Raw genomic sequence first — 57,671 nt, 5'->3', positions numbered from 1 at the left:
TGGCTGTAGCCGCGCTGCTCTAAGCGGAAGTCGAACTTCTTACGCTTGGTAAGCGAGCCGATCATGCCAAAGTAACGGCTGTCTTCACGGTCAATAATGGCTTTGGTTAGGTCAAAATCGAGCTGGTGGTTGTGGGTCATCACAAGGTAATAACTGTTTGGTGGCATGTGTTTCACTTCACCGACTGGGTCGTCTGAGACAAGCTTTTTAACACCGTGTGGCAGCGTTTCAGGGAACACTTCTTCACGTTCATCAATCCAGGTCACACGGAAGGGCAGAGTCGCGACAATGTGCAGCAGCGCTTTGGCAACGTGCCCAGCGCCAAACAGCACAAGGTGATTCTGCTGAGTGCCAATCGGTTCAAAGCTTAATGTTGCCATTCCGCCACAACACTGGCCCAAACGAGCGCCTAGGTTAAAACGTTCCACTTTGAGCGACTTTTCACTGGCAATCAGCATCTCTCGAGCCATTTTAGTGGCCACATGTTCAAGGTGACCACCACCAATCGTAGCGATGATTCGGTCACGAGTGACAAGCATCTTGGTGCCCGCATCACGTGGCACTGAGCCTCTGTCTTCAAGAACCGTCACCATCACACACGGTTCGTAGTTCTCTTCCAGTTTTGCCAGTTCGTGAATCCAATTATCCTTAAACATATGTCCTCCTAAATCCCTTCTGTGCTTCCTAAGCTGTTTATTACGCCCTATGCCATATCTGTCAGCTCTAAGCCGTTTCTGATTGAGCATCGACCGAAGTCGGGGCTGTTTCAGAGACTTCCTGAATCGCCATCAAAATACGCTCTGGCGTTGCTGGTGTGTTGAGCTTAGGAATCGCTCCATCAACGGCCACGTAGCTAATCGCATCTTTCAATGCACTCCATACCGACATACCCAACATGAAAGGCGGTTCACCCACAGCTTTCGAGTTGAAGACGGTGTCTTCTGGGTTGTTACGGTTTTCTAAAAGATGCGTTCTAAAATCAATTGGCATATCAGCAATCGCCGGGATCTTGTAACTCGCAGGACCATTGGTCATCAAGCGGCCTTGCTGGTTCCAAACCAACTCTTCCGTCGTTAACCAACCGACACCTTGCACAAAGCCACCTTCGACTTGGCCGATATCAATTGCTGGGTTCAATGAAGCGCCCACGTCATGCAAAATATCGACACGTAGAATCTTGTTTTCACCGGTTAGGGTATCGACGATAACCTCTGAACAAGATGCTCCGTATGCGTAGTAGTAGAACGGGCGACCGCGTGCTTTCTCGTGATCGTAATAGATCTTCGGAGTGCGATAGAAGCCAGTGCTTGATAGCGAGATTTGGTTGAACCAAGCCAGTTCAACAAATGAGTTGAAGGTCATGAGCTCATCGCGGATCTGCACCATGCCGTTTTTAAACACCACTTCTTCAGGCCACACTTTGAAGTGCGAAGAAGCGAAGTCGATCAGGCGCTGCTTAATGGTTATTGCGGCGTTTTGCGCGGCCTTACCGTTGAGGTCGGCGCCCGATGAGGCTGCGGTTGGTGATGTGTTCGGAACTTTGTCTGTGTTTGTAGCGGTGATCTGGATACGTTCGACATCGACTTGGAACTCCTGTGCAACGATTTGTGCCACTTTGATGTTCAAGCCTTGCCCCATTTCCGTACCACCGTGATTCAAATGAATACTGCCATCGGTGTAGATATGGATGAGCGCACCTGCTTGGTTCAAGAAAGTCGCAGTAAACGAGATGCCGAATTTCACTGGTGTGATAGCAAGGCCTTTCTTCAAGATAGGGCTCTGCCTGTTGAACTCAGCGATTTCTTTACGACGTGCGTGATAGTCACTGCTGCGTTCAAGCTGTTCGGTTATCTCAGGTAAAAAGTTGTCTTCAACGGTTTGGTAGTAATGGGTCACATTACGGCCTTCTTCGCCGTAGTAGTTCGCTTTACGTACTTCCAAAGGATCTTTTTTCAGGTAACGCGCAATCTCGTCCATGATGTGTTCAATCGTCATCATGCCTTGCGGGCCACCAAAGCCACGGTAAGCGGTGTTCGATGCTGTATTGGTTTTGCATCGATGACCGACCACAGTTGCATCACCTAGATAATAGGCGTTGTCTGAGTGGAACATCGCGCGGTCGACAATAGAACTTGATAAGTCTGGCGAGTAGCCACAGTTACCTGCAACGGTAATATCGGCACCTTGAATCACACCATTGTCGTCAAAACCGACCGTATATTGATTGTAGAACGGGTGGCGTTTACCAGTTTGCTGCATGTCTTCATTGCGCAGCAAACGCATTTTTGTAGGTCGACCTGTAAGGTGAGCAATAACCGCAGCCATACATGCTGGAGAGGCCGCTTGGGTCTCTTTACCACCGAAACCACCACCCATACGACGCATATCAATCACGACTTTGTGCATCGGTACACCAATCACTTCCGCAACCAGTTTTTGAACTTCGGTCGGGTTTTGAGTCGAGGTGTACACGATCATGCCGCCGTCTTCGGTTGGCATCACGCTACTGATTTGAGTTTCTAGGTAGAAGTGTTCTTGTCCGCCGATCTCTAGGTCACCAGAGATCACGTGTTTCGCTTTTGCCAGTGCGGCTTTCGAGTCACCACGTTGTTGAGTGTGGCTTTCTGTTACGAAGTGTTCTTTCTCTAGCGCTTCTTTTACATCAAGAATCGCAGGCAGCTCTTCATATTCAATGATTGCAGCGTGTGCGGCTTTGCGTGCCGTTTCTAAATCGTTAGCTGCCACGGCAATCACAGGTTGGCCGTAATATTCGACTTTGCCGTCGGCAAGCAGTGGGTCACCTGGAAGAATCGCACCGATATCCAGCTCACCCGGTACGTCTTTTGCTTGAATGGCAATCGCCACGCCTTCGAATTCGTAACACGGTGATAGGTCTATTTTGGTGATGTTAGCGTGCGCTTGAGTGCTCAGGCGTGCGTATACATGCAGCTGATTTGGGAACTCAAGGCGGTCGTCAATGTATACCGCTTCGCCCGTTACTTGCTTGGCTGCACTGTCGTGTTTAACGCTTTTACCTACGCCAGTTTTTAGGTCTTGTTTTGCAATGGTAACCATCTCTTCGTGGGTCATCGCATTGCTCTTGTGAACAGAGGAATTTGATTTAGACATAAGACGTTACCCTTGTTTCGATTTGGTTGTTTTTGTTCTGCTGTTCAATGAAGTAACGACGCAACATATTGGCTGCCGACAATGAACGGTATTCTTGGCTGGCACGGAAATCAGATAGCGGCTCAAAGTCGTTATACAGTTCCTGCATCGCTAACTTAATATTAGCGTCTGTCCATGGTTTGCCTAATAACGTATTTTCACAACGCGCCGCGCGCTTAGGTGTTGCAGCCATACCGCCGAAAGCGATACGAGCGTAAGAAACCTTGCCGTCTTCGATTTGAATATCAAACGCACCACACACCGCAGAGATGTCGTCGTCTAAACGTTTAGACAGTTTGTAAGCTCGGAAGCTGTCGTTAGTTGGCTTAGGAATGATGATCTGTTCAATGAACTCACTCTCTTTTTGCGCCGTCACTTTGTAGCTGATGAAGTAATCTTCAATCGGCATGGTGCGTGACTCGTCACCGCAACGAAGTTTGATCTTTGCGTTAAGGGCAATCAGCAGAGGAGGGGTGTCTCCGATAGGCGAGGCATTCGCCACATTACCGCCGATGGTGCCTTGGTTACGTACTTGCAGTGAAGCAAAGCGATGCAGTAGTTCACCAAAATCTGGGTAGTGTTTTTTCAATAGTGAGTAAGAATCACTGATAGGCAGGTTGGCACCAATGATTAGATCGGTGTCGGTCTCTTCACATACCTTCATGTCTTCAACAAGATTCACGCTGATCAGTGTTTCAATCTCACGATGGAATTGCGTCACTTCCAGCGCTAAATCCGTACCGCCAGCAACCAGCTTAGCGTTCGGGTGGGCTTGAAAAAGCTTGGCCAACTCATCGGTGCTTTTTGGGGAAAAAGCGGTGAGGTGACCAAGGCGTAAGTTGGCCTCAGTGTCTTGAATGCTTTCTAGCTTCTTGATGGTGTTGCGTTCAAGTTCAGCAAATTGGTCAATCAAAGGCTGGTCTGTTGAAAGCGACATTGCAGCATCAACAATTGGTCGGTAGCCTGTACAACGACATAGGTTACCCGCCAGTGATTCCATGACGTCTTCTTTGCTCGCATCGGGTTTGTTTTTGCCTAGCGCAAACATCGACATGATGAAGCCCGGCGTGCAGTAACCACACTGTGAACCGTGAAAATCAACCACCGCTTTTTGCACTGGGTGCAAAGAGCGATCTCGGTTTTGTAGATCTTCTACTGTGATCAATTGCTTGCCATGCAGCGCTGAAACGAACGTCAGGCAAGAGTTCACCGAGCGGTATTGCAGTTGTCCATCAACCACTTCACCGAGAACTACCGTACATGCACCACAGTCACCCGACCCACAACCTTCTTTGGTACCCGTTTTATTAACCTTGGTACGAAGGTAGTTGAGCACTGTCATATTTGGCGACAGATTATCTTCACGTCTTATTTCCTGATTGAGCAAAAAAGTAATCAAGAGACCTCCTTGTAAATCGACATTTTTCCATGTGTATTCTTTTTGACTTCTAGGTCAATAATTATCCATCCTGACCCTGTGGTCAACTATTTATTTACAAAAATGTAACAAAGATGGCTTGTCGTGAATTGTATACAATTTAATTTTGGTCATAGTCGTCTGTTTTATAAGGGTTTGGATTGAGATTGAACAGTTTTATGGTGTGAATGAATGGATAGCTATGTATACAAGATAAAGACAAGATTTATGGCACTGTTGGGAGTGATTCTGTAGAGGCTAAGATCGTTGTTGAGGCTAGAATAGACAGTGTTTTAGATGGATGTGAGCCGATCGTCGTCTTTATTTTTAGGGGAGAGGGCACAAAAAAGAGAAGTAAACACTAAGGCTTACTTCTCTCCTGTATTGTTAATAAAAAGCTGTTAACAAAAAGCTGTTAACAAAAAGCTGTTAACAAAAAGTTGTTAACGGATGGTTATTAAGCGCTTGTTGAATCGTCTATGACTTACTCTTAAGCAGATCTGAGAACACGACATGCAGATCACTAGAAGCTGTGCTGCTGTCTAGGTTGAGCTTCGAACGAATATGGCTTAGGTGTTCTTGCATCAACTCTACGGCTTGTTGTTCATTGCCTGACTCTATCGCATCCAGTAAGCCTGAGTGTTCGTCTAGAGAACAGTTCGAGTGGTTGCCCGTTTCGTACTGAGCGATCAGCAGTGAAGTTTGCGATACCAAGCTGCGTTGGAAAGCCAGCAGTGGCGCGTTCTCTGCCATTTCAGCCAATTTGATGTGGAACTCACCAGACAAACGTAGGCCAGAGCCGTAATCGCCTTGGTCGAAAGCACAGTTCTCTTTCGCGACTAATTTTCTGCATTCTTCTATTTGAGCTTTGGTTGCGTTTTTCACCGCCAGCTCAGTGATAGCAATTTCCATCACTTCACGTGCTTTAAATATCTGCTTGGCTTCGTCTACTGTTGGGGCTGCAATCACAGCACCTCGGTTAGGACGGATCACCACAACTTGTTCTAAGGAGAGGCGCAGCAAGGCACGGCGGATAATAGTACGGCTAACGCCAAAGATTTCTGCTAACGCTTCTTCGCTTAATTTGGTGGCTGGTGGCAGCCTTTGTTCTAGTATCGCGTCGAAGATATGGCAGTAAACAACATCGTCTTGAGTCTGGCCTGTTACTTTTGTTTTTACACTTTTGGAGACAGAGTTTTTGAGAGCTGTCATAGAGATAAGGGCCCTTGTTTAGTCGAGTCGAGTTGGTCGAGAATAATTCATGAGTATTACTCTATATTGTATACATTTATCTATACAATGCCACCAGATGAAAGTGCGATGCACGCTTATTTGTTAATGACTTATAACATTTTGTTTGCAGGGAACTGTGTGCAATCTTTAGCTTTAAGCCATTTCTAATCCAACTAAACTCGATTATCGCCGCAGCTGTACGCCACGATCTGGCTGATTTCGCTCAGGCTCCGACCTGACTGTTGCTGCCATTCGTTGAAGGCTTTACCCGCTGCCAGTTGTGCTCGCTTGGTGTTACGACCGCTATCAACCACATCGGTACTGCGCAGGTGTGCTTCAACATCTGATGACAAGATGAAGGTATCTTTACCCATTTGGCGCAGAGTGTAGGCACCAGTGTTACCGCCTAATCGCTTGCCGTGTTTCTTCAGATAATCCCAAAGTTCAGTGATACGTTCTGATGGCCAGTCGGCAACCATTTGTGAGAAGGAATCCGCCTCACGCTTAGCATTGTGGATCATGGTGGCATTGGCAGGGATGGTCATCACCTTAGTGAGGTGGCGAATAATGCGCGGGTCTTGTGCTTTCTGTTCCCACATTTCATTCGGCAGCATCAGCATTTTTTCGATATTGAATTCAAAGAACACTTCTTCAAATTGCGGCCACTTCTTTCTCACCACATTCCATGAAATACCACATTGGAATACCTTTTCGGTAAAGGCTGCTAGCCAACGGTCGTCGGTGATTTGCGATAACTCGGCTTGGGAAAGGGGCGCACGAACAATCTTTTCGAGCTCGGCTGCTCCGCCTTTACGGTGAGCTGCACGTTGGTAAATGGTGTCGAATTTTTCTTGGGTCATTGAAGGTTCCAAATTACATCTGTGTATCTTGAGTGTGTAGCCATGCTTAATTATATGGGGTCAAATTTGGCAATTAAAACAAGTCTCTTAACTAAAACCAGTCTGACAATTAAAACAAACTAGCTGAGCTTTAATTCCATTTGATATAGAGGCCAGGTTTTGCCATTGAATTCTTTGAACTTGGGTTCTTTGTCGACCACTTGAAAGCCAGCTTTGTCGTAGCAACGTTTTGCTCCGATATTCTGTTGAAAGACCGCCAAGCTGATGGTGGTGACATCAGGGATTTGTTTCGCAGCGTCTAATGCACTTTCTATCATGGATTGCCCAAACCCTTTGCCTCGTTGGTTTGGGTGAATGGCCACTCGGCAGAATCGAAGTTCACTGTCTGACATACGTTGAAACTCCATAAACCCGATCAGTTCTGAGTTATTGCCGTTCGAATTCAGTTCAGAGAGAGCACTAGACTCAGAGAAGGTATATAGCTCAACTTGAGGCTCTTGAGAGCGTTCGATGATGGAGGCGGCTTCTAACGGCCAACCAAAGGTTCGTCCGCCCCACAGTACATAGTCTTCGAGTGATGTGAACCAAGTGACGATCTCATTGGCATCGGAGGCTTTAAAGCGGTTTATTTCCATATCCTTGTCTCTTCCTTATCGCGAGTCTCTTTTTCTAAGCTGCTAACTCTAAACCGCTAAACTTCCGCGCCCAACTGCTCAAGAAAGCCACGCATGTAGTCGGTGCGCTTGTTGGCTTCTAACTTAGCGGATTCTGTATTCATGGTTTCAGCGAGCTTAAACAGCTTCACGTAGAAGTGGTCGACGCTGTAATGCTTGTCATCTAAGTCACGATGTTCAGCGAACGGGTCTTCGTGGTTATACAGCTCGGCATTAAAGCTCTGACCCACATACAAGCAGCGAGCGATGCCAATTGCTCCGAGCGAATCAAGGCGATCGGCATCTTGGACTATCTGATCTTCTAAGGTTTCAGGTGTGATGTTGGCGCTGTAGCTGTGCGTGACAATGGCATGATGGATCTCATCAAGATAGGACGCGGGATAGTCGATAGATTTGAGGAAAGAGATCGCCTTGTCTGCTGCCATTTGCGAGCTTTTGGCTCTGTCTGGATGGTTCTTAGGAAAGGTGAAACAATCATGAAGGTAAGCGGCGGGTAAAACGACTTCAAGCTTAGCCTGTTCTTGAGCACACAAAGCCTTAGCGGTTTTGACTACGCGCCTAATGTGGCTAATGTCGTGTGCTGCATCTTGTGTCATTTCTTGCTGTGCAAACTCAAGCAGTTGGCTTTCAAATCTTTCAATCACGCGTTTCTTTCTCCCTTTCTAGACGTTATCAATGTTGCTTGTCACTTAGCGTCAGTTTCACATCGACTGTAACAGTTTCTAGCGTGATTTTTTATCTTTTATAAAAGGAATACCCACAAAAAAACCGACTCTGTGAGTCGGCTTAATATTGGTCTTTATTTGTTGTATTGGCTTTTAAGCTGCGGCTTGTTGCAGCTGCGCCAATACATGATGCAGCGATGGGCTGATCGTGTGGCCAAGCGCTTTTACTTCTTCGCAAGGCTCAACCAAATCTGGAATTTGGAAGCTGATCATGTTGGCTGCCATTGATGCACGAATACCGTTGTTTGAGTCTTCAAACGCTAGGCAGGTTTCAGGTGCAACACCTAAGCGTTCTGCCGCTAGCAAGTAGATTTCTGGGTGAGGTTTGCCGTGAGTCACTTCGCAGCCTGTGCTTAATGAGGCGAAGTACGAATCTAGGCCAGCTAGCTCAAGCTTCTTCTTTGCGATATCAAGCTGAGTGGAGGTCGCTACCGCGATTGGAATGTCATTCGATTTTAGCCATTCAAGCAGCTCAATCACGCCATCTTTTACCGGGATTGCTTGGTTTTTAACAATTGCACTGTAGCGGGTGCGCCATTCATTATTCAGCGCTGGGTAATCTAACCCTTCACCGTAACCATTTCGAAAAATCTGTTCGATGGTTTTTGCGTTACAACCAATGATGCCTAGGTAGACATCTTGCAAAAACGGAACACCTTGCGCGTGACATGCTTCTTCAAAAACTTGCATACAAAGTCGCTCGGTGTCGAGCAGCAGCCCATCCATATCAAAAATAGCAGCTTGAAAATTCATATCCGTGGTTCTTTATGTGTTGTCATCGTGAGGGCGGGTATTTTGACATAGTGTCTAGTGATAGGCGAGTCAACGTTCAGTAAGAATATATCCAATCGGCTCGGCAATATGCTTCTGCATGACTTTAAATGTGATTGGTTGTGGTTGAAATAATATCGTTCAGTTATGAGCCTGATATTTTATAGGCCATCCAGATCTAACAGAAACAATTATGATTATTCCACATAACAAATCTAGCTTGTGCGTCTGGCTTCTTATTACATTTCATAAACTTACAGGTCTGTTTACGTGACCATAATCTTATAAAAAACAATTACCGGGAGCCTGCAATCATAGTGTGACCAAGCAATAAGTAAATGGCTGAGCTTAGGGAGAAAATAACATTAGTCCACATTTTTAGCAGGGTTGCTTATGTTGTATTTTGAGTTTCTATTTTTATTAGTCGTCCTTTATATCGGATCTCGGTATGGCGGTATTGGCTTAGGTGTTGTTTCGGGTATTGGTTTGGTTATCGAGGTGTTTGTCTTCAAGATGCCACCAACCTCTCCACCTGTCACCGTAATGCTGATCATCCTCGCCGTTGTTACTTGTGCTTCGATTCTCGAAGCGGCAGGTGGCTTGAAATACATGCTGCAAGTGGCGGAAAGGGTGCTAAGAAAGAACCCGAAACGCGTTACCCTGATAGCTCCGTTCGTGACTTACTCGATGACTTTCCTATTGGGTACTGGCCACGCGGTTTACTCTATCATGCCGATCATTGGCGATGTCGCACTGAAGAACGGGATTCGTCCTGAGCGCCCAATGGCGGCTGCGTCTGTTGCGTCTCAGCTAGCTATCACGGCATCACCAATTTCTGCTGCTGTGGTCTATTACCTCGCGCAACTTTCTGATATCCAACACTCTATTACTCTGCTTTCTATTCTGATGGTGACAGTTCCTGCAACCTTGTTCGGCACACTTTTGCTTTCTCTGTATAGCTTGAAACGTGGTAAAGAACTGAACGACGATCCTGAATACCAAGCTCGTCTAAAAGATCCAGAGTGGAAAAAGCGCATTGAAAGCACCACTGCGACCTCTTTGGATGAAGTACTTCCAACTTCGGCTCGTAATGCGGTATTGATTTTCCTACTTTCAATTGTCGTGATTGTTATCGTGGCGATGGTGCCTGAGATCAGAACGATCGTAGACGGCGACAAGCCAATCAAGATGTCGGTGATCATCCAAATGATGATGCTCTGCTTCGGCGGTATCATCTTGCTGGCAACTAAAACTGACCCGCGTGATGTGCCAAACGGTGTGGTATTCAAATCGGGTATGGTGGCAGCAATTGCTATCTTCGGTATCGCATGGATGTCGGATACTTACTTCCAATACGCAATGCCTCAGTTCAAATCTGGCATCGTGGAAATGGTGACCAACTACCCGTGGACGTTTGCTCTAGCACTATTCATCGTATCGGTTGTGGTGAACTCTCAAGCCGCTACTGCACGTATGATGCTACCTGTTGGCCTTGGCTTAGGACTAGACCCAGCCTTGTTGATCGGCTTAATGCCAGCAGTTTACGGCTACTTCTTCATCCCGAACTACCCATCAGATATCGCAACGGTTAACTTCGATGTCTCTGGCACCACCAAGATTGGTAAGTGGTACTTCAACCACTCATTCATGTCGGTTGGTTTGATCGGTGTAGTAGGCGCATGTTGCTTAGGCTACGCACTGGCACAGATTTTTATCGCTTAACCTAGCTTTCGGTCGCTTAATTAAACTAGCGATAACGAGATAAGAAACGAAAAACAGCGCCTATTGAGGCGCTGTTTTTGTTTGTTCTGTCTTGGGAATTAGCTTTGATACGAGCTCTAAAGCAATATTAACGTAGCTCAAAAGCCAAAGACTGAATCGCTTCTTCTATCGTTAAGAAGTGGATCTTCATCAGGCACACTTCAGCTTTCTGGAACTCGTGGTTTCGAATCAGTTTGGTCACGCTTTCAACCGAATACTGGTCTGCTCGTTTAGCTAGAGACAGTTGGTTAGAACTTGATTGAAGCGAATAGCTGTCGCCAACTGAATCAATCAGGTAATCATCTTCACCCAAGATCATGTCTGAGCATTCTGCTTGAAATTCGTGTTCGGATGCGACGTAAATAAGTTCATCATCACCGTCGAGTTTTACTAAAGATGGCCAACTGATCATTACTGCCCTTTCTATGTGCCGCTTACTGCTTTTAATAGTGGTGACGACAAGCAATTATGTAAAAGTTATCGTCATCGGCTTTATACACTAATCGATTCTTGTCATCGATTCGTCTTGACCAAAATCCAGACAGGTTGCCGACTAGTGGCTCCGGCTTTCCAATCCCTTCAAAGGGCGTTCTTTTGGCAGCTTCAATCAACTTATTTAGTTTCTTGAGCGTTTTCTTGTCTTGGGTTTGCCAGTATAGGTAATCTTCCCAAGCATTATCTGTAAATACAATCTTTCGATCATTCGTCATTATTCAATTCTCGAACGGTTGTATTTCCGGCTTCGAGTTGAGCAATGGATTCAGCTAATCTTTCAGCGTTTTTAGGCGAGCTCATTAGGTACAAGGTTTCTTGCATTGAATTAAAATGGTCAAGAGACATTACCACGGCATCTTCTGAATCTCGTCTGGTTATTACCGTAACATCAGAATCGTCTACCACTCTATCGAGCACAGACTTAAGGCTATTTCTGGCCTCAGTAAAAGAAACAATATTCATCACTTATTTACCCTGTTGTTTTTGGATATGTTTAATCTTTCTATATACACAGAATAGTTAATCATTCATGAATTAACTATTCTACATGTTCCGCTTGTTGTACATGTTATATCAGAGCTTACACATGATCAACTTATGGTACATGTCATTCATTGTAAATATGCAGAGAGTTACTGACTCAAAATGCTATTTACTCAAAGATCGGCCTAATGGTGCGAAGTAACCTTGCAGGGCTTGGTATATCTGTTCTCGGTGCGCCATATCAGGATACACGGGGTACATATCAGGCTTGGTTGTGCCATCCACTAGATAAGCGTTCTTGATATCGGAACACGATTCAATCACGGATTCAAAAGCGCGCGCCATCATCTCTGTGGGTAGTGAGAAGTAACGGGCAGACATCGCTTTGTCGGCAATCACACTGCGAGCCACATAATCGTGTTTGTCCAAGTTATTGTCGCTAAGCAGTGTGGCATCAAACAGAGACATCAAACTTTCGTTTAATGGATGAGGTCGCACCGTTCTATCGTGCAACCAACAGTCGCTGGCGAACAGGATCTGCTTGCGAGGGCCAGAGGTATCGCCGATTTCAAACGCTTTCTCAGCGATATAGTGGTCAAATGCATGCCAAAACTCGTGAGCGAGCGCGCCAGCTCCGGCATTCTTCGCGAGGGCTAATTCTCGTTGGTTCGGGGCATAGTGTGCTTGTACGCCTTTTCTGCCGCCACTGCCGAACGCTAAGCCTAATGTGCCGCGAAGGCCAATCGCTTCTGGTGGCAAAGCCAAGATGTAAGCCAAGTCGGCTAGCGAATCGAATATCAGATTTGCGGCCAACTCTTTTTCTTCTTTCGTCACCCAAGCACCCACACGAATGCTGCCCATACCGAAGGTTTGTTTGATGTCCATGAATGACACCTGATCGCCATGTCGGTAGTCTGGGCCTTCGCGCGTTTTGTATTTAAAGTGAGTTAACTTCAAAAGGGTCCTTGGAAACAGACGTAAGAATGAATAGTGTGCTCAGTGAGATGCGCCTGTGTGAGATGCATCTCTTGGAATTAAAGGACGTTAGCACTTTTGATAGCAAATTGCCGAACAAAATTAGTTTAGATTGAGTTCGAAAGCTTCCCATGAAGTTGGGTTACCTTCACGAGTGAGTGGAAAGAGTGGCTGTTGTGGTTTTGCATAGCTTAATCGGTGCAGTCTTTGAGTTACGTGGTAGCTATCAAGCCCTGATACCGTGACCAAATCCAACGCTTCTAAATCAAGGTAGCCATCCGGCATCACGGCGCGTTTGGGTGCGTGAATCGTTATAACTTCACCGATCAACATTTGCGTTTGATTGCTTTCGATTGTTATCTGTTCTTTGAACGCTAACCCTATCTTTAAACTGCTCTCCAAGACGAAGGGAGCGGGGAATGTGTCGTCATAATAGGCCGTTAAGCCGACCGCGTTGAATTCTGAGACTGGTTTAGGGTAGCGAGCCGAGGTTTGATGGGCCTTTTTAACAAAGTCAGCACCAATGCTGTTAACGGTGAAGTACTTAGTTTCTAGGATGTTTTCTAGCGTATGACGTCGGCTTTTATCTGGGCGAACAATAAAACCAAGCAGCGCGGGATCAGACCCTAGGTGAATGACAGAGCTCACTATCGCAAGGTTTTCAAGCCCCTGTTTATCACAAGTACCAATTAGGTTGGCGCTTTTAAATCCAGATAGGGAGTTAACCAAACGAATGCGGTGGCGCGGGTCCATTGTTTGGATATCTTGTTTAGAAAGGGTCATGTCCTTCATATCTTCTCTTCTTCTCATTTATTGTTATCTTCGAGCATGCTCACTAACGGACTTATATGTACGAAGAATCCGCTTTTATCGATCAAAGAGCGCTTATTGGCCGTGGGCAGTTTGTCTCTTTTATCTCTGCTACAGCACAATGAACGAGATCCTTTGCATAGATTTACGTACGTTGACGTCCCTTTACATCACAGGAGCTAAAGTAATGATGTCGTCTTTATGAGTGTTAACAAATGAAAACAGTCCGCAATATCATTTGGGCAATGATTGCCACAATGTCAGCCTTTTGGTTTGCGATGGAACCGCAATTATTCGCTTCAAGCGATGTCTTTGAATGGCGCTCAGCCATGATTCAGTACTCAGGTATTTTGTCTCTGGTGTTAATGTCCATCACAATGATCTTGGCGATGCGTTTGCCTATGGTTGAGAATTGGCTGAAAGGTATGGATAAAGCATATCGAGTCCATAAATGGCTCGGTATCGGTGGTGTTGCACTGGGTGTGACACACTGGTTGTGGTACCAAATACCTAAGTCATTGGTGGTGTCTGGTGTGTTAGATAAGCCTGTTCGACACGATGGTTCAGGGCCGCAAGCTGTTTTGACTGGATGGGAGTTATGGGTCAATGAATTACGCGGTATTGCTCAGAGTATTGGCGAGTGGGGCTTCTACTTGTTGCTCATTTTACTGGTGACGTCACTATGGGCGGCAGTGAAGTACAAACCGTTTAAATTGTCGCACCGTCTGATGTCGGTTGCGTACCTGTTTATCGCTTTCCACTCAGTAATCCTGCTTAAACGAGCGTATTGGGGAGAACCTATTTATTATCTAACTGTGGCATTTGCTTTGGCTGGGTCTATCGCAGCGATTTACAGTTTGTTGGGCTTGGTTGGGCGTCGTAATCGTCACTCAGCGACGATTATCTCGACTCGCTATTTTCCACAAGCTGAAGTGATGGAGCTGGTGTTAAAACCGGAGGCATCTTGGCAAGGTCACAAAGCTGGGCAGTTTGCGTACTTGCGTTTCGGTAATGAAGACCCGCATCCGTTTACCATTGTTTCTGGCAGTGATGATCCAGAGCTGCGCTTTTTGATCAAAGAGCTGGGTGATTTTACTAATGGCCTATATGAACGAGTGAAAGCGGGCGATGCGGTTACGGTTGAAGGACCCTATGGTCGACTTTATTTTGACCTAAGCAAGCCACAAATTTGGATTGCTGGTGGTGTCGGGATAGCGTCGTTTTTTGCAACACTTGAAGCGCTCAAAACAGAACGAGATCATCCTCGTATTCAACTGTTTTATTGTACTCGCGGTGTTGATAAGCAATTAATCGATGAGTTGTGGCACCTAGCACACGCGGTTGGTGTGAAGTTGACCGTGATAGATACCTTGCACTCACCGCGGCTAAACGCCGGAAGAATTGTCAATCAATGTGGCGACCTCAACGAGTACGAGATGTATTTCTGCGGGCCGGAGTTGTTCTCTACATCACTGAAAAAAGAATTAGACACCTATCAATTTGATATTGAAAAGCACTACCACGAAGAGCTGTTTGTGATGCGTTAAAGCCAACTATTGGAGCTGTGATTGTTAAATTAGTCAATCGGCACAGTGTAAAAAGGCGTAAAGTCACTCAATTTGTTATTGCAGCGGTTTGCTATTGAGCGATACCATATAGGGCTGTTTCTTTGGTAAAGATGTAATTATGTCAGATGAAAAACTCGCACTCGAATGGATGCGCCAACAAGCTCATAAAGTTGACCCATACGTTATCGATCCATCGTTTGATGAATGCGTTGAGTTGCTTGATCCTGCCTTCAAGAAAGGCAAGAGTGTTGCTCAACTCAAGTATCTGTTATCAGAAGCAGATCGCCGAGCGGGCGCGGCAGAACGTAAGCATGCGGCTTTAAAATACGCCAAAGAGAAAAGCCCAAATGCTGGTCAAATCTTGCGACTGCAAAGCAAGCTTCAACAAGTTCAGTTGGCTCTCAAGCTTGCCACTGGCGATAACAATATGACCATATCTCAGTTCTGTTCAGAGTATGACGTGACTAAGCGTGACGGCAATACGGCATGGAATGAAAAGTTGGTGGAGCAGGGGAAGAGAAAGTAGCGATCTCTATTTCTATTTTTTGATTTAGTCGTTTTTCTATTGAACTTTAAATCATGCTCGCAGAGCCGTTAACTCGGTATCTTGAACCCCAATCATTGATATGCATTGCCGTGGTTTGAGCGCGGCGTATTGTCTCAACGATGCCCTCATTATTTTGGTGACGCACTCATGAACCTCTCCCAGATTGACCTGAATCTTCTTTTCGTTCTTAAGCATTTACTCGAAGAAAAACACGTCTCTAATACCGCAATGTCTCTGAACATGAGCCAGTCTTCGGTAAGTCGTACGCTACAAAAAATGCGTACCTTCTTTGATGATGAGCTGCTGGTACGTAAGAAGTATGGCTATGAGCTGACCCCAAAAGCAGAGTCGATTAAAGACGATATCAACACCGTTATTACTAACCTGGAAAAGTTGGTTCATAAGCAGTCGTTTGACCCAAGCAAGGTTGATAGTACTGTGAAATTTTATGGCTTACTGCCTCAAATTAATACCTTAATGCCCAAGGTGATCGCTAAGATCCGCAAAGAAGCGCCGAACATGATCGTGAGTTTAGATTCTGCGCCCAAGCGTCATTTCGAAGCCTTGGTCGCAGGTGATGTGCACTTTGCCTTATCTTCGCATCAGCCGCCTTCTGCTGAGCAAAATATCTATCGTATGACAGTGGCGAAGCGCACGTTCCGTTTGTTGATGAGCCGAGAGCACCCATTGGCGAATGAAACTCTGACCCCACAAAAGCTGGCGGAATATGATTTTGGCCAAGTCTCTCTACAAGGTGAGAAAAGGCTTTCTTTCGAACACAAATACCAAGAACTCGGTTTAGCCAATAAAAAGCAGCGCCTGTCTGCACCTGTGCAGTTGAGTAACTTCAGCTCGGCGCCAAGTATTGCTGCTGAAACCGACATCATCTTTCACCTTCCAACACCTTTTGCAGAAGCAGCGTGTCATGATCCCCGCCTGATCACCAGAGAAGTCCCAGAAGAACTCCACTTGAGCTTTCAAGAAGTTTATTTGTACTGGCACAAGCGATTTCATGATGACCCGATGTGTGAATGGGTACGTGAAATATTCAAAGACCTCTATGTAGGCAAAGATACGTACTCTTAAAAGAGAGTGACTTCTAGTTAAGTAAGCACCGAAGTCTGAGTGATTTGAGAGCCGTTATTCGCAACATCATCAGTTTCATATCAAGCATAAGATGAAGGTAACTATCCGTCTGGCGGATAGCGATATTCTATTTTGGCGATAGCATTATGCTTGAAGCGAATGATTTACGCCGCTCTAATTGAGAATGATTATTAAATGCAATCTCAATTTAAGTAGAGCCAAGATGAACACTATTCAAACGTTTACTCGTTCCCCCCTTTCTAAGTCTATAGCTGCTGCGTGTTTTGTATTCCCTGTGATGGGCTTTGCTAACGAACAAGTAAATCAAGTTGATACCGAAGCTTTGACCATTGAAGCGACGACTATGGAAACCATGGTTGTGACAGCAGCTGGTTATGAGCAGGTTGTCACTGAAGCGCCAGCGTCGATCAGCGTGATTACTCGTGAGCAGCTGGAAAACCGATCGTATAAAGATCTGACAGACGCGCTGCGTGATGTACCTGGTGTGATAGTGACAGGTGGTGGTTCGAGCCAAGACATTTCAATACGTGGTATGCCTGCAGAATACACGGCGATTTTGGTCGATGGACGCAAGCAGTCTGGCCGTGAAACACAACAAAACAGCAGTGGTGGCTTTGAGCAAGATTGGCTACCACCTCTAAGCGCGATTGAGCGAGTTGAAGTCGTGCGTGGCCCAATGTCGACGCTTTACGGTTCAGACGCGATTGGCGGTGTGATCAATATTATCACTCGTAAAGATTATCAAGAGTGGTATGGCAGCGTACGTGGTGAAACAACACTGCAAGAGAACTCAGACTCGGGCAATTCATATCAAAGCCAAGTGCATCTAGCGGGCCCTCATATTGATGGCTTGTTGAGTGCTTCTTTCTCTGGTTTATATCAAGAGCGTAAGGAAGATGAGATTCTTTACGGATACGGAGGCAAAACATTAGAGAGTTACCGTGGCGCACTACACTTGACGCCTACGGATGACGATACTTTCTCGTTTGATTACACCTATCACGATCAAGAACGAGTGACGACGGATGGAAAATCGAAAACCACAGATTCTGAGCGTGTGAACAATCGTCAATCATTGGGCCTATCTCACTCAGGCAACTACGACTGGGGCTCGGGCACTTCATACATCAACAATGAAACGGTTGAGAATGAAGGCGGAGAAATGGAAGTGGAAAACCTGACTCTGAACTCACAATGGTCTATGCCTGTGCTTGAGGCGCACTACCTAACTATCGGCTTCAACTATACACGTCAGGAGCTGACAGATTCTGCAGAAGATCATGTCTTCAAAAATAACCAATGGTCACTGTTTGCGGAAGATGAATGGTACATCACCGATTCTTTTGCTCTAACAACTGGCCTCAGATTTGATCAAAATGGCGTGTTCGAGTCTCATCTGTGCCCTCGCGTTTATGGTGTGTGGAGTGTCGACTCATATTGGACAGTGAAAGGCGGTGTTTCAACGGGATATCGAGCACCAGGCTTAACTGAGATGGAAGCGGGTTGGGCGCAAGACAGTTGTGGTGGCGACTGCTCGGTTTACGGTAATCCTGATCTAAAAGCCGAGACGTCAGTGAACAGTGAAATGGGCGTGTACTTTGTTGGCGATGCCGATTTAAGCTCGAACATCACCGTATTCTACAGTGACTTTAAAGACAAGATCGACAAGAAAGAGCTGAGCACTAACTGTGGCCGACGTGGTTGTGATTCTACCTACGTGAACATTGAAGACGCGATTACTTACGGTGCTGAATACACGATAAACAAAGGCATTACTGAGGCGATTTCTGTCGGTTCGACGTATACCTATACACATACTGAGAAGCAGTCTGGTGAAGATGAGGGTAAGCCACTAACACAAGTTCCTGAGCATTTAGTTACCGTAAATGCAGATTGGCAAGTACGTGATGATGTCCAATCTTGGATGCGAGTGACATACCGTGGCAAAGAGTCAGAACCGACAACGAGTAGTTCAAGAACACAATACGAAGCGCCATCAATTACTTATGTTGACTTAGGTGCCAACTGGTATGTGCAAAAGAACCTTAAGGTGATGGCTGGTATCTACAACCTATTTGATGAACAAACCGATTACGAAGAGTTTGGCTACGTTGAAGATGGTCGTCGTTACTGGTTAGCAGCAGAAGCGTCATTCTAGATAAGAGGTTCATAATGAAAAAGATAACAAAATTACTGATGCTTTCATTTGTTGGATTATCGGCTGTTAATGCTAATGCTAATGCTAATGCGGTATACACAGTAGAAAAGGACATCTTGTTTAAGACGGTAGAAGCACGAGAGATCAAGCTTGATCTCTACCTTCCCAAAACAGAAGCAAAGGTTGATGGAAAATATCCGTTGCTCGTTTGGGTACATGGCGGTGCGTGGAAGCGTGGCACTAAAGACGATATTCCGACTAAAAACCCGTTGTTGCTTAATTCTGTTTTGGATGAAGGTTATGCGTTGGCTGCGGTCGATTATCGTTTAAGTGGCGAAGCAACTTTTCCAAAACCAGTCGCGGATATTAATGATGCTATTAACTATCTTCATGACCATGCTAACAAGTACAATCTTGCCGCCGATAACGTGGTTATGATGGGGCGTTCAGCTGGTGGTCATTTAGCGGGATTGGTCGGCGCAAGTAATACGTACGGTGACATTAGCTTTTACTCAGAACCTAAGTATCGAGTGGCTGGAGTTGTAAGCTTTTTTGGCCCGACGGACCTGCTGGAACTAGGTAATAAAGGGAACAGACCAACCAGTAAAAAGTCGTCGGTGTCACGCTTTTTAGGTGATATCCCGAGTGAAGTACCAGAGCTAGCGGCACAAGCTTCAACGACCAGTTATATAAACAGTGATGCTCCGCCTTACATTCAGTTCCATGGAACACTGGATAAGCGAGTGCCTTTAGCGCAAAGCCAGATCCTCAAACATGCTTTGGACAAGTACGGCATTGAGAATCAGCTGTTTATCGAGGAGGGTGTTGGTCATAGTGCTCCAATTTTTGATACCGATAAGTATGTACCGCATGTGATTGCGTTTTTAAAGCGACATTATCCAATTAAATAATCTCTACTTTTGTGACGTTACAACGCGCTAGAAAGCATTCATTGAGCCATTTAAAGCCAAGTTGATCACTAAGGTTCAACTTGGCTTTTTTATTGGAAGCTTTCATAAGTATCTGGATTCATTTCTAACTTCCCTTTTATGATTCGATCGTCATTTATTAGATCGAACAAAACCGTGTTCACCTTCGATAATCGAGTTATTCATCAGTTAAAGGTGGTGGTTATTGTGTGTTTCATCACGCTTTGTTCGTAACTGACTCTAGCTTATCGACGACCTTGATAAAGGCTTCAATGTGCGCGATACACTATTTTTCGCCCATTAATCAATTTCACTTGTGACAAAGTTATCAGAATTATGCATTTTCGGTAACGTTCCCGAAATTATCGATCTATCATCCACTCAGATACAAAAGTGAAGTAATCAACACGACTGATTTCTATTTCTTCTTCGATATAGAGCTTATACATCAAAAGTATAAGCCGAAATGTGCTTACGAATTATTTTGGGAACGTTTGCAGATAATCCAAAACAATTAACGTGAGAACATCAGAATGAAACGACACATTTTAGCGGTTGCTGTAACAATGGGGCTAATGACTACATCGGTATTAGCAAGTGAAGACGTTGCAGCATTAGAGCAACGTATTAATGAATTAGAACAAAGGGTTGCACAAACAGAGCAGGTCTCTACCGAGGCCAATGAAAAGGCTTCTTCGTTTGAGTTTCACGGCTATGCTCGCTCTGGGTTATTGATCAACGACGACCTAAACGGCGCGACAGGTACTGGTCCTTACATGACAGCGGCGGGTGCCATTGGAGCTCCAATTGGACGTCTTGGTGTTGAAGATGATCATTACGTTGAAGCGAACTTGATTCATAAGCGATTTGCAGACGATGGCTCTAGTGCTTTGTTTCGCATCATGTTGGCCGACAGTACTGAGACAAATAACGAGTGGACTGCCAGCGAAAGCCAGTTGAATGTGCGACAAGTGTATTCAGAACTGAACCGTCTGAGCATGTTCTCTGAATCTGAAGCGTTTTCTGAAGCAACGTTTTGGGCGGGTAAACGATTCGATCGCGACAACTTTGATATTCACTTTTTCGATTCGGATATTGTCTTCTTATCAGGTACTGGTGCGGGCTTTTATGACGTTCAGATGAGCGACAACTGGAAAGCGAATTTCTCTATTTATGGCCGAGATTTTGGTGAGATTGATAGCTCGTCAACAGATGTAGAAAACTACATTGCAACCATGAATAACCGTATTGGCCAATGGCAAGTGATGTTGAGCGGTATGACCTCAGCAGACAACGATAGCCGCCTAAATGGCGCAGCTGAAAGCGGTGTACACGCAATGTTTGCGTACCATGGAGACAACTTCTTTGGTCTGAGCGAAGGCTTCTCTAAAACGGGTATGTTAGTGGGTAGTGGCCTAGGTGCAGAGCTAAAAGGCATCGGTTCAAATGGTGATCTACTGGATGACGCGAAAGCCGTTCGCCTGTTTAGCTACGGTGTCACTCGCATTGGCGACAACTGGCGCTTAGCACCTGCATTAATGGCAGAGCATAGCCAAGACCGTTTGAAGAAGAATGACGAGTTCACATGGGCTTCTTTAAACGTTCGATTAGCTCAAGAGTTCACAGAGAACTTTGAGATGGTTTACGAAGGTTCATTGCAATACATGGATTTAGACAACTCGACAGAGCAAGCAAGCGGCGGTTTCTACAAAGCGACAGTTGCACCAACACTGAAGCTTTCAACTAGCACTGGTTTCTTTGATAGGCCTGAACTGCGTTTCGCTGTGAGCTATGTGGATTGGAGTGAAGACCTGAATGGTTACTCGATTAGCACTGAAGCAGATGCTGCAACGATGGGAGAGGGCGGCGAGGTTCTGTTTGCACTGCAGATGGAAACTTGGTTCTAATTGCTTGATATATCGTTTAGATAGAGAGTGTTACTCATGATGTGATAGTCGCATCACCAAATGCCAACCTTATCGTTTCAACTCGAAGGTTGGCATTTTTTATCTTGGGATAACCTGATCTCTGAAATAAATCGCTAGCAAGACTCTCGGTCAATAGTGGTGAAGGTCAACACCATCTTGCTCATTTCAAAGCCTTTTTTCTCAATACGGTCGAGTAGCAGCTTGGCTCCATTTTCTCCCGCTTTATCAAACGCATAGTTAAACGTAGACAGCGTTGGTGTGCATACTGAAGCGAGCTCATCGTCACCTACACCGAGCACCAATATATCCTTTCCTGGAACGAGGCCCGCTTCCTGAATGGCTCTGATCGCACCGATTGCGATACGGTCAGTGGCGCAGAATAGGCCGTCGAGCTTGGTGTGCTCCTTGAGATACTGCTTCGCCAGTTGGTAACCTGATTCTATGGTGAAGTCGCCACGGGCGTGAAATTGCAGTGTGAGGTCGTTAAATTGAAGCGATTGAGCGAAGCCTTCCGATCTCATCTTATCAACCGCAATATCATCACCTTGCACACCGATGAATCCCATATGCTTACAAGCTTTCGCTATGAGGCGATTACCCGCTTCAAACCCTACGCGAGTGTCGTCGTGCACAATGCTTGGGATGTTAAACATTGACCCGTCTTGACCAACCAATACCACGGGTACGGCAGAGCTTTGAATCGCTTTGACTAATTGGTTGTCGAGGTGGGTCGCGTACAGGATGATGCCTTCAACACGCTTCTGGTTAAATATCTGAATATATTCAAGTTCTTTATGGTGTGTTTGGTGTGTGCTCGCTAATAATACATGCTTGCCCGCTTGCTCTAAGACGGCGGTTAAACCATCGACACCCTGAGAGGTGGCATGGGAAGAAACCCTAGGAACAATCACGCCAACCAGGTTGGTTTTTTGGGACTTTAAGTCTTTAGCGACTTGGTTTGGGAGATAGCCACACTCTTCAACCGCTTTACGCACCTTCACCTTGGTCGCGTCTTTTACGCCATACTCATCATTGATTACTCTTGAAACCGTCGACTTGGAAACTCCAGCGAGACGAGCGACATCATGAAGACTAGCCATTATTCATTATCCAATTGTAATTTTAGTTTTGGGATTGTTTGCAAACAGAGCATCAAATTTACCTGTTATTAGGGGATTTTAACCCTGTCTTCTTATCCTAGGGAGATAATTTGAAGATCATTCTCACACTATTGAGCAGTTATCTTTGATCATTTGTTATTTCTAGGCAAAAATTTGTTTTGCAAACGTTCCCGAAAATTCAAAAGCTCAAATGATAATCCAATGGGGTATGTAATGAATTATCCAAAAATAGCAAAAGAGCTGCTTTCTCTATTAGGTGGTAAAAGTAATATCACCGCACTCGCACACTGCGCGACTCGTCTGCGTCTTGCGGTTGCAGACCAAGATAAAATTGATGAACAGGCGATTGATAACCTAGAAGGGGTTAAGGGCCAGTTTAAAGTGGCAGGTCAATATCAGATCATCTTTGGCTCAGGCATCGTAAACCAAGTTTATGCTGAGTTGGCTAAGCTGACTGAAATGACGGAAATGTCGACCAACGATGTGGCGTCTGCAGGTGCTGACAACCAAAATATCCTGCAACGCGCGGTGAAAGGCCTGTCTGATATTTTTGTACCAATCATTCCGGCGATTGTTGCTGGTGGTTTGTTGATGGGTATCTACAACCTATTGACGGCTCAAGGCTTATTCATTGATGGCAAATCTTTAATCGACGCTAATCCGGGTTTGACCGACTTAGCAAACATGATCAATACATTTGCTAATGCTCCTTTTGTGTACTTACCTATTTTATTAGCATTTTCAGCGAGTAAGAAGTTTGGTGGTAACCCATACCTTGGCGCGGCTTTAGGTATGTTGATGGTTCACCCAGACTTGCTTAACGGCTGGGGCTTCGGTGGCGCATCAGTGTCGGGCAGCATTCCGGTTTGGAACATTTTAGGTTTCGAAATCGAGAAAGTAGGCTATCAAGGTTCAGTACTACCCGTTCTTGTTTCTGCGTTTATTCTAGCGAAAGTTGAGCTTGGGCTGCGTAAAGTTATTCCTTCGGTTCTGGATAACTTGCTAACGCCGCTATTGGCGATTTTCATAACTGGTTTGTTAACATTCACGATTGTTGGTCCATTTACTCGTGATATCGGCTTCCTGCTTGGTGACGGCCTAAATTGGTTATACAACAGTGCTGGCTTCATTGGCGGTGCGGTGTTTGGTTTGATTTATGCGCCGTTTGTTATTACTGGTATGCACCATAGCTTTATTGCTATTGAAACTCAGCTGCTTGCGGATATCGCAACGACTGGCGGTACGTTCATCTTCCCTATCGCGGCGATGTCTAACGTGTCACAAGGTGCAGCGGCACTGGCGGTTGGTTTCATGAGTAAAGATAAGAAAATGAAAGGTATCGCGATTCCTTCTGGTGTGACTGGCTTGCTTGGTATTACTGAACCTGCAATGTTCGGTGTGAACTTGAAGCTTCGCTATCCATTCATTGCTGCGGTTTGTGCCGCTGCGATTTCAAGCGCGTTTATCACGATGTTCAATGTGAAAGCACAAGCACTGGGTGCGGCGGGTATTCCTGGCATCATCTCAATATCACCAGAAAAGATTGGCTACTACGTGGTAGGTATGATTATCGCGTTCGTGACTGCCTTTGCTCTGACCGTTGTTTTAGGTCTGCGCGAGCGCAGCAAGCAAAACATTAAAGCAACAGCTTAACGTTTCTCCCTAGAAGTGAAGCCCCCCTTTTCACTTCATTTCCTAAGCTTTGGGGTGCTAGCTAGGTGATTTGGCTTAGCTAGCCTTTTTATATTTTTACATGACAGCGTGAAGTGTCACCTTGCTTTTGGTTGCTACTGCTTTCGATTGCCATCGCTTTCGGTTGTCATGATTTTCAGTTTTAAGGTAAGAAAGATGAATCAAGTTTGGGTAACTGGAGACGCCGTCGTCGACCTCATTCCGGAGACTGACGCGACATTATTGAAATGTCCGGGCGGTGCGCCTGCTAATGTCGCGGTAGCGATTTCTCGCCTTTTAGGCAAAAGCGCATTTTTTGGCCGAGTGGGTAACGATCCGTTTGGCACTTTTATGGAAGTGACTCTGCAAAAGGAAGGTGTGAATACCGAGCGTTTGGTGAAGGACCCTGAACAACGCACGTCAACCGTGGTGGTCGATCTTGATGACCAAGGCGAGCGTAGCTTTACGTTTATGGTTAAGCCAAGTGCCGACCAGTTTATGTCTGTTGAAGACATTCCCGAATTTAAGAAAAACGAGTGGCTACACGTCTGCTCGATCTCTTTGGCTAATGAACCAAGCCGAAGCAGTACCTTCGAAGCGATCCGACGTATGAAAGCCGCGGGCGGTTACATCAGCTTCGATCCAAACCTTCGTGATGAAGTGTGGCAAAACCCATCTGAAATTAAGTCTGTGGTCATGAAAGCGGTTGAATTGGCTGATGTGGTTAAATTCTCAGAAGAAGAACTGGATTTCTTAACCGATTCAACTTCGATGGAACAAGGTTTGGCTAACATTGCAGATCTTAACAACACGCTTGTTCTGGTTACGCAGGGCGCGAAAGGCGTTTGGCGAGTATTTGAAAACCAAGGTGTGTTGATTTCAGGTCGCTCAGTGACGCCAGTGGATACCACGGGTGCAGGCGATGCTTTTGTTGGCGGTTTGCTTGCAAAGCTTTCTCAAGATGATGAGTGGAACAATCAACAAGTCGTCGATTCTGCAATTCAGTGGGCGAATGGGTGTGGTGCACTGGCGACCACGCAAAAAGGCGCAATGACCGCACTTCCAACGCAAGAAGCTCTTACTCAGTTTATTCAAAAAGACTCTTCAAATACGAATGCCGTAGAGGAGAGTGTATGAGTTTGAACTCGAACTGGACAGTAGAGCAAAGATATCGCCGTATAGAAGATATTTCTCTAGAGAGTATTGATGCGATGGTAGAGCTTCGCAAACAAGACTCTGGCTATCCAAGCTACCATATTGCGCCTAAGTTTGGTCTGCTTAATGATCCGAATGGTCTGTGTTTCTTTAATGGTGAACACCACCTATTTTACCAATGGACGCCAGTTGGCCCCGTCCATGGTATGAAGTACTGGTACCACCTTTCTACCAAAGACTTCGTTCATTTCGAAGACCACGGCATTGGCTTGCACCCAGACCAAGATTACGACTCTCACGGTGTTTACTCTGGTGGTGCATTGGTTGAAAACGACAATGCATTGTTGTTTTTTACAGGTAACAAGCGCGATGGAAATTGGTTGCGAGTGCCAACTCAATGTTTTGCCAAGATGTCTGCTGACGGCAAAATAGAAAAGCACGGCGTGGTTATCGAAAACGATCACTACACCGAACATTTCCGAGACCCAAAAGTGTGGAAACAGGGCGGCGATTATCTGATGGTTGTGGGTGCTCAAACGCCTCAAAATACTGGCTCTATGGCGCTATATTGCAGCCGAGACCTGATGAATTGGCAGCACAAAGGTCCAATTCAAACTCGTTACAACAACCTTGGCTATATGTGGGAATGCCCAGATTTCTTTGAAATAGAGAATCAGTCGGTGATGCTGTTTTCTCCACAAGGTGTGTCTAGCGAAAATCCATACGATTTCAAAAATATCTACTCGGTGGCTTATATCGTCGGTGACCGCTTAAATCTCGATTCGGTAGAACTGGAAAACCACCAAGATATTGCGCAGCCAGATTATGGCTTCGATTTCTATGCACCACAGACTTATTTAGATGATACAGGCCGCCGTATTCTGATTGCTTGGATTGGTCTGCCTGAGATTAATACACCATCTAATGAGTATCAGTGGGCGGGCATGTTGTCGTTACCACGCGAACTTCAAATCCAAGATGGCTATCTTGTTCAGTCTGCTTTACCTGAATTGAAAGCGCTACAGGGTGAAGCTGTGGTGGTTGAAAATGCTCTTGAATTGGATACAACCAGCTTCATGGTTGAGCTCGAAACGGATACTGACGAGTTTGAGTTTACACTTGCTAACGTTGCGGGTGATAACATCGTGTTCAGTGCTACAGAAAAGGAGTTCATGCTTGATCGCAGTAAGATGTCTCAGCTCTACGCGGAAGAGTTTGGCTCAGTGAGAAAAGCACCGAGGTTGAGCACCAAGCAAACCATCGAGGTTTATGTTGATAAGTCAGTGATCGAAATCTTTATCAATGGCGGTAAGCACACAATGACCAGCCGTTTCTTCATTGATGACTTGAGTTCATTGTCGATGACTGGTGACGTGAACACCGTTTATCACTCGATGAACCCAATTAAAGGGTTGGACAACTAACCTCCGCTTATCTCCATCAAGAAAGCCGCTGATCATCAACAGCGGCTTTTGTTTGGTCTGCGACATCACTATTGTGCTAACTCTTTGACCTTGTCCATTCCCCGTAGCCCTGAATCTCAAGTCCATTTAGAACAAACAACCAACGCTAAGGTCGAATGTTATTGAAACTGACCTTCTGCGTTCCGTCATCTTTATTCAATAGCTCCACCACATCGCCTTGATAGTAATACGGTTCCATTGGCATCTCGCTGTTGGTCGGCCTTGCGTAATGCAATACTGCTGGCTTCGCGTCAACTTGCTGTGCGTATAGATAGCCAATCAGCGCATGTTCAAACTGGTGATAACCGTTGCCCCAATGGAAAGCTTTGGTGCGTTTTGGCTCAAGCCCGACACCGCCGTATTTATGGTCGACCCATACATCATGAAAAGTGGGTAGGGTGTATTGCAGGACGTCTTTCATTGAATCATCGACAAGTGAAACCGTCATTGCTGCTTGATCAAGCTCCGCCCATTCCCATGATGAAGCCCAATTTGTGTTTGGTCTGCTTTGCCAGCCAGTTATCTCTTGTCCTTTCCACGCTTTCTGAAGTTCTTCGCCATAATATTGGGATACACTCACGAAATTTTTCTGATATTGCGCATGAACGAGAGTGTGTTTCATCCCTTTGATGCCAAACTCTTTCCATTCAGAGTTATTCAATGTTTGGCCTGTAAGGTAAGTCATCCAATACGCTTTGATGGTGTGCCCAAAATCGTTGTGATTAGCATTCGGCATCTTGGCGGCTTTGCTGTGAATGGCCCCGTAGAAGCGTTGTTCATCTTCAGAGTGGTAGTGCTCGACCATGGTTTGTGTCAGCCAACTTAGATCATCAAGCCATCTTGTCTTGGTGGGCTCTTTTAGCAGGGGAGCGACTAACAGCATGTAACCGTTAATCTGATCAAGTTGTGCGACCAGTTCACGCTGTGTGGCTTTGCCATCTTCACCATCCGCAAGTACCCAAGCAAGACCGCTGTTGTCGCTAAGTCGATATTTATCAAAGATAAAAGCTTGTTGTGCGATGAGTGCTTCTTCTACCTTTTTGTCTTGAGTCAGGTAGTAGTACATGGCAAGGCCAACTAATGCATACGCTTGATCTTGAGAAGTACGCTGCTGCCAATTCTGGCCTACTTTTCCCTCTTTTGTGTAGCCGATAAAGCCGCCGTTTTGCTTATCTTCTAGCTGATCAATGATGTAGTAGGCTCCTTGCTTGGCAAGCGCTAAAGCCTGCTTATCGCCACTAAGGTGGTAGAGCACGCCATAGGCATAAGTTTGACGTGACTTCATCCGCGTAAACTCTTTGCCAAAGTGTGGCGTGATCCAGCCTTTGTTTAGTTCATGGCACACATCAGAAACATCGAGCAAGGTACCGTCATCACAGCGGAAAGTAGGGAAGTTTCCTACCGGTTCTCCTTGAGCGCTAGGCATTAACCAATAAGGTGCAAGCCCTTCAGTCGCATGGTTGAGCCACTCTTCTCCAGAAGGAAGATGGGCGTTGGCAGATACGGCGAAGCTAGTAATACTGAGTAATGCGATCGTTGCTCGTAACATGATGTTTATCTTAACTATTTGAATTTCTTTGAATATAAACAATCACATCTGCACATTGTGATTAGGCGATCACAATCGACCAAATTAATAAGGTTTAGATAAAAGCTCACAGACTAGTGAGCTTTGGAAGGGTGTCTTGTATTTTATACTGGCTTGCCCGCCTCATCTTCTTCAACCACATCGGTTTCTAAGCTTGCCTCTGCCAGCCATTTTTGTATTGATGGACTGTTAAGCACACGTTGTTGATACTGCGATGCCTTTTCGGAAAGTTGTATTCCATAGGTTTCTACGCGCAATGCGACGGGTGCAAACATCGCATCGGCAATCGACCATTCACCAAATAACCATCCCTCTGGGTATTGTTCCATTTGTGCAGACCATATTGCATCAATACGAGCGATGTCTTTCAGTGCGTCTTCACTCAGTGTGAGCTTTCGTTGTGCGCGGCAGTTCATCGGTATTTCATTTCTGACGGCAAAGAACCCAGAGTGCATCTCGGCGGAAATTGCTCGGGCATGGGCGCGTTCTTTCACTGAGCTAGGCCACGCTGCACCGTCCAAATAGGCATCGTTAACGTATTCGAGAATCGCCAATGAATCCCACACCGCAACATTACCATCAACTAGGGTTGGAACCTTGGCCGTTGGCGTCACTTTCGCCAGAGTGTCGTAAAAATCAGAGGTGAACAGCTTGAGCTTGATGACTTCTGCATTCAGGTTGTAGTTGTCGAATATTAGCCATGCGCGCAGTGACCAAGTTGAGTAGTTCTGGTTTCCAATATAAAGCTGCATCGTTGCTTCCTTGCGTTTGGTGGGCATGCATTTGAGATTAGGGGATTGTATTGTGGCGCACTAACGGATAATTTTGATGCAATACATTAACAAAAACGATGGGTGGTGATTTCAATATGGATATTGATGCTTTGCGAGGCTTTCTCGCGTTTGTAGAAACCAGTAGTTTCACTCGTGCAGCGAAACAGATAAATCGCACCCAATCGGCATTCAGTGCTCAGATGCGTAAGTTGGAAGAAGAACTCAACGTCACTCTTTTCCAGAAAGAAGGACGTAATTTAATACTGACTGAAGCTGGCTTAGCGCTGCGATCTCATGCCGAACAGTTGGTCGCCCTTCACAATACCGCACTTAAGCAAGTAAAGCGTTACGAAGACAAACAACCTCTGCGACTCGGCTGCCCTGAAGACTACAATGACACCATTCTGCCGAAAGTGATTCGCCTGTTGCAGAAAGCAGAACCCACCTGTTCAATCCAAATATTCAGCCTGCCCAGCATTACGCTGAGAGAGTGGTTGGATGACGGCAGGCTTGATGCGGCGATTGTCACCCGAGCGCCCGATAGTGAAGAGGGTTACTGGCTCACTCATGATATCGGAGTATGGATAAGCAGCCCTGATTATGTGTTCGATGAGTCTAAACCAGTCCCACTAGCCTTGTTTCAGACCGATTGTAAGTACCACGCAGCGGCAGTGAATGGCTTAACCAAGCAGGGCACGCCTTATCAGTTATTGGCGTGTAGCAATACCGCTTCAGCGCAGCGTGCAATCGTGAAAGCAGGATTAGCGATTGGTGCGATGGGTAAGCTAAGCGTGACTTCAGATTTGAAAATTCTTGATGATATGCCGCCGTTGCCTTCGGTCGATATTGTGCTGATCCTAGCGAGTAAGCATCACCCGGTATTGGATAAAGAAGTGCTCAATCAACTTGTGGAGCTGGGTTCTGAGTAGCTTAGGTTCATCTTCCTATTGGAGGATTCCCAAGCTTTTCAATTTTCGATAAATGGTATTGCGGCTGATACCGAGTATTCTCGAAGTCTTACTTATGTTGCCTTGGTTGGCTTGATAGGTTTGCAGCAAGGTTTCTTCAACGGTACTTCTTAAATCGTTATTAGCTGTACCTTTGGTGGTATTAGGAGGCGTGAGTTGATGCTGATTATCGTGTGCTAATGACGTGAGATGTTGAGCAAGGTGGCTGGGCACATGCTCGAGTGTGAGTTGGGGTTCATCACTTGCTAATAGAGCAGCAACCTTAAGTAAGTTGTCTAATTCGCGGATATTACCCGGCCAAGAATAGGCGCACAGTAAGCTCATCAAGTGCGGGCAGATTGTCTGTTCGTCTTCGGCGTATTTACGATGAATGTGCTCGATTAAAGCGTGCTTGTCTTGTCGGTGTTGTAGGCTTGGCAAGGTGAAGGCTAAGCCATTGAGTCTGTAATACAGGTCTTGCCTAAACTCACCTGTTGCGACTAACTGCTCGAGGTTTTTGTGAGTTGCAGCGATGATCTGACAATCGACTTGATAGCTTTGATTAGAACCAACTGGCACCACGGATTTGTCTTGCAGAACATGCAGTAGTCGGCACTGAGCTTCTAAAGGCATGTCGGCGATCTCATCTAGAAATAGAATCCCTTTATCTGCTTGACGGATCTTACCTTGGAAGCCCTTGTGGCTTGCTCCCGTAAAGGCGCCCGGCGCGTAACCAAACAGTTCAGATTCTATAAGGTCTTTAGGCAGCGCGCCACAATTTACCGCTACCAAGGGCGAAGACTTACGCTGGCTTTGCTTGTGCAGCGCTTTAACAAACTCGCCTTTGCCAACTCCTGTTTCTCCTAAGATCAACAAACTGATCCCTTTATCGATTACCTTGTTGGCTTGCTGCCAAGCGTGTTCGATTTGTTGCTCGCCATGGTGCAAATCACACGATGCTGAAATGGAGCGCGTGCGTTTGGTGGTTGGTTGTTTGAGGTGTTGTTTCTCAAATACAAAAGGCGTGTCTAATGAGGTTCGGTTGAAGAGGGTATCGATACTCTCACCGACGATCGAGGTTTGATCCAATAGTTGAGAGGCGACCTGATTGTGTGCCACCACCTCCCCAGCTTCATTGGCTATTACAATCCCTTGCCAACCACTGTGTAATAACGATTTCTCACATGCGAGGTCGATGCGAGTGGTGCCTTGTGGGATGTGGCTCAGTAGCTGGTTTTCAACAAGCTGAACCATATTTTGAACCAGTAGCTGCACCGAACTGTCGTGCTGTTGCTGCTCACTGGTAATGTCCAATACGCCAACCATGTTCCCTTGGTGATCAAACACAGGGCTTGCTGAACAGCTGATAAATCGATGCTGGTGGATGAAGTGCTGCTCACCAATGATGGTCACGGGTTTAGCTTCAACAATCGCGGTGCCAATCGCGTTGGTGCCCTTAAGTTGTTCCTGCCAACACGCTCCTGAGCTGAGTGCAATTGATGTCAGCTTCTCCTTAAACCGCTCCTGTCCCCAACTCGCCAGAATCACCCCTTCAATATCGGTCAGAATCAAACGACTGTCGGTACGAGCAAACATCTGATTAAACAAAGGCAGCGCATTGCGTTCGACGATGTGGATCAAGTCAGCCGATTGATGACGTCGCTGCTTAAGAATCGATTGTGGTAGGCGAATGTCTTCAGGAAGTCGTCTCTGTTTTAGACCCGCTTCTGTGCTGCGGTGCCAAGAGGACGAAAGCCAATCTGAGGTGTTTGCTTGTTGAAGGTGCATGACTGTTCCATGTCGTAACAGTGAGGGTGTACCAATTTGGAACAGTTGAACACTGGAGTGGTTTCCATACGTCCGTTCAATGCCAACTCACTTTGGGTTGTAAACGTTTGGTAATCATAGTTTTACAATTTATTAACAACAAGTTTTGAAGTTCTGGCGTGTGATTTGCGTTGTTACTGTTGTGAAGAAAACACGAAGTATCAGTGTTTTAAACAGAAAGCATAAACATGGGCGTCTCGCCATGAGTTCTTTTCTCAAGGGGAGCCGCCACAAAAATAAGACAGCTCTAGCTCAATAACGAATATCAAATCGAAGAAGGATCTAACTATGATTTACGCACAGCCGGGTAGTGACAACGCAGTGGTGAACTTTAAAGCGCAATACGATAACTTTATCGGTGGTGAGTGGGTGAAGCCTGTCAGCGGCGAGTATTTTGATAACACTTCACCAGTGAATGGTCAGGTGTATTGCCAAGTGGCGCGTTCAACAGAGGCGGACATTAGCTTAGCACTTGATGCCGCGCATGCAGCTCGTGCGAGTTGGGCTGCGACCAGTGTGACAGAGCGTTCGAACATCCTACTTAAAATTGCTGATCGCATTGAAGCGCACCTAGAAGAGATCGCAGTTGCTGAAACGTGGGAAAACGGCAAGCCTGTGCGTGAAACTCTGGCGGCAGACATCCCGTTGGTCGTTGATCACTTTCGCTACTTTGCTGGCTGTATTCGAGCGCAAGAAGGCAGTGCAGCCGAGCTAGATTCAAACACCGCGAGCTACCACTTCCCAGAACCCATCGGTGTGGTGGGGCAGATCATTCCTTGGAACTTCCCGATTTTAATGGCGGCTTGGAAATTGGCGCCAGCACTGGCTGCGGGTTGCTGTGTTGTGATGAAGCCAGCGGAGCAAACACCGACATCGATCTTAGTGATGATGGAGAAGATCGCTGATCTTCTACCTGCAGGCGTAGTCAACATCGTCAATGGTTTTGGTAACGAAGCGGGTCAAGCGTTAGCAACCAGCGATCGTTTAGCGAAATTGGCCTTTACCGGTTCGACAGAAGTCGGTCACCACATCTTGAAATGTGCGGCTGAAAGCTTGATTCCATCAACGGTTGAGCTTGGCGGTAAGTCTCCAAATATCTATTTCCCAGACATCTTTAACCATGAAGACGAATACCTTGATAAGTGTGTCGAAGGCATGTTGCTGGCGTTCTTCAACCAAGGTGAAGTGTGTACCTGTCCATCACGTGTGCTGATCCATGAATCGGTGTACGACAAGTTCATCGCCAAGGTGGTCGAGCGTGCTCAAACTATTAAACAAGGTAACCCGCTAGATACTGATACTCAGGTTGGCGCACAAGCTTCAAAAGAGCAGTTCGATAAGATTCTGAGTTACCTTGAAATCGGTCGTCAAGAGGGTGCGAAAGTGCTGACAGGTGGCGAAGTTGCGCAGCAATCTGATGATCTCGGTAATGGTTATTACATCCAGCCAACAATGTTGGAAGGGCACAACAAGATGCGAGTATTCCAAGAGGAGATCTTCGGTCCTGTTATCGCGGTGACGACGTTTAAAGATGAAGCAGAAGCACTCGAGATAGCCAATGATACCGAATATGGCTTGGGTGCAGGCGTGTGGACGCGTGATGCAAACCTCGCGTATCGAATGGGTCGCAACATTGAAGCCGGCCGTATCTGGGTGAACTGCTACCACGCTTACCCAGCTCATGCCGCGTTTGGTGGTTACAAGAAGTCGGGTATCGGCCGTGAGACACATAAGATGATGCTCGATCACTACCAAAATACTAAGAACCTGTTGATCAGCTACGATACTAACCCACTAGGATTTTTCTAAAATAGATAGGTTCTAGAACAGTCTATTAGGAAGTCACTAGCAACGAGATGGCTTAAACAATACAAGTAAAATGAAAAGCAAAACGCCAAGTTCTTATGAGCTTGGCGTTTTTATGTTTGAATCGCTTTAGTTTTTCGAAAAGAAGATCTCTGGCTTATGGTTCGGGCCATAGTTGCCTTCTAGTTGGGTAAGTTCTAATCCTTGTTTGCCTATCAAAGAGCCGACCAATTGGCGGTTGAACGGGTAGCTGTCGGGGTTGTTAATATACTCTTCAACATCAATCCATTTAGCTTCTGCAATTTCATCTGTGTCTTGAATCGCAATCTCTTGAGTTTGAGCGATAAGGTGACAAACAAAGTAGAGGTTAGACTTTCCGAATTGATACGGGTGTCTCGTCGCCATGCCAACCACTGAAACGAACGTGGCTTCGATGCCAGTCTCTTCTAAGGTTTCTCGAACCACGGATTCTTCAATGCCTTCACCCAACTCAATATGACCGCCCGGTAATTTGTAGCCCGTCATGCCGTGTTCTTTAATCATCAGCACTTGGTTGTGTTCGTTAGTGATTAACGCGCCAGCACCCAAGGTGTGGGTCGGAATGAAAGGCACAAACTCTACAATCTCGGATTTGTGGATCAGCGTAATCTCGTCTTCTAAGCAGTTGTGAAACACAAAGCCAAGCTCAGTCGCCACCGGAATAAGGTGCGAGAGTGAAATAGGTAAGCTAATCCAAATGATGCCTTTGTTATTCTGCTTTGAAAATTCGGTGATCTCGCTGAGTTCGGCATTGAATGAGTCAACATCGTGAGGGGCTGTTGCTGGGTCAATGATGATGCCGTTAAATTTGTCGAGCGTAAATTCCACGGGTGATCCTTTATTATTTTGATTTATTGGGCGTCGAGCATGGTCTGAGCTTATCGTATCTAAAGAGCTTATAACACCTTGAGAGCAAGGGCAGCAGTGAATCAAAAGTAGGCAATGCAGTTTATGTCGAACGGGTCGGGATAAGTGGAGGGTGTTGCTAGAAACAAAAACTGCGCTTGGAAGCCAAAGCGCAGTTTTAAAATGAGGTTTATTGCAGTTCGATTTTAACGAATATAGTTCGCGTTAATACTCACGTACCAGTGTTGAAGCTTGCCATCAGATTTCTTGATCCACAAATCGTTGGTGTAGCTATCAATCTTGCCGTTAACCGTAAGGTTGAATGTGTTCTCGTCGAATTCGCCAAGCTTCACGAACTGGTCCGTGGTAATCAGGAATGGGTCCATGTCGTCTACACCAACCACATCTGAAATCACATAGTAGTGGTAAGTCAGCGGCTTGCTCGCATCATTCGGGTTGCTGCGATACGCAACAAGCTTGAATGGTTCCGTTAATGGAACGTCGAGCGTTTGCTTGTCCATGGTCGCTGGAATTGGAATAAACAGCCAAGCGGTAAACAGACCGCTCAATAAAACCATCAGGAAGAAAAGAGTCTTAATTGCTTTCATAGCAACCTTCAAAATATGGGGGATGTTAATGGGGCTATGGTAACTAGGGAGAGTAAAGATGCAAGCTCTGTTATTACCCTATCTTATCTCAGCTTAATCTAGCGCAAAGAAAGCGGTTCGGTTAACTCGAAATGTAAACACGAGTGCTTAACTCTTGATTATGGCTTAAGAGAATTCGTTATTTGAACCAATCTTGGTTTTTAACCAGTCTCTCGAAACAAGGCGAAGAACTGTCGCGAAATGACCTATATAGATAAAATTCAGTACGATAAGAATAGCGCATGAATATTTTTTGAGCGTTTTCTTATGCATTTAAATCCACGGTTAAGTGGCGAATACCATTCTTATGTCGATCACTCATTTCGTATCGATTGTTCACTTGGCTCCAATCCATTTGGCGCACCAGAAATTCCTGAACATGTGATCAAAGATATTATCTACGGTATTGATAAGTACTATTGCCACAGGGAGCTTTCGGAGCTGACTTATCTGACTCGCCAGTTTATTGGGATTGAAGATTGTCGTATTACGTACACCACGGGCTCTCTTGGGGCGCTAGAACTTATCTTCAATAAACTTATCGATCACAACAATCGCACCATGATAGGCATTGGCCCTCAGTTTGTTGAAGCAGTATCAGAGTTCACTTTGGTGGGCGGGAAGTACCAGTCCATCAACATGTTTGATTATCAAAACGAGTCGGATCTGTTCGGTGTGTTGGCATCAAAAATAAGCAGTCAAAATCCTGCCTTGGTGTATATCGATAATCCCAACAACCCAACGGGTCGAATCTACGACAGAGCTTATCTGGTCGAGATAGCGAGAGTATGTGAGCGTTCTGGCGCTATTTTGATTGTCGACGAGGCATATGGTGAATACCTGACCCCTGAGCAGTCTATGCTCGATCAGACCTTAGTCTTGGACAACTTAATAGTTTTACGAACCTTTTCTAAAGGTTTAGGGCTCGCTGGGATTCGACTCGGTTACTTAGCCAGCAGTGAAAACCTGACTTCTGCAATCGAAGCTGCGGTGAGTGTGTTTACGCCGACTTACCCCTCAATAAAAATCGCATCGGCGACCTTACCCAATGCAAAACACTTCTTAGAAATGAACCGCAGCAAAACTGAATACTTTAAGCAGCAAATGATCGGCTTGTTGTCTGAGAACAATATTGAGGTGGTTGGCACGTCAATATCGACGCCCATTATGTTGTTGAAAAAGAGAGGAACTCACCTTTCAAAGCTATTTGAGAGTATCGGTATTAAGACATGTTCGGGTGTCAATTTTGCTATTACGTGCGACGCGATGACTGAAGAGTATGTTCGATTACGAATTGTTGGCAATGATATAGATTTAGAAGCGTTAAAGCAGCGTATTAAGCAGTTATAAAAGCAACCGTTATAAAATCAGTAGGCATAAAAAAGCCCGCACCTTGCGTTTACAAAGTGCGGGCTAAATTCATCTGGCTACTTGTTTAAGTAAGCAGCGTGGAACTCAATGTGTTCATCAATAAAGCTAGAGATGAAGTAGTAGCTGTGGTCGTAACCAGGCTGCATACGTAGATCTAAATCGGCATTGGTTACCTTAGCGGCTTCGACTAATTGCTCAGGTTTAAGCTGTTCAATCAGGAAGTTATCGGCTTCACCTTGGTCGACCAACATTGGCAGTTTAGTGCCTTTGGTTTTTAGAAGCTCAGAGGCATCGTAGTGTTTCCACTCTTCAATATCCAAGCCTAGGTATTGGTTGAAGGCTTTTTGTCCCCAAGGGCATTGCATTGGGTTGGTGATTGGGCTGAATGCAGAGATAGAACGGTAGCTATCTTCGTTTTTAATGCCAATCGTTAGGGCACCATGTCCGCCCATGCTGTGACCAGAAATCGATTTTACGGATGTAACAGGGAAGAACGACTCAATTAATGCAGGGAGCTCTGTTACCACGTAATCGTACATGTGGTAATGGCTGTCCCATGGCGCTTGAGTGGCATTCACATAGAAGCCTGCACCTTGGCCGAGATCGTAATTTTCATCGTCGGCAACACCTTCGCCACGTGGGCTAGTGTCTGGTGCAACAATCGCGATGCCTTGCTCAGCCGCGGCTTTGAAAGCGCCGGCTTTTTGCATGAAGTTTTCATCGGTACAGGTTAAGCCTGACAACCAATACAAAACAGGAACTGGGTTTTCTTTGCTTGCGTTAGGTGGCAAGAAAATCGCAAAACGCATGTTGCAGTCAAGCGTTGCAGAAAAGTGGGTGTATTGTTTGTGCCAACCACCAGCAACCTTTGCTTGGCTAATGTTTTCGATTGTCATCTATTGTGCTCCGTTAGGTTGATGGTTTGGGAGTAAATTTGTCTATATTACATAAAGTTTCACCACCCACCGGGCAGGAGGTGGTGAAGACAGTTTGTTGCTATTCATTTGTAGCTGTGGCCTCGATGCTCGAAAGAATCGAGGCCAAGATGTGTTACTTATCCATGTGTAGAACAGTACGGATAGATTCACCTTTGTGCATTAGGTCGAATGCTTCGTTTACGTCTTGCAGACCCATTGTATGAGTGATGAACTCTTGAAGGCCAAACTCACCCGCCATGTAACGGTTTACGATTTCTGGAAGCTCAGAGCGGCCTTTAACACCACCGAAAGCAGAGCCACGCCATACACGACCAGTCACTAGTTGGAATGGACGAGTTGAGATCTCTTGACCTGCGCCTGCAACACCAATGATGACTGATTCGCCCCAACCTTTGTGACAGCACTCAAGCGCTTGACGCATCACGTTTACGTTACCGATACACTCGAAAGAGTACTCAACACCACCGTCTGTCATCTCAACGATAACATCTTGGATTGGCTTGTCGAACTTAGTTGGGTTGATGCAGTCAGTCGCGCCAAGCTGTTTTGCTAGCTCGAATTTGCTCTCGTTGATATCTACACCGATGATGCGGTTAGCACCAGCCATGCGAGCACCAATGATTGCAGAAAGACCGATACCGCCTAGGCCGAATACAGCAACGTTGTCGCCTTTTTCAACTTTAGCTGTGTTAAGTACCGCGCCCATACCTGTTGTTACACCACAACCTAGAAGACAAACTTCTTCAAGTGGTGCTTCTTTGCTTACTTTCGCTAGAGAGATTTCTGGAAGTACAGTGTACTCAGAGAAAGTAGAGCAACCCATGTAATGGAAAATTGTTTCGCCATTGATAGAGAAGCGGCTTGTACCGTCTGGCATTAGGCCTTTACCTTGCGTTTCACGAACGGCTTGGCATAGGTTAGTTTTACCCGATTTACAGAACTTACATTCGCCACATTCAGCTGTGTAAAGTGGAATCACGTGGTCGCCAATCTCAACACTTGTAACGCCTTCGCCGATCATCTCAACGATACCGCCACCTTCGTGACCAAGAATTGAAGGGAAGATACCTTCTGGATCGTCACCTGATAATGTGAATGCGTCAGTGTGACAAACACCAGTAGCAACGATGCGAACTAGAACCTCACCAGCTTTAGGAAGTTGTACATCAACTTCTTCCATTTTTAGTGGCTCGCCAGCTGCCCATGCAACCATTGCTTTTGATTTGATATGCGTTTGACCAGGTTTAATTTCGATTGTCATTGGATGTTTCCTATATATGTCAGTACAGCGGATAACCGTGCAATTAAATTCAACCCGTTAAGCGTAGTTGAGCTTAATTGTTTCCGCTCTCTCGTTTTGTTGGAGCTAGTATAGGTGTGAGTGCATGTTTTGATAATCCCCTTAAATAGAAAATGATTATTACGTATTTGTAATAATAGAGCATTTAGGTTCCTCGTGTTAACCGAAAGTCACACTTAAGAATTTTTAAGGTACGTCATAATAATTGCTTACTGAAAATCACATGAATTGGAAATAAAACTACAATATTCTGAGCGCCGTATTTAATGTTGTGGACTCATACATGCTTTTATCTCTTCCGCCTCCAGTGATGCTGTCACTTGCCATCGTGCTTGAAGTTGTCGCGACTTCTTTATTGCCTAAAACGCAGCAATTTACTTCCCTTCCTGCGACCGCCGCAGTACTCGTCGGTTATGGCTTTGCTTTTTATCTGTTGTCTCTCACGGTTCAAACCATGTCTTTGGGTGTGGCGTATGCGATTTGGTGTGGCGCAGGGATAGTGTTGGTCGCGGCGTTGTCTTGGTTGGTCTACGGGCAAAAGCTAGACATCTACGCGATCATTGGCATCGCTTTGATTCTGTCTGGTGTGGTGGTCATTAACCTGTTTTCAACGTCGGTGAGTCACTAAGAGTCTATTTCCTACTTCTGAAGGAACAAACTAATTGGAATCTAGAGTAGTTAGCCTTCAACTTAAGGTATTGAATATAATATAGTAATTCCAATAAATGCATTTTGTGCATGTATTTTATGAAAACAGCTCACTTTACTCATAGATTGGTCGGTTTAGTATAGCTAGCAGAAACCAATGATTATAAATAATCATAGATATTATATGTTTATCAATAACTTAGGGGTCATTATGACTATTCCGACAACCGATATGATGGAAGCTTGGACGGGATTTCAAGCTGGCGACTGGCAAACATCCGTTAATGCACGTGATTTTATTCAGCGAAACTACACCCCTTATGAAGGCGATGAGTCTTTTCTTGCGGACGTGTCGGAGTCGACGACACAGCTATGGGAGTCGGTGCTAGAAGGTATTAAAGAAGAAAGCCGCACTCATGCCCCTGTCGATTTTGATACTGATATCGTTTCCACTATCACCTCACACGATGCCGGTTACATTGTAAAAAACCTCGAAAAAATCGTGGGTCTACAAACCGATAAACCACTGAAACGCGGCATCATCGCCAATGGTGGTATTCGAATGGTGAAAACGTCGTGCGAAGTGTACGGTCGTGAATTAGAGCCACAAATCGAAAAGATCTTCACTGAGTACCGCAAAACGCATAACCAAGTAGCGTTCGATCTTTATACTGACGAAATTAAAGCATGTCGCCGTTCTGGTATTATTACTGGTCTGCCAGATGCTTATGGTCGTGGACGCATTATTGGCGACTACCGTCGTCTTGCTTTGTACGGTATCGACTTCCTAAAATCAGACAAAAATGAGCAGTTCAAATCAACTCAGAAGATGCTTGAAACGGGTGGTGATTTAGATAAGACATTGCGTTTACGTGAAGAGCTTACTGATCAAATTCGTGCCCTTGATGAAATGCGAGAAATGGGTTTGAAGTACGGCATTGATATGTCTTCTCCTGCTCGTACTGCGCAAGAGGCAATCCAGTTTACCTATTTTGGCTACTTAGCTGCGGTTAAGTCTCAAAATGGTGCTGCGATGTCGCTAGGCCGCACATCAACCTTCCTAGATGTTTACATCGAACGTGACCTTAAACTTGGTCTGATTGATGAAAAACAAGCGCAAGAGTTGATTGACCATTTCATCATGAAGCTTCGTATGGTTCGTTTCCTTCGCACTCCTGAATACGATTCATTGTTCTCTGGCGACCCAATTTGGGCAACAGAAGCAATGGCTGGTATGGGCGTTGATGGTCGTACTCTTGTTAGCAAAACGACTTTCCGCTACTTGCACACATTGCACACGATGGGCCCAGCGCCAGAGCCGAACATGACCGTCCTATGGTCTGAACAACTGCCTATCGCGTTTAAACAATACGCGGCTAAAGTGTCTATCGAAACCTCATCACTTCAGTATGAGAACGATGATCTAATGCGTGCGGATTTTGATAATGACGATTACGCGATTGCGTGTTGTGTGAGCCCACAGGTGGTTGGCCAACATATGCAGTTCTTTGGTGCTCGTGCAAACCTTGCTAAAGCGTTGCTTTACACCATTAACGGTGGTGTTGATGAAAAATCTAACATGCAGGTTGGTCCTCAAGTTGCTCGTATCGAAGATGAAGTTCTCGATTTTGACCGCTTAATGCCTCGCTTTGATGGCATGATGGATTGGCTTGCAACGCAATACGTCACTGCGCTGAACGTGATCCATTACTCGCATGACCGTTACAGCTATGAAGCATCGTTAATGGCATTAATGGATCGCGATGTTCATCGCACAATGGCTTGTGGTATTGCAGGGCTGTCGGTTGTTGCTGACTCGTTAGCGGCTATCAAATACGCGAAGGTAACACCAGTACGTAACGAAGATGGCATCGCTGTCGACTTTGATATTGAAGGCGAATATCCAAAATTCGGCAACAACGATTCACGTGTCGATGATATTGCTTGTGATTTGGTTGAACGTTTTATGAAAAAAATTCAGAAAATGAACACCTACCGTGAAGCGGTTCCAACTCAATCTATCCTTACGATTACTTCAAACGTTGTATATGGTAAAAAAACCGGTAACACACCAGATGGTCGCCGCGCAGGTATGCCATTTGGCCCGGGCGCAAACCCAATGCACGGTCGTGACGAGAAAGGTGCGGTTGCTTCACTTTCTTCAGTTGCCAAACTGCCGTTTGAATTCGCTAAAGATGGTATTTCTTACACCTTCTCAATCGTACCAAATGCACTAGGTAAAGATGACCTAAGCCAAAAAGTGAACCTAGCAGCACTAATGGATGGTTACTTCCACCATGAGGAAAATGGAGGATCGATTCGTGTTGAGGGTGGGCAACATCTTAACGTTAACGTGCTTAACCGTGACATGTTGTTGGATGCCGTCGAACATCCAGAAAAATACCCACAGTTAACCATCCGAGTGTCGGGTTACGCTGTGCGATTCAACTCGTTAACACGTGAGCAGCAACAAGATGTAATTAGCCGTACGTTTACTGCTAAGATTTAACCGTAAACTTCAAGTTATACGGTTCTAAAAAAGCGCGAGAATGACATCCGTCTCTCGCGCTTTTTTGTGCGTCGAGTATGGCGGTAATCATGTTGTTGGACGTCGCGTTGTCTTGGCTGGTATATGGGCAAAACCGATATTTACGCGGTGATTGGAATTACTTTGATGCTTTTTTTTGGGGGATTCGCTTGTTTTTTATGTCAGAGATCACTAGGAGCTCTAACTTATCTTTGCCCCAAAGTGAGCCAGAGAGGGGGTGAACTCTGTTTCAAACTCAGGAACTTGCCTTACTTTTCCTCATGCCTAGAGTTCTAACTTTGTCCCCAAATTTCTAACCCACTAGACCACTAGAGACTGATCTTCAATCACAGCTACGCACGAATACGTTGTTTAAGTGTTTCTAAGCTATTGAATAGTCGATAACTAAATGGAAGTTCTTCAGTGATAACGTGCCTTGAATAGGAAGCTATGTGTGTTTGCACGGTTTGCACCTGAAAATCGGATTTATACTGAATTATGTGCTTATTTTTCAGTTGGTTAAGCAATGAATTTCGGATATGCTGAAAGTGTGAATTCGTGCCTGCACGATATTAAAATGTTAGCCCCCCTATTTAACATATAAGGAATAAAAATGAGTACAGATGTAATAACAGCAAAAGGGACTGCATTACTAAGTGCAGATACTACTAAATTTGAAGAATACCTTGGGCACCTCGGTCTGCCTACAGAAAATATAATTGCAGAGTTGTCTGAACGACAGGTTATAGAACAAAACCTCCCGAACTTTATTGCATCGCTATCTCCTGAAGTACGTAGAGATGCAAGGTATTTATCAAAGTTTGTTGCAGGAGCTGCGATTGGATTATTTGATGCATCCTTAAATTATGTATGGAATGAAGTTGTAATTAACTTACGTCATAAAGCTATTGTATATGGATTAGATATGTTTTTTGATGCTGCTGTTGGTGGTAACCGTCGGGAATTTTATTCAACAGAAGATGATCTATCAGGGATCAAAGATAATACATTAATTAATACTTGCAGAAAATTGGAACTAATTTCAGACATTGTTTACACGAAACTTCATCATATATTGACAATGCGGAACGATATTGGAGCCTCACATCCAAATAGCTATTCAATTAATGGTTATGAATTGTTAGGTTGGTTACAAACTTGTGTTAAGGATATACTCAATGACAAGCCATCAGAATCAGCTATTCAAATAAAATCATTTATTGATAATTTAAAGGTATCTCAAACAGTTCTTGATGAAGCAACAATTAAAAGTATGGAAAAGCCATTGACTGAGCTTTCCTTACAAAATACTGATAATTTACTTAATAGTATTTTTGGTATTTATACAACAGAAAAAACGGGCAATATCGTAAGAAAAAATATTGCGTTATTTGCTTTACATATCTGGAATAGAAGCTCAGAAAATGTTAGGTACAAATTAGGCGTAATGCTAGATGGTTATAAAAACAACTTACATGAAGAAAAACACAAATTAGGTTGTGAGTTCTTTACTTTTTGTAACGGAAATAGATATCAATCATTAGAGTCTAGAATAATAGCACTTGATTCTCATGCTGATGATCTTTTAGAGGCTAGGTATAGCTGGGATAACTTTTATAATGAACCTCCGCATATAAGAAAAATATTATCATTTTTAGAAACTGAAAATGATATACCTAGTGAAAGGATTAATAAGTTTCTTAAAATAATCCTAATCTGTCGTATTGGTAAGGGGATTCAGTATAACACTGGTGTATCACCAAGTGGACGTCCATTGTACGATAAGTTTTTTTCATTACTTGGTGATGACAATATAATATTAGCAATAATTGCCATGCACTCTAATGATGTGAGAGTTCATCTTGATAATAAATATTGCCAAGACCATATGGAAGCGGTACTTAATATTTTTAAAGAAAATGCTAGAAGTCCAAGGATCCAAGAAATTCTTGATTACTTAATAACGAATAAGAAAATTTTAAATAAAATTCATAACGATAAGGGTTATAAGGACGTAACTAAAAATCATATCACGTGGGGCTAACAATCGCATCAACACGATTTACTACACTCGGCATCTCTGGTTGTCGGGTGTTTCTCGTTTTAAGGCGTCAATTTTAAGTATAATTGCATAGTAGTAAACGTGTTATGCAGGCGTTATACAAACGGAGGCAGCAACAAAATATGAGTAAGCAAGAACATCCTAGAAAAGCGGTAGAAAACTTTAAAGCGATCATGCAATTACTCAGTCCGTCACGGTTGAAGCTTATAGCTTTCTCGGTTTCGTTCGTTGTGCTTGTTGGCTATTCAGTCAATTCAGAACAATTTACCTTGTTAAAATCAATTTTGCTTGTTTACTCATACATCCTTGGTCTTTCTGTTTACTCATTGAATAGACTATCCCAAGTTAAGAATGACATCGAGTATTTGTCTCAGGAGTACTTCGGTGATTTTCCTGTACGACAACCAAATGGTTTTGCTTGGGAAACTCCAGACGGACAGCGCCTAGAAAGCGAACGTTTGAACAAGCACTATAGCTATCGTATAGCGTTAATGTTTATTGGGTTTGTTCTCTTGGTTTTTGGTCTGTGCTTGCTAACAGTGTTTGTATAACAAACGTTTAAGGTTTCAAGATACTTTTTCTAATCTGATTGAAACCGTTTAGATCAAAGAATCTAAATGGTTTCTGTCCAGAGCCTTCATAAGCTGAATTTTTACCCGTGGTACTTCCTAGTTCGAAAGTCCCTCTTTCCAACTTAGAACCGATCTCAATATGAGTTGTCGGGAGATTTTCATTTACCCTCCCGACATCAAACGGATACATAGCTGATCTTCCTAGCGACTTACAACGTAAGAGGTTAGCTAAAAGGGAGAAAACAATATGTCCACCGTCTATGTCAGCATCGGAAGCAACATTAACCGCGAACATCACATCACAGAATCTCTCAAAGCGTTGAATAGTCACTTTGCACCTCTGAACATTTCTAATTTCTACGATTGTGAGCCTGTTGGTTTTGAAGGGGACAACTTCCTAAACCTAGTCGCAGGGTTTGAATGTGACCTTTCTATCGCTGAACTGGCTAAGGTTCTGCATCAAATCGAATTAGAAAATGACCGCAAGCGAGAAACTAAAGAATATGCCTCGCGCACGATGGATATCGATATCCTTCTTTACGGTAACGAAGTAGGCATTATTGATGGAGTAGAGCTGCCTCGAGGTGAAATCACCGAGTACGCTTTTGTGCTTCGACCGTTAGTTGATGTTGCCGCGCAAGAACTTCATCCCACTCTAGATATCTCTTTTCAGCATCTCTGGAACAACTTCGATCAGCTGAGTCAGAAAACCGAACTTATACCGTTCGAGGTCAGCTTCACTTAGTCCCTGTAACTGCTTTAAACAGAACGCTTGAGCTTTATTGATCTTTTCCTCTAATAGGCACGTAACTCACTCTACCTTCTAAGGATCGGAAACTGTTATGAATCACAATGCGATTATCACCATCACAAATCTCAGATTAAGAACCTTCATCGGCTTCAACGAAGAAGAAAAAACCAAGCAGCAAGACATCGTCATAAATGCGGAGATCCATTATCCCGCGAACAACCTTTGCCTCTCTGATGATGTGGAGAACGCACTTAACTACAAAAATATCTGCAAAAAAATTATTGAACATGTTGAATCTGGACGGTTTCTGCTTTTAGAAAAGTTAACCAGCGACGTACTCGGTATTTGTATCGACCATTCATGGGTCCGATACGCTCAGGTGAGAATTGACAAGCCTCATGCTCTACGTTTCGCCGATTCCGTCTCGCTCACCCTGAGCTATGAAGCAGAACTTGAAGATTAACTCATAAGGAGCGACTCAATGCTAACCACAGAAGCTGAAAAAGTAAGAGAAGCTTTGCTCGAAAAGGGGCTTGAAACCCCGATGACATCGAGCGAAATGAACCCCGACCAGAAGTACAACCGCATCAAAGGGCTTTTGACGGAAGTTGTCAGTACGCTCGGGCTGGATTTAACCGATGACAGTCTCGCTGAAACACCTCATCGCATTGCAAAGATGTACGTTCACGAGATATTTTCAGGGCTCGACTACAATAACTTCCCCAAAATTAGTGTTATCGACAACAAAATGTCAGTTGATGAAATGGTTAAGGTATCGGATATAGATTTAACTTCGACGTGCGAACATCACTTCATCACCATCGATGGTTTAGCACAAGTGGCTTATATCCCAGAATCCAAGATTCTTGGGCTATCTAAAATAAACCGTATTGTTCGATTCTTTGCTCAGCGTCCGCAGGTTCAAGAACGCCTTACACAGCAAATCCTGGTCGCGATACAGACTCTAGTCGAAACAGAAAATGTGGCTGTGACGATTAAAGCAACTCACTACTGCGTTAAATCGAGAGGCGTTATGGACGCTAACTCTGAAACCACCACAACCGCGCTTGGTGGCAGTTTCAAAACTAACCCTCAAACTAGAGCTGAGTTTTTACGATGAGTGAAACGATTCTAATAACTGGAGTGGGGAAGCGTTTAGGATTCGCTCTGGCGCAGCAACTTATATCTGACGGATACAAAGTCGTTGGCACTTACCGAAGCGACTATCCCCAGCTGAAAATACTGCGCGACAGTGGAGCCGACTTGCAACAGGTAGACTTTTATCAACAAAGCAGCCTAGAGGGCTTTCTTCATTACGTTGGTCAAGAATATAAGACACTTCGTGCCATCATACATAACGCTTCCGACTGGAAGCCTGAGAACAAGACAAACCCCAGTGAAAATGCATCACAAATCATGCACCAGATGATGACGATTCACGCCACCGTGCCTTATCTGGTTAATTTAATGCTCAAAGACCAACTAATGTCTGGCGATAAAACGTCGGACATCATCCACATCAGTGATTACGTTGCGGAAAAAGGCAGTAAAAAACACATCGCTTACGCGGCCAGTAAAGCCGCACTCAACAACTTGACGCTGTCGTTCTCAGCGATGCTGGCTCCCAAGGTGAAAGTCAATACTCTCTCTCCTGCCATGATAAAATTCAATGAACATGATGACGAGGCGTACAAAACCAAAGCTCTGAAAAAAGCACTGATTCCCTCAGAGGCAGGCTTTGAAGAAGTGATAGATGGCATTAAGTTTGTTTTGGCTAGTCACTATATGACAGGAAGGACTTTGCACCTTGATGGCGGCAGGCACTTGAAGTGAAGTTCATGCGTTGTGATCTTGAGGCAGGATAGTCAACTAATCTATTCGTCTTTCATATCGTCTAACTACATTTTTTTAAGTTGTCCCTCGACACTTTTTGGGTTTTAGACATTAGAACGTGTTTGCATGGGCGACTCACCAAACAACTGCTTGTAGCTTTGGCAAAAATATCCCAGATGAAAAAAACCAAAGTCAAAGGCGATTTCATTGATGCACCGTTGTTCGCTCGGATTTTGCAGAATGCGCCATACCTGGTTGAGACGTACATTTTGTATAAATTGTTTTGGTGATATGCCACAACAGGACTCAAAGGTGTATTGCAGCGTACGGCGACTGACATAAACCGCATCGCACAGTTCAGACACGGTGACGGGTTTACGGTACTGCGAGTTATCTAGGTACTGCCTAATTCGACGCATGGTGTTCTCACGCTGTGAGGCATTGGTTTTTTGCATATTTTGATTAGACGATTGAGCGAACAATTCGACCAACATATCTTGAACAATGGATTGATGAGTTTGAAAAGACCAGCGAGATTGACTCGGGGAGAGTAGTAAGCTTAAGTAAGCTTTTATTTGTTGGGTGTAGTGTTGAGAGCAACCAAGAAAGTGGCTCTTGCTGTTTAATGATTCAATCTCTAGCTGTTGCTGAATCATTTCAACCAGTGAAGGGCTTATGACTAACCCATAAATAGAAAAGGTTTCTGGCGTAAGTAGCTCAAAATCCGCCCCAGCCTCACGGATCAAAATACTATCAGGATTACCTTGTGCGTAATTGATGTGTAAAGGTCTATCGTTAGCACTGATCCCTAACCAAATCCCTTCATTAATACGACATTGCTGCTTGAGTTTTCGGTTGCTGTCTTCTCGAAATAGGTGCACGTGAGAAAATTTTCGTTCACGGATCTGACCTAGAAAACTTCCTTGACTCAGTTGGTCATATTCTTGCTGCCAGTTAAAGAGGCTGGCTGCCTGCTGATTTGCATCAAATGTGTTGAATGTGCACAAATTAGGTGCATAACGCATCAATTCTTCATCCTTTCTCATCATTCCATGACCTACCCATGTGACCCATATTAGTACAGTGTGTCTTTAAGTTTATGTTTATTAATGCTTTTTTATGTTTGCCGATTCTTGATATTCATTCGGTTCAAAAATCGCTTAATTACTCATATATACAAAAGGTTATTGAGCAAGAACTGAACCAGTTTATGAAGAGGGAATTTATGACAGCAGCTTATCGCCGACAACAAGGGCACCTGGTTTTTAACTTTGAGTCGTTAGCAGATCTGATGGCAAAGGCTACGCCAGAGCGTTCAGGGGATGTTTTGGCTGGTGTATCTGCGACTTCTGCTGCAGAGCGTGTTGTAGCTCAGATGACACTGGCAGACTTGCCCCTAAAGACGTTTTTAAATGAAGCGGTGATCCCTTATGAAAGTGATGAAGTTACTCGTTTAATCATTGATAGCCATGATAGAGAGGCGTTTAAAGCGATTGATCACCTTACAGTGGGAGACTTTCGGAACTGGCTGCTAAGTGATGAAGCCGATAGTCTCACGCTTGCAAAGCTGCGTCCTGGTTTAACTCCAGAAATGGTGGCTGCAGTGAGTAAGATCATGCGTAATCAGGATTTGATCCAAGTCGCCAAAAAATGTCGGGTAGTGACTGCGTTTCGTAACACCATTGGCTTGCCTAGTCGTTTATCCACCCGTTTACAGCCCAATCATCCAACCGATTCTCTCAATGGCATTGCCGCCAGTATTTTTGATGGTTTGATGTATGGCAATGGTGATGCTGTGATCGGCATTAATCCCGCAACAGATAATGTACCACAGGCAATTAAGTTGATGAATCTGATGGAAGAGGTCATTCAACACTACCAGATCCCGACCCAATCTTGCGTATTAACCCATGTTACAAACACGATTGAAGCGATTGAGATGGGCGCTCCGGTGGATCTCGTCTTTCAATCTATTGGTGGCACTCAAGGTACGAACGACACCTTTGGTATTAACCTTTCGATCCTTAAAGAAGCAAACGAAGCGGCGCTTTCGCTGAACCGAGGCACCGTTGGAAGTAACGTCATGTACTTTGAGACAGGGCAAGGAACATCTCTCTCTGCCAATGCTTTTCATGGTGTGGACCAACAAACTTGTGAGACACGGGCTTATGCCGTAGCGCGTCATTTTAATCCATTGTTGGTTAATACCGTGGTCGGCTTTATCGGCCCTGAATATCTCTTTGATGGAAAACAGATTATTCGAGCAGGGCTTGAGGACCATTTTTGTGGCAAATTGCTTGGCCTGCCGATGGGGTGTGATATCTGCTATACCAACCATGCCTATGCCGATCAAAATGATATGGATAACTTACTGACATTGCTCGGTGTCGCTGAGTGCTCGTTCATTATGGGGATTCCGGGTTCCGATGACATCATGCTCAATTATCAAACAACCTCGTTTCATGATGCACTTTATGCACGCAAGGTGTTGGGTTTAAAACCTGCGCCGGAGTTTGAGGAGTGGCTAACTCAGATGCAGATTTTTGATGATGTAAAAGATGTGCGCCTAAATGAACGACTCTCCGGCTCATTTGCTGGCGCTCTAGCACAACTTAATGGAGGCCCCGCACATGGGTAAGGTGGTCTCTATGGCAAAACATTCTGCTTCTAAGTTGGTAACTCAAAACCCTTGGCACGAGCTTAAAGGTTTTACATCGGCACGTATTGCACTGGGTCGAAGTGGAAATAGCGTTCCAACTAAAGAGTTGCTTTCATTTCAACTCGACCATGCACAGGCGATGGATGCCGTTCATTGTGCTTTAGATGTGGATTCATTGGTTGAGCTCATCGCTCAATCAAACTCGGTCATTCAACACACTTCTCAGGCACCAATTAAGGCGCACAGCAAAGCGACAGACAGATTCATGTATTTGCAAAGGCCGGATCTTGGTCGTGAGCTTGATGACGTCTGTTGGAATCAGTTGCAAGCCGTTCTTCATTCAGAGTCTCCCCCGTTTGATCTCGCGATAGTAGTGGCTGATGGCTTGTCTTCAATTGCCATTCAAAATCATGCAAATCCAGTCATTGAGCATCTGCTTTCTTTATTAGGGGAAGACGAAGTGCCGTGGCATGTTGCTCCTATTACTGTTGTGAGGCAGGGCCGAGTGGCAATAGGAGATGATGTTTGCGAGTGCTTACAAGCCAAGATGGTGGTGGTTTTGATTGGTGAACGCCCGGGACTGACCTCTCCAGATAGCATGGGTATGTACCTGACTTGGCAGGCAAGAAGAGGAGCAAAAGACTCTGATAGGAACTGCATTTCTAATATTCGCCCACAGGGGTTGGCTTATGAAGATGCGTGTAAGCGAGCGGTATACCTATTGAAGGAAGCTCGTCGGCTAGAGCTTTCTGGGGTCAACCTTAAAGACCGTTCGAGTATCGAGGAAGAAGGTGGTGAGCAGTTAGAAGACAAGCACACAGGCAATTTTTTAATTGGATAAAAGACAAAAATAGAGGGATTTACAATGTCAGAACATCAGGAATATTTGGCGCAAAGACAACTTAAAAGGGGCACTGCTGGGTGGATTTTGCTAGCAGGGTTAGGCGTTTCATACGTGATCTCTGGTGACTTTGCAGGCTGGAACTTTGGTATCGGTCAAGCTGGTTGGGGAGGCTTTCTTATTGCTGCAATTGCTATGGCGGTGATGTACTTTACCCTTGTCCTTTCTTTGGCGGAGATGTCTGCGGCTATTCCCGCTGCAGGAGGTGGCTATAGTTTTGCTCGACAAGCCATGGGACCAACGGGGGGATTTTTTACCGGCTTATCCGTCTTAATTGAGTATGCCCTTGCACCTGCCGCGATTGTCATTTTTATTGGCTCAGCGGTGAATGAACTAATGGGTATCGATGGTCCTCTTGTTTACGCGATCTTTTATGCCATCTTTATCGGTATTCATATGGCAGGGGTAGGAGAAGCTCTGAAAGTCATGATGGTCATCAGTGGGTTAGCCGTACTAGCAATTCTTATGACAGCAGGCGTATTGGTTAGTGAGTTTGATGCTAATAATCTGTTTGATATCGCTCCGGCAACCGCACAAGCCACAGAACTACTTCCTTTTGGTTGGTATGGTGTATGGGCGGCACTACCGTTTGCAATGTGGCTTTTTCTTGCGGTAGAAGGGGTTCCACTGGCTGCTGAAGAGGCGAAAAACCCGGCCAAGGATGTACCCAAAGGTATTATCGGCGCAATGTTATTCTTACTGGTCACCGCTACCTTAGTCGTTCTGCTGCTTGCGGGCGCTGTGGGTTCTGAAGCGATTGCGAATAGTGCCGTTCCTCTAGTCGATGCCTTGAAGTTGACCGGTAATCCAACCGTTGCAACGGCTGTTAATATACTAGGACTTGCAGGACTTATTGCTTCATTCTTCTCGATTATCTACGGTTATAGCCGCTTAGTGTTTGCATTGTCTCGTGCGGGTTACTTGCCTCAAAGCTTGTCGCTTACAAACAAAAACAAAGTGCCTGCTCGTGCTTTAGTGGTGCCGGGTGTGTTTGGTTTTGCTGTGTCATTGACCGGAGAAGGCGACCTGATCTTGGCGATGGCGGTAGTGGGGGCGACAGTGTCTTATGCATTAATGTCGCTTAGTCATATATTGTTGCGTATCAAGCAACCAGAGCTTCACCGTCCATACAAAACACCGGGTGGCATGCTGACTTCCGGCACTTCACTAGTGCTGTCGCTTATTGCAATGACGGGTGTTTATGCTTTTGACCCATCTGCATTCTTTATGACTATGGGACTCTTTGTGATTGGTGGTGCTTATTATGGCCTATATAGCCGTAATAAATTGGTCGCATCGACCGCTGAGGAAGAGTTTGAGATGCTGTCGGTTGCAGAGAAAGAGCTTGAGGCTACTAATTAGATTCAATTTCTAATGGTATTTAAGGCTCTAGTGCTTTGCTGGAGCCTTTATTACACTACTTGTAGTAACTTGCGTGTAAACCCCAATCGTCATCACCTCTAACGATAAATATTAATTTAGAAATAGTGCTGTTTTAGGATCATTTTCTTGGAACGTTTTTGTCCAGACACTTGTCATGATTTTTTATAACGAGTTAGATTCATAGCGACGAGCCCCGAAGTTCATTGATAGTGAAGTTTTCATCGCGCTAATCATGTCGATTGCCTTTCTCTAAAGATAAGTTGAAATGATGCAAAGGAAGAATTCGGCATAGATTATGAATGGGATTGATTCAGTAGACGGAATATATGATTCACTAGTAATTAGGATGAATTACTGTTCGCATGTGTATATGTAGCCTACTCCAGACTAATTTCCCTCACACCCCAACACTGCGACAAACGCATCCAAATACTTTTCTATAGTTAAATCCGCAGAAACGGGCGGTAGTTCTACAGTAATGCACGGTAGGTTTCTTTCCTGACACCATGTGCCGAATGAGCCTGGGGTTTCGTAATCGACGTCTTCAACGAGCGGCAGGTTGAATTGCTTACCTAGCCAAGTGGTGAGTTCTGATCGATCGGGGTCATCGACCATGGCGAGTGGTTCGTGAAAAGAGATGACGAATTTAGGTTGGCGCTGTTCGATGAGGTTTATGAGCGATTGCACTTCAGGTTCAAGTTGTTCGGCTTGCCCGGTTTTCACTTTTACATCTCTGACTGGTGTGTGGGAGCTCCAGCGATACACGGTGCCGTTTTCTGTCCAGTTTTGAGTTGGGAAGGCGCGGTTCAGATCGACTTGGTTGGCGTTGGCGCGAGTGCCTAATTGATTGCCATCTGGGTTCATCGACAGGATCACATCGTGTCTCAAGTTGGCGGCTGGCAAGCTTCTCAGCGCACAAGATAATCCTGCAATAGAAGCGGTTTCATCACCGTGTGTGCCTGCTAAGATCAGCCCGCGAGACTCGCTTTCTATTTGCGCGGGGAAATAGAGCAAAGGCGCACCCAACACTGATTTTCCATATGACAGCGGCTTTATTGAAAACGCAGCTCTTTCCGTTCTTGGAATTAAACTCACCTTAATCTCCTGATTGATCAAGTACTATCAAGTATTCACTATTGGCTATATTAATCATTAACTAAGTCCATTAGATGAACCCCTTTAAATAAACCATAGCGTCAAAACTCGTCAACCGTCGCATTGTTAATTTTATTACTTGCTTCAAAGATAGGCTAGGAGAGCAAACAAACATGGATTTTAAAAAACATTCAACGGCTTTACTCATTTCATTTTTATTGACCCCTTTTATATCAGTGACTGCCGCTGCTGAAACCTTACCTGCTGGTGTTTCGCTGGCAAAAGACCAACACTTAGTTCGTGCTAATGATGCAGAAGCGGCGACGCTTGACCCTGCGAAAGCAGAAGGCCTGCCAGAAATGCACATTCTACGTGACCTATTTGAAGGTTTAGTGATTCAAGATCGCGATGGCAATATTACTCCAGGTGTCGCGGAATCTTGGGAAACCGAAGACAACCAGACGTTTGTATTCCACCTGCGTAAAGACGCGAAATGGTCGAATGGCGATCCGGTGACGGCCGATGATTTCGTGTATGCGTTAAGACGCGCGGTCGACCCGAAACTCGCGTCTCCAAACGTGTGGTACCTCAAGCTCACCAAAATCAACAACATTGCTGACGTAGCAGAAGGTAAGAAGCCAGTTGAAGAACTCGGTATTTCCGCTGTCGACAAGCACACGGTGAAGTTCGAACTTGATAGCAAAGTGCCATACTTTGTTGCGATGACGGGCCACACATCCATGATGCCCGTTCATAAGGCAACGCTAGAAAGTAGCGACAAGCCGTGGAGCGACCCTAAGCAATTTGTTGGTAATGGAGCATTTGTGCTAGACGAGTGGGTGGTGAACGAGCGCATTGAGCTTAAGAAGAACCCGACGTACTGGGACAGTTCAGATACCCACTTAACCGAAGTAACTTATATTCCGTTTGAGAATCAGAATGCCTCGATTAACCGTTATGCGGTGGGCGAGGTCGATATTACTTCGGACGTGCCTACACACATGGCGCAGCAGCTTAAAAGCAAATATCAAGATGCGTTTACCACAGTGCCTCTGTTGTGTACTTACTACTACGCATTCAATACTACGCGACCACCTTTTGATGATGCGCGAGTACGTAAAGCTGTCTCTTATTCTATGATGCGTGACGTTATCACCAATGGTGTGACTCAGGTGGGCAACTTACCGGCTTATACCTTTGCTCATGAGTACACGGCTGGTTTTGATGCAACACAACCTGAATACAGCACGTGGACTCAGAAAGAACGCGATCAAAAGGCCAAAGAACTATTGCAAGAATCGGGCTACGATGCGTCTAACCCATTGGATTTCAAACTGCTTTACAATACCAGTGAATCGAACAAGTCGATTGCAGTGGCGATTGCATCAATGCTGAAAGGCAACTTAGGCGCACAAGTTGAACTAGAAAACCAAGAGTGGAAGTCTTACTTGGTATCGCGTCGCCAAGGTGATTTTGATGTGATGCGCGCCTCTTGGTGTGGTGACTACAATGAAGCATCAACCTTCTTGAGCCTATTGCGTTCTGGCTCTTCAGGTAACTTTGCTCGCTACAACAATGAAAAGTACGACGCAGCAATGGATAGCGCACTAGCCGCAACCAGCGAACAAGATCGCCAAGGTTTCTACGACCGGGCAGAACAGTTGCTGGCAGAAGACATGCCGATCGCACCAATTTACTACTACATGCAGGCTCGCCTAGTGCGACCAAGTGTCGGTGGTTTTGCGAAAAACAATGTGGAAGGGCGTATCTACTCTAAGGATCTCTACATCAAAGAGTAATTGCGTTTGATTCACGCGGCGACACACCGCTAAGAACATGAAATAAAGAAAAGGGACGTTGATCATAAATATCTGATCAACGTCCCTTCGTCATTAATCTGTAACGGTAAGCGCAAAAAACTGAAACCTGATTGAAGTATTTTTCACTTTTATTTCAATCAGGTGAAGCCATGTTACCCCCTCTACGTGCCCTTGTTGCGTTCGAAGCTGTTGCCCGCCTCGGTTCTATTGGCGCTGCTGCGCGCGAGCTTTGTGTTACCCAAGCTGCGGTGAGTCAGCAGCTTAAAAGTTTAGAAACCTTTCTCGATACCACATTGTTTGAGCGAAGCTCCAAAGGCGTAAAGCTGACGTCAGCTGCCCAGCACTATCAACCGATTGTTGCGGGTTCATTAGCACACCTGAAATTACAGACTCAAATCCTCTTCGGGGAAAAAGAAACCGACGTGTTGAGCCTGCGCGTTAATCACACCTTTTGCCATAACTGGCTGCTGCCTCGCTTGCCATCTTTTTATCAAAAATACCCTTTTATCAGGCTCGATATTCAGCTGGTGGACTGGCCATCAACCAACCCTTGTCAGAATGTCGATATTGAACTGACCAATGGCAAGGTCGAAAGCGAAGACACTCATAGTGAGCGACTCTTTCAAGAGCATTGGCAGTTGGTGTGTAGCCCAGACTTTAAAAACCAATATCAAGACTCCTTGGTTGAGCATGATTTTTCTGCTCTGCCGACCGTGCAAGTAAAAGGCTACCGAGAGAACTGGCTGCAATGGTTGAGTCACAACCAATTCGAGATGACCCTACCGAAGGTGTTATTGGAGGTGAGTAATTCTTTGCACGCCTTAGAAGCGGTCAAACATGGCATTGGCGTGTTGTTGGTGCGTTCGCTTGCGGTGTCTGAGCTGTTAGAGAAAAACGATCTGGTTCTGGCGACAGAGTCCTCAATGCCTGCTGAATCTGCCCACTATTTGATTACTAAACACCGACGCAGTGCCAAGGTGAATTTCTTCTGTGATTGGCTTTATCACCAGATGGAAGACGGTGAACTGGAAGAAAGATTTTCTAATGGGTAGCCATAAAAAAAATGAAGGGCGCTCTTACTAACCTGTCACACAAACCCCTTAATTTAACCGCATACAAATAAGGACGAGGTCACCATGAGTGCTTTCTCAGAACCAATGAAAAACCGCTTAAAGGTACTGCTATTTACTGCACCGTTGTTGGTGCCACTGTTTACTTTTTGGCTCGTACCATTTGGTTATTCGATTTACATCAGCTTCACCGACTGGGATTACATCTCGCCAGATTATTCGTTCATCGGTTTAGAAAATTACGAGTACATGGTTGAGGATTACGAGTTCATCCAAGCGATGCTCAATACGTTTTGGTTCTCTGTGGGTGTGGTGATTCCCACCATTATTCTTGGCCTTGTGTTTGCGATGCTGCTGCACAAAAATTTCAAGGGCAGCCAGTTTTATCGTGCGGTGATCTTCTCTCCTTGGATTACGCCAACGGTAGCAGTTTCGATCGTGTGGTCTTGGGTGTTCGAGACCAAATCGGGCTTGGCAAACCACTTACTGGAGTCGGCAGGGTTTAGCGCGATTCCATGGTTAGAGAACGGAAACACGGCTTTGATTGCGGTGATTATCGTGACGGTGTGGCAGGCGATTGGTTGGACGATGCTGTTCTACATCAGTGCACTCAACAAGATTCCAGAGTCACTGTATGAGGCTTCTTTGATTGATGGCTGCAGCAGCTTAACGCGCTTTTTGAAGATTACGCTTCCACTGATTTCACCAACCACTTTCTTCTTAGTGGTGGTCAACATTATTACGGCAATGCAGGCGTTCGATCAGTTCCAGATCCTAACGCAGGGCGGGCCGGGTGGTGAGACACGTACCTTGCTGTACTTGTTCTACCAACAAGCGTTTGAACGTTACGAAATGGGACCTGCGGCCGCGACATCGTTAGTGATATTCCTGATTACTGGATTGCTGGCACTTATTAATACCTACATCGGCAAGCGCTGGGTGTACTACTAGTCGATTTTTGAAAGGACAGAATTATGACCACGCAAGTATTGGATGCCAATCAAGTCTTAAATCAAAGAGCGGCTGAATCTAAAGTCACAGCTCAAACCAAAGCGACCAAATCAGAGGTTGCGTCAAAGAAGATTTCAGTGGATCGCCGTTCGTTCCTCGCACTGGCTAAGCACCTGTTCTTGGCAACGTGCGGAACCATTATGGTGTTCCCGTTCTTGTGGATGTTGTCTGGTTCACTGAAAAGCAACGATGAGATCTTTGCTAACCCACTGGATTTGATTCCAGAGCAATTCCGCTG

General features: G+C 45.1%; 51 protein-coding genes (2 of these 51 only partly in view). 28 read left to right on the top strand and 23 right to left on the bottom strand.

The window, feature by feature from the left end; genetic code table 11:
- From xdhC to AB4154_RS13140, 8 genes are all read right to left on the bottom strand, one after another.
- Window positions 1–656, bottom strand: partial view of a xanthine dehydrogenase accessory protein XdhC gene (gene xdhC, locus AB4154_RS13175; protein WP_136974171.1) — the 5' portion only. The gene continues 226 nt to the left of window position 1, outside the view; the window shows 656 of its 882 coding nt (coding positions 1–656); its start codon is at window positions 654–656; the stop codon falls past the left edge of the window.
- Between the two features lie 67 nt (window positions 657–723).
- A complete protein-coding gene (gene xdhB / locus AB4154_RS13170) occupies window positions 724–3,129 on the bottom strand; it encodes a xanthine dehydrogenase molybdopterin binding subunit (protein ID WP_372123273.1) in 2,406 nt (801 codons plus the stop codon).
- Complete coding sequence (xdhA, locus tag AB4154_RS13165) at window positions 3,122–4,567, bottom strand: xanthine dehydrogenase small subunit (protein ID WP_050632513.1); 1,446 nt, start codon at window positions 4,565–4,567, stop codon at window positions 3,122–3,124. Before xdhA ends, xdhB begins: the two co-directional genes overlap by 8 nt.
- A gap of 495 nt (window positions 4,568–5,062) precedes the next feature.
- Window positions 5,063–5,797 carry a GntR family transcriptional regulator gene (locus AB4154_RS13160; RefSeq protein WP_372123271.1) on the bottom strand — a complete coding sequence of 245 codons (735 nt, stop codon included), beginning with the start codon at window positions 5,795–5,797 and terminating at the stop codon, window positions 5,063–5,065.
- 194 nt (window positions 5,798–5,991) lie between these two features.
- Complete coding sequence (locus AB4154_RS13155) at window positions 5,992–6,678, bottom strand: DNA-3-methyladenine glycosylase I (protein WP_017067459.1); 687 nt, start codon at window positions 6,676–6,678, stop codon at window positions 5,992–5,994.
- Window positions 6,679–6,797: 119 nt separating this feature from the next.
- Complete coding sequence (locus tag AB4154_RS13150) at window positions 6,798–7,313, bottom strand: N-acetyltransferase (protein ID WP_102320853.1); 516 nt, start codon at window positions 7,311–7,313, stop codon at window positions 6,798–6,800.
- A 56-nt stretch (window positions 7,314–7,369) separates the two neighbouring features.
- A complete protein-coding gene (locus AB4154_RS13145) occupies window positions 7,370–7,996 on the bottom strand; it encodes an HD domain-containing protein (RefSeq protein ID WP_372123270.1) in 627 nt (208 codons plus the stop codon).
- A 174-nt stretch (window positions 7,997–8,170) separates the two neighbouring features.
- Window positions 8,171–8,830: an HAD family phosphatase gene (locus AB4154_RS13140; RefSeq protein ID WP_017071658.1), complete on the bottom strand. Its 660-nt coding sequence runs from the start codon at window positions 8,828–8,830 to the stop codon at window positions 8,171–8,173.
- A 411-nt stretch (window positions 8,831–9,241) separates the two neighbouring features.
- Here AB4154_RS13140 and AB4154_RS13135 point away from each other — a divergent pair, with 411 nt between their 5' ends.
- The gene (locus tag AB4154_RS13135; RefSeq protein WP_004732879.1) at window positions 9,242–10,570 is read left to right on the top strand and encodes an anaerobic C4-dicarboxylate transporter; all 1,329 of its coding nucleotides are present in this window, start codon (window positions 9,242–9,244) and stop codon (window positions 10,568–10,570) included.
- Between the two features lie 127 nt (window positions 10,571–10,697).
- Here the strand turns inward: AB4154_RS13135 and AB4154_RS13130 are convergent, their stop codons facing one another.
- From AB4154_RS13130 to AB4154_RS13110, 5 genes are all read right to left on the bottom strand, one after another.
- On the bottom strand, window positions 10,698–11,021 hold the full coding sequence (locus AB4154_RS13130) for a DUF4144 domain-containing protein (RefSeq protein WP_372123268.1): 324 nt from the start codon (window positions 11,019–11,021) through the stop codon (window positions 10,698–10,700).
- Between the two features lie 31 nt (window positions 11,022–11,052).
- Window positions 11,053–11,319, bottom strand: coding sequence for a Txe/YoeB family addiction module toxin (locus AB4154_RS13125; protein ID WP_017069754.1), 267 nt, complete (start codon window positions 11,317–11,319; stop codon window positions 11,053–11,055).
- Window positions 11,309–11,566: a type II toxin-antitoxin system Phd/YefM family antitoxin gene (locus AB4154_RS13120; protein WP_017061616.1), complete on the bottom strand. Its 258-nt coding sequence runs from the start codon at window positions 11,564–11,566 to the stop codon at window positions 11,309–11,311. The genes AB4154_RS13125 and AB4154_RS13120 overlap by 11 nt, the downstream gene beginning before the upstream one ends.
- A 186-nt stretch (window positions 11,567–11,752) precedes the next feature.
- Window positions 11,753–12,544 (bottom strand): CLCA_X family protein, encoded by a 792-nt coding sequence (locus tag AB4154_RS13115; RefSeq protein WP_017061617.1) that lies wholly within the window; start codon window positions 12,542–12,544, stop codon window positions 11,753–11,755.
- 120 nt (window positions 12,545–12,664) lie between these two features.
- Window positions 12,665–13,354, bottom strand: a complete 690-nt coding sequence (locus AB4154_RS13110) for a flavin reductase family protein (protein WP_017061618.1) — start codon at window positions 13,352–13,354, stop codon at window positions 12,665–12,667.
- 233 nt (window positions 13,355–13,587) lie between these two features.
- Between AB4154_RS13110 and AB4154_RS13105 the strand changes: the two genes are divergently transcribed.
- From AB4154_RS13105 to AB4154_RS13080, 6 genes are all read left to right on the top strand, one after another.
- The gene (locus AB4154_RS13105) at window positions 13,588–14,919 is read left to right on the top strand and encodes a ferric reductase-like transmembrane domain-containing protein (RefSeq protein WP_372123267.1); all 1,332 of its coding nucleotides are present in this window, start codon (window positions 13,588–13,590) and stop codon (window positions 14,917–14,919) included.
- Window positions 14,920–15,058: 139 nt separating this feature from the next.
- A complete protein-coding gene (locus AB4154_RS13100; RefSeq protein WP_017061620.1) occupies window positions 15,059–15,466 on the top strand; it encodes a hypothetical protein in 408 nt (135 codons plus the stop codon).
- Between the two features lie 168 nt (window positions 15,467–15,634).
- Window positions 15,635–16,573 carry a LysR family transcriptional regulator gene (locus AB4154_RS13095; RefSeq protein ID WP_050620117.1) on the top strand — a complete coding sequence of 313 codons (939 nt, stop codon included), beginning with the start codon at window positions 15,635–15,637 and terminating at the stop codon, window positions 16,571–16,573.
- Window positions 16,574–16,871: 298 nt separating this feature from the next.
- Window positions 16,872–18,752 (top strand): TonB-dependent receptor domain-containing protein, encoded by a 1,881-nt coding sequence (locus AB4154_RS13090; RefSeq protein WP_372123291.1) that lies wholly within the window; start codon window positions 16,872–16,874, stop codon window positions 18,750–18,752.
- A gap of 14 nt (window positions 18,753–18,766) precedes the next feature.
- On the top strand, window positions 18,767–19,663 hold the full coding sequence (locus AB4154_RS13085) for an alpha/beta hydrolase fold domain-containing protein (protein WP_372123266.1): 897 nt from the start codon (window positions 18,767–18,769) through the stop codon (window positions 19,661–19,663).
- A 551-nt stretch (window positions 19,664–20,214) separates the two neighbouring features.
- Complete coding sequence (locus AB4154_RS13080) at window positions 20,215–21,588, top strand: carbohydrate porin (protein ID WP_372123265.1); 1,374 nt, start codon at window positions 20,215–20,217, stop codon at window positions 21,586–21,588.
- Between the two features lie 134 nt (window positions 21,589–21,722).
- On the opposite strand, the gene AB4154_RS13075 is transcribed toward AB4154_RS13080, so the two are convergent.
- Entirely contained in the window at window positions 21,723–22,709 is a 987-nt protein-coding gene (locus AB4154_RS13075) for a LacI family DNA-binding transcriptional regulator (protein ID WP_229647940.1), read from the bottom strand.
- A 234-nt stretch (window positions 22,710–22,943) separates the two neighbouring features.
- On the opposite strand from AB4154_RS13075, the gene AB4154_RS13070 reads away from it, so the two are divergent.
- From AB4154_RS13070 to AB4154_RS13060, 3 genes are all read left to right on the top strand, one after another.
- Window positions 22,944–24,383 (top strand): sucrose-specific PTS transporter subunit IIBC, encoded by a 1,440-nt coding sequence (locus AB4154_RS13070; protein ID WP_017064972.1) that lies wholly within the window; start codon window positions 22,944–22,946, stop codon window positions 24,381–24,383.
- 195 nt (window positions 24,384–24,578) lie between these two features.
- Window positions 24,579–25,538 carry an aminoimidazole riboside kinase gene (locus AB4154_RS13065; protein ID WP_017061624.1) on the top strand — a complete coding sequence of 320 codons (960 nt, stop codon included), beginning with the start codon at window positions 24,579–24,581 and terminating at the stop codon, window positions 25,536–25,538.
- Window positions 25,535–26,980 (top strand): sucrose-6-phosphate hydrolase, encoded by a 1,446-nt coding sequence (locus tag AB4154_RS13060; RefSeq protein WP_017069759.1) that lies wholly within the window; start codon window positions 25,535–25,537, stop codon window positions 26,978–26,980. The genes AB4154_RS13065 and AB4154_RS13060 overlap by 4 nt, the downstream gene beginning before the upstream one ends.
- Window positions 26,981–27,125: 145 nt before the next feature.
- On the opposite strand, the gene AB4154_RS13055 is transcribed toward AB4154_RS13060, so the two are convergent.
- Both AB4154_RS13055 and AB4154_RS13050 read right to left on the bottom strand, forming a co-directional pair.
- Window positions 27,126–28,568 carry an N-acylglucosamine 2-epimerase gene (locus AB4154_RS13055; RefSeq protein ID WP_136982339.1) on the bottom strand — a complete coding sequence of 481 codons (1,443 nt, stop codon included), beginning with the start codon at window positions 28,566–28,568 and terminating at the stop codon, window positions 27,126–27,128.
- Between the two features lie 143 nt (window positions 28,569–28,711).
- Window positions 28,712–29,359 (bottom strand): glutathione S-transferase family protein, encoded by a 648-nt coding sequence (locus tag AB4154_RS13050; RefSeq protein ID WP_372123263.1) that lies wholly within the window; start codon window positions 29,357–29,359, stop codon window positions 28,712–28,714.
- Window positions 29,360–29,457: 98 nt separating this feature from the next.
- Between AB4154_RS13050 and AB4154_RS13045 the strand changes: the two genes are divergently transcribed.
- A complete protein-coding gene (locus AB4154_RS13045) occupies window positions 29,458–30,309 on the top strand; it encodes a LysR family transcriptional regulator (RefSeq protein WP_102398054.1) in 852 nt (283 codons plus the stop codon).
- A 15-nt stretch (window positions 30,310–30,324) separates the two neighbouring features.
- On the opposite strand, the gene AB4154_RS13040 is transcribed toward AB4154_RS13045, so the two are convergent.
- The gene (locus AB4154_RS13040; RefSeq protein WP_017067474.1) at window positions 30,325–32,115 is read right to left on the bottom strand and encodes a sigma-54-dependent Fis family transcriptional regulator; all 1,791 of its coding nucleotides are present in this window, start codon (window positions 32,113–32,115) and stop codon (window positions 30,325–30,327) included.
- A gap of 327 nt (window positions 32,116–32,442) precedes the next feature.
- Here AB4154_RS13040 and AB4154_RS13035 point away from each other — a divergent pair, with 327 nt between their 5' ends.
- Window positions 32,443–33,963, top strand: coding sequence for an aldehyde dehydrogenase family protein (locus AB4154_RS13035; RefSeq protein WP_372123261.1), 1,521 nt, complete (start codon window positions 32,443–32,445; stop codon window positions 33,961–33,963).
- Window positions 33,964–34,089: 126 nt separating this feature from the next.
- On the opposite strand, the gene AB4154_RS13030 is transcribed toward AB4154_RS13035, so the two are convergent.
- Both AB4154_RS13030 and AB4154_RS13025 read right to left on the bottom strand, forming a co-directional pair.
- The gene (locus tag AB4154_RS13030) at window positions 34,090–34,827 is read right to left on the bottom strand and encodes an NUDIX domain-containing protein (RefSeq protein WP_372109098.1); all 738 of its coding nucleotides are present in this window, start codon (window positions 34,825–34,827) and stop codon (window positions 34,090–34,092) included.
- A gap of 224 nt (window positions 34,828–35,051) precedes the next feature.
- The gene (locus AB4154_RS13025) at window positions 35,052–35,453 is read right to left on the bottom strand and encodes a hypothetical protein (protein ID WP_017061631.1); all 402 of its coding nucleotides are present in this window, start codon (window positions 35,451–35,453) and stop codon (window positions 35,052–35,054) included.
- Window positions 35,454–35,759: 306 nt separating this feature from the next.
- On the opposite strand from AB4154_RS13025, the gene AB4154_RS13020 reads away from it, so the two are divergent.
- Window positions 35,760–36,842: a pyridoxal phosphate-dependent aminotransferase gene (locus tag AB4154_RS13020; RefSeq protein WP_017064963.1), complete on the top strand. Its 1,083-nt coding sequence runs from the start codon at window positions 35,760–35,762 to the stop codon at window positions 36,840–36,842.
- A gap of 77 nt (window positions 36,843–36,919) precedes the next feature.
- On the opposite strand, the gene fghA is transcribed toward AB4154_RS13020, so the two are convergent.
- Window positions 36,920–37,759, bottom strand: coding sequence for an S-formylglutathione hydrolase (gene fghA, locus AB4154_RS13015; protein ID WP_017061633.1), 840 nt, complete (start codon window positions 37,757–37,759; stop codon window positions 36,920–36,922).
- A gap of 154 nt (window positions 37,760–37,913) precedes the next feature.
- The gene (locus AB4154_RS13010) at window positions 37,914–39,062 is read right to left on the bottom strand and encodes an S-(hydroxymethyl)glutathione dehydrogenase/class III alcohol dehydrogenase (RefSeq protein ID WP_004732902.1); all 1,149 of its coding nucleotides are present in this window, start codon (window positions 39,060–39,062) and stop codon (window positions 37,914–37,916) included.
- A 322-nt stretch (window positions 39,063–39,384) separates the two neighbouring features.
- On the opposite strand from AB4154_RS13010, the gene AB4154_RS13005 reads away from it, so the two are divergent.
- The 8 genes from AB4154_RS13005 to folM all read left to right on the top strand — a co-directional run bounded on the left by AB4154_RS13005 (window position 39,385) and on the right by folM (window position 47,494).
- Complete coding sequence (locus AB4154_RS13005) at window positions 39,385–39,729, top strand: multidrug efflux SMR transporter (protein ID WP_017061635.1); 345 nt, start codon at window positions 39,385–39,387, stop codon at window positions 39,727–39,729.
- Window positions 39,730–39,960: 231 nt separating this feature from the next.
- Window positions 39,961–42,258, top strand: coding sequence for a formate C-acetyltransferase (gene pflB / locus AB4154_RS13000; protein WP_372123258.1), 2,298 nt, complete (start codon window positions 39,961–39,963; stop codon window positions 42,256–42,258).
- 631 nt (window positions 42,259–42,889) lie between these two features.
- Window positions 42,890–44,320, top strand: a complete 1,431-nt coding sequence (locus AB4154_RS12995; protein WP_372123256.1) for a hypothetical protein — start codon at window positions 42,890–42,892, stop codon at window positions 44,318–44,320.
- A gap of 140 nt (window positions 44,321–44,460) precedes the next feature.
- On the top strand, window positions 44,461–44,889 hold the full coding sequence (locus AB4154_RS12990; RefSeq protein WP_274675750.1) for a hypothetical protein: 429 nt from the start codon (window positions 44,461–44,463) through the stop codon (window positions 44,887–44,889).
- 268 nt (window positions 44,890–45,157) lie between these two features.
- The gene (folK, locus tag AB4154_RS12985) at window positions 45,158–45,655 is read left to right on the top strand and encodes a 2-amino-4-hydroxy-6-hydroxymethyldihydropteridine diphosphokinase (RefSeq protein WP_102320872.1); all 498 of its coding nucleotides are present in this window, start codon (window positions 45,158–45,160) and stop codon (window positions 45,653–45,655) included.
- Window positions 45,656–45,752: 97 nt separating this feature from the next.
- Window positions 45,753–46,124: a dihydroneopterin triphosphate 2'-epimerase gene (gene folX / locus AB4154_RS12980; protein ID WP_017067658.1), complete on the top strand. Its 372-nt coding sequence runs from the start codon at window positions 45,753–45,755 to the stop codon at window positions 46,122–46,124.
- Window positions 46,125–46,142: 18 nt separating this feature from the next.
- A complete protein-coding gene (gene folE, locus AB4154_RS12975; RefSeq protein WP_102398130.1) occupies window positions 46,143–46,781 on the top strand; it encodes a GTP cyclohydrolase I FolE in 639 nt (212 codons plus the stop codon).
- Window positions 46,778–47,494: a dihydromonapterin reductase gene (gene folM / locus AB4154_RS12970; protein WP_136999154.1), complete on the top strand. Its 717-nt coding sequence runs from the start codon at window positions 46,778–46,780 to the stop codon at window positions 47,492–47,494. The genes folE and folM overlap by 4 nt, the downstream gene beginning before the upstream one ends.
- 104 nt (window positions 47,495–47,598) lie before the next feature.
- Here folM and AB4154_RS12965 read toward each other — a convergent pair whose 3' ends face one another.
- The gene (locus AB4154_RS12965; RefSeq protein WP_372123290.1) at window positions 47,599–48,519 is read right to left on the bottom strand and encodes a helix-turn-helix domain-containing protein; all 921 of its coding nucleotides are present in this window, start codon (window positions 48,517–48,519) and stop codon (window positions 47,599–47,601) included.
- Window positions 48,520–48,719: 200 nt separating this feature from the next.
- Here AB4154_RS12965 and AB4154_RS12960 point away from each other — a divergent pair, with 200 nt between their 5' ends.
- The 3 genes from AB4154_RS12960 to eat are packed head-to-tail and all read left to right on the top strand — an operon-like array spanning window position 48,720 to window position 52,416.
- Complete coding sequence (locus AB4154_RS12960) at window positions 48,720–50,132, top strand: ethanolamine ammonia-lyase subunit EutB (RefSeq protein WP_017061645.1); 1,413 nt, start codon at window positions 48,720–48,722, stop codon at window positions 50,130–50,132.
- Window positions 50,125–50,994 carry an ethanolamine ammonia-lyase subunit EutC gene (eutC, locus tag AB4154_RS12955; protein WP_017067008.1) on the top strand — a complete coding sequence of 290 codons (870 nt, stop codon included), beginning with the start codon at window positions 50,125–50,127 and terminating at the stop codon, window positions 50,992–50,994. The genes AB4154_RS12960 and eutC overlap by 8 nt, the downstream gene beginning before the upstream one ends.
- 24 nt (window positions 50,995–51,018) lie before the next feature.
- A complete protein-coding gene (eat, locus tag AB4154_RS12950; RefSeq protein WP_017061647.1) occupies window positions 51,019–52,416 on the top strand; it encodes an ethanolamine permease in 1,398 nt (465 codons plus the stop codon).
- Window positions 52,417–52,824: 408 nt separating this feature from the next.
- On the opposite strand, the gene mpaA is transcribed toward eat, so the two are convergent.
- Complete coding sequence (gene mpaA, locus AB4154_RS12945) at window positions 52,825–53,532, bottom strand: murein tripeptide amidase MpaA (RefSeq protein WP_137001686.1); 708 nt, start codon at window positions 53,530–53,532, stop codon at window positions 52,825–52,827.
- Between the two features lie 173 nt (window positions 53,533–53,705).
- Between mpaA and AB4154_RS12940 the strand changes: the two genes are divergently transcribed.
- From AB4154_RS12940 to AB4154_RS12925, 4 genes are all read left to right on the top strand, one after another.
- On the top strand, window positions 53,706–55,331 hold the full coding sequence (locus tag AB4154_RS12940; RefSeq protein ID WP_372123254.1) for an ABC transporter substrate-binding protein: 1,626 nt from the start codon (window positions 53,706–53,708) through the stop codon (window positions 55,329–55,331).
- A gap of 170 nt (window positions 55,332–55,501) precedes the next feature.
- Complete coding sequence (locus AB4154_RS12935) at window positions 55,502–56,404, top strand: LysR substrate-binding domain-containing protein (RefSeq protein ID WP_102332231.1); 903 nt, start codon at window positions 55,502–55,504, stop codon at window positions 56,402–56,404.
- Between the two features lie 84 nt (window positions 56,405–56,488).
- Window positions 56,489–57,373 (top strand): carbohydrate ABC transporter permease, encoded by an 885-nt coding sequence (locus AB4154_RS12930; RefSeq protein ID WP_017064953.1) that lies wholly within the window; start codon window positions 56,489–56,491, stop codon window positions 57,371–57,373.
- Window positions 57,374–57,396: 23 nt separating this feature from the next.
- Window positions 57,397–57,671, top strand: the start of a protein-coding gene (locus AB4154_RS12925) for a carbohydrate ABC transporter permease (protein ID WP_372123252.1). The gene runs 673 nt beyond the window's last position; only the first 275 of its 948 coding nucleotides appear in the window; it begins with the start codon at window positions 57,397–57,399; its stop codon lies beyond the right edge, outside the window.

Origin of the sequence: Vibrio sp. 10N.286.51.B11 (genome assembly GCF_041469245.1) — a bacterium.
GTDB lineage: Bacteria > Pseudomonadota > Gammaproteobacteria > Enterobacterales > Vibrionaceae > Vibrio > Vibrio crassostreae_C.
Note: the sequence above shows the minus strand (reverse complement) of the source record. Positions and strands in the feature narration are given on the sequence as shown.

Bases quoted from the DNA above. Each gene is read 5' to 3' on its own strand.
- AB4154_RS12935 (WP_102332231.1), top strand. From the start codon at position 55,502: ATGTTACCCCCTCTACGTGCCCTTGTTGCGTTCGAAGCTGTTGCCCGC.
- AB4154_RS12930 (WP_017064953.1), top strand. From the start codon at position 56,489: ATGAGTGCTTTCTCAGAACCAATGAAAAACCGCTTAAAGGTACTGCTA.
- AB4154_RS13055 (WP_136982339.1), bottom strand. From the start codon at position 28,568: ATGTTACGAGCAACGATCGCATTACTCAGTATTACTAGCTTCGCCGTA.
- pflB (WP_372123258.1), top strand. From the start codon at position 39,961: ATGACTATTCCGACAACCGATATGATGGAAGCTTGGACGGGATTTCAA.
- AB4154_RS13050 (WP_372123263.1), bottom strand. From the start codon at position 29,359: ATGCAGCTTTATATTGGAAACCAGAACTACTCAACTTGGTCACTGCGC.
- AB4154_RS12965 (WP_372123290.1), bottom strand. From the start codon at position 48,519: ATGCGTTATGCACCTAATTTGTGCACATTCAACACATTTGATGCAAAT.
- AB4154_RS13130 (WP_372123268.1), bottom strand. From the start codon at position 11,021: ATGATCAGTTGGCCATCTTTAGTAAAACTCGACGGTGATGATGAACTT.
- folM (WP_136999154.1), top strand. From the start codon at position 46,778: ATGAGTGAAACGATTCTAATAACTGGAGTGGGGAAGCGTTTAGGATTC.
- AB4154_RS13090 (WP_372123291.1), top strand. From the start codon at position 16,872: ATGGGCTTTGCTAACGAACAAGTAAATCAAGTTGATACCGAAGCTTTG.
- AB4154_RS13075 (WP_229647940.1), bottom strand. From the start codon at position 22,709: ATGGCTAGTCTTCATGATGTCGCTCGTCTCGCTGGAGTTTCCAAGTCG.
- eat (WP_017061647.1), top strand. From the start codon at position 51,019: ATGTCAGAACATCAGGAATATTTGGCGCAAAGACAACTTAAAAGGGGC.
- fghA (WP_017061633.1), bottom strand. From the start codon at position 37,759: ATGACAATCGAAAACATTAGCCAAGCAAAGGTTGCTGGTGGTTGGCAC.
- folK (WP_102320872.1), top strand. From the start codon at position 45,158: ATGTCCACCGTCTATGTCAGCATCGGAAGCAACATTAACCGCGAACAT.
- AB4154_RS13085 (WP_372123266.1), top strand. From the start codon at position 18,767: ATGAAAAAGATAACAAAATTACTGATGCTTTCATTTGTTGGATTATCG.
- AB4154_RS13160 (WP_372123271.1), bottom strand. From the start codon at position 5,797: ATGACAGCTCTCAAAAACTCTGTCTCCAAAAGTGTAAAAACAAAAGTA.
- AB4154_RS13120 (WP_017061616.1), bottom strand. From the start codon at position 11,566: ATGAATATTGTTTCTTTTACTGAGGCCAGAAATAGCCTTAAGTCTGTG.
- AB4154_RS13035 (WP_372123261.1), top strand. From the start codon at position 32,443: ATGATTTACGCACAGCCGGGTAGTGACAACGCAGTGGTGAACTTTAAA.
- folE (WP_102398130.1), top strand. From the start codon at position 46,143: ATGCTAACCACAGAAGCTGAAAAAGTAAGAGAAGCTTTGCTCGAAAAG.
- AB4154_RS13155 (WP_017067459.1), bottom strand. From the start codon at position 6,678: ATGACCCAAGAAAAATTCGACACCATTTACCAACGTGCAGCTCACCGT.
- AB4154_RS13060 (WP_017069759.1), top strand. From the start codon at position 25,535: ATGAGTTTGAACTCGAACTGGACAGTAGAGCAAAGATATCGCCGTATA.
- AB4154_RS12940 (WP_372123254.1), top strand. From the start codon at position 53,706: ATGGATTTTAAAAAACATTCAACGGCTTTACTCATTTCATTTTTATTG.
- eutC (WP_017067008.1), top strand. From the start codon at position 50,125: ATGGGTAAGGTGGTCTCTATGGCAAAACATTCTGCTTCTAAGTTGGTA.
- AB4154_RS13025 (WP_017061631.1), bottom strand. From the start codon at position 35,453: ATGAAAGCAATTAAGACTCTTTTCTTCCTGATGGTTTTATTGAGCGGT.
- folX (WP_017067658.1), top strand. From the start codon at position 45,753: ATGAATCACAATGCGATTATCACCATCACAAATCTCAGATTAAGAACC.
- AB4154_RS13005 (WP_017061635.1), top strand. From the start codon at position 39,385: ATGCTTTTATCTCTTCCGCCTCCAGTGATGCTGTCACTTGCCATCGTG.
- AB4154_RS13095 (WP_050620117.1), top strand. From the start codon at position 15,635: ATGAACCTCTCCCAGATTGACCTGAATCTTCTTTTCGTTCTTAAGCAT.
- AB4154_RS13080 (WP_372123265.1), top strand. From the start codon at position 20,215: ATGAAACGACACATTTTAGCGGTTGCTGTAACAATGGGGCTAATGACT.
- AB4154_RS13010 (WP_004732902.1), bottom strand. From the start codon at position 39,062: ATGACAATCGAAATTAAACCTGGTCAAACGCATATCAAATCAAAAGCA.
- AB4154_RS13020 (WP_017064963.1), top strand. From the start codon at position 35,760: ATGCATTTAAATCCACGGTTAAGTGGCGAATACCATTCTTATGTCGAT.
- AB4154_RS13125 (WP_017069754.1), bottom strand. From the start codon at position 11,319: ATGACGAATGATCGAAAGATTGTATTTACAGATAATGCTTGGGAAGAT.
- AB4154_RS13110 (WP_017061618.1), bottom strand. From the start codon at position 13,354: ATGAAGGACATGACCCTTTCTAAACAAGATATCCAAACAATGGACCCG.
- xdhB (WP_372123273.1), bottom strand. From the start codon at position 3,129: ATGTCTAAATCAAATTCCTCTGTTCACAAGAGCAATGCGATGACCCAC.
- AB4154_RS12995 (WP_372123256.1), top strand. From the start codon at position 42,890: ATGAGTACAGATGTAATAACAGCAAAAGGGACTGCATTACTAAGTGCA.
- AB4154_RS13065 (WP_017061624.1), top strand. From the start codon at position 24,579: ATGAATCAAGTTTGGGTAACTGGAGACGCCGTCGTCGACCTCATTCCG.
- AB4154_RS13040 (WP_017067474.1), bottom strand. From the start codon at position 32,115: ATGCACCTTCAACAAGCAAACACCTCAGATTGGCTTTCGTCCTCTTGG.
- AB4154_RS12990 (WP_274675750.1), top strand. From the start codon at position 44,461: ATGAGTAAGCAAGAACATCCTAGAAAAGCGGTAGAAAACTTTAAAGCG.
- AB4154_RS13070 (WP_017064972.1), top strand. From the start codon at position 22,944: ATGAATTATCCAAAAATAGCAAAAGAGCTGCTTTCTCTATTAGGTGGT.
- AB4154_RS13140 (WP_017071658.1), bottom strand. From the start codon at position 8,830: ATGAATTTTCAAGCTGCTATTTTTGATATGGATGGGCTGCTGCTCGAC.
- AB4154_RS13105 (WP_372123267.1), top strand. From the start codon at position 13,588: ATGAAAACAGTCCGCAATATCATTTGGGCAATGATTGCCACAATGTCA.
- AB4154_RS13045 (WP_102398054.1), top strand. From the start codon at position 29,458: ATGGGTGGTGATTTCAATATGGATATTGATGCTTTGCGAGGCTTTCTC.
- AB4154_RS12960 (WP_017061645.1), top strand. From the start codon at position 48,720: ATGACAGCAGCTTATCGCCGACAACAAGGGCACCTGGTTTTTAACTTT.
- AB4154_RS13100 (WP_017061620.1), top strand. From the start codon at position 15,059: ATGTCAGATGAAAAACTCGCACTCGAATGGATGCGCCAACAAGCTCAT.
- AB4154_RS13150 (WP_102320853.1), bottom strand. From the start codon at position 7,313: ATGGAAATAAACCGCTTTAAAGCCTCCGATGCCAATGAGATCGTCACT.
- AB4154_RS13135 (WP_004732879.1), top strand. From the start codon at position 9,242: ATGTTGTATTTTGAGTTTCTATTTTTATTAGTCGTCCTTTATATCGGA.